General features: G+C 60.3%; 51 protein-coding genes (2 of these 51 running past the window's edge). 27 read left to right on the forward strand and 24 right to left on the reverse strand.

From position 1 onward, the window contains the following. From AB7M26_RS07790 to AB7M26_RS07810, 5 genes are all read right to left on the reverse strand, one after another. Nucleotides 1–932, reverse strand: the 5' portion of a protein-coding gene (locus AB7M26_RS07790) for a gamma-butyrobetaine dioxygenase (protein WP_123497251.1). Its footprint begins 232 nt before the window's first position; the window shows 932 of its 1164 coding nt (coding positions 1–932); its start codon is at nt 930–932; the stop codon falls past the left edge of the window. 13 nt (nt 933–945) lie between these two features. Continuing rightward, nucleotides 946–1416: a thioesterase family protein gene (locus AB7M26_RS07795; protein ID WP_123497253.1), complete on the reverse strand. Its 471-nt coding sequence runs from the start codon at nt 1414–1416 to the stop codon at nt 946–948. A gap of 161 nt (nt 1417–1577) precedes the next feature. Next, nucleotides 1578–2543, reverse strand: a complete 966-nt coding sequence (locus AB7M26_RS07800) for an L-carnitine dehydrogenase (protein ID WP_123497255.1) — start codon at nt 2541–2543, stop codon at nt 1578–1580. Between the two features lie 140 nt (nt 2544–2683). After that, a complete protein-coding gene (locus tag AB7M26_RS07805; RefSeq protein WP_007907535.1) occupies nt 2684–3571 on the reverse strand; it encodes a BKACE family enzyme in 888 nt (295 codons plus the stop codon). A gap of 99 nt (nt 3572–3670) precedes the next feature. After that, nucleotides 3671–4615, reverse strand: a complete 945-nt coding sequence (locus tag AB7M26_RS07810; protein WP_007907536.1) for a choline ABC transporter substrate-binding protein — start codon at nt 4613–4615, stop codon at nt 3671–3673. Nucleotides 4616–4838: 223 nt separating this feature from the next. On the opposite strand from AB7M26_RS07810, the gene AB7M26_RS07815 reads away from it, so the two are divergent. Further along, entirely contained in the window at nt 4839–5783 is a 945-nt protein-coding gene (locus AB7M26_RS07815; protein ID WP_123497257.1) for a GlxA family transcriptional regulator, read from the forward strand. A 137-nt stretch (nt 5784–5920) separates the two neighbouring features. Here AB7M26_RS07815 and AB7M26_RS07820 read toward each other — a convergent pair whose 3' ends face one another. The 4 genes from AB7M26_RS07820 to AB7M26_RS07835 form a co-directional block, all read right to left on the reverse strand. Beyond that, the gene (locus AB7M26_RS07820) at nt 5921–6337 is read right to left on the reverse strand and encodes a DUF3010 family protein (protein ID WP_008008110.1); all 417 of its coding nucleotides are present in this window, start codon (nt 6335–6337) and stop codon (nt 5921–5923) included. A gap of 32 nt (nt 6338–6369) precedes the next feature. Beyond that, nucleotides 6370–6693, reverse strand: a complete 324-nt coding sequence (locus AB7M26_RS07825) for a helix-turn-helix domain-containing protein (RefSeq protein WP_123497259.1) — start codon at nt 6691–6693, stop codon at nt 6370–6372. After that, on the reverse strand, nt 6677–6931 hold the full coding sequence (locus AB7M26_RS07830) for a type II toxin-antitoxin system RelE family toxin (protein ID WP_123497261.1): 255 nt from the start codon (nt 6929–6931) through the stop codon (nt 6677–6679). The genes AB7M26_RS07825 and AB7M26_RS07830 overlap by 17 nt, the downstream gene beginning before the upstream one ends. A gap of 211 nt (nt 6932–7142) precedes the next feature. Continuing rightward, on the reverse strand, nt 7143–7544 hold the full coding sequence (locus tag AB7M26_RS07835) for a lysozyme inhibitor LprI family protein (protein ID WP_123497263.1): 402 nt from the start codon (nt 7542–7544) through the stop codon (nt 7143–7145). 236 nt (nt 7545–7780) lie between these two features. Here AB7M26_RS07835 and AB7M26_RS07840 point away from each other — a divergent pair, with 236 nt between their 5' ends. From AB7M26_RS07840 to AB7M26_RS07870, 7 genes are all read left to right on the forward strand, one after another. Next, nucleotides 7781–8758, forward strand: coding sequence for a dipeptidase (locus AB7M26_RS07840; RefSeq protein ID WP_007907542.1), 978 nt, complete (start codon nt 7781–7783; stop codon nt 8756–8758). A 78-nt stretch (nt 8759–8836) separates the two neighbouring features. After that, nucleotides 8837–9367: a DUF5943 domain-containing protein gene (locus AB7M26_RS07845; RefSeq protein WP_007926354.1), complete on the forward strand. Its 531-nt coding sequence runs from the start codon at nt 8837–8839 to the stop codon at nt 9365–9367. A gap of 15 nt (nt 9368–9382) precedes the next feature. Then, entirely contained in the window at nt 9383–11443 is a 2061-nt protein-coding gene (gene dgcA / locus AB7M26_RS07850) for a dimethylglycine demethylation protein DgcA (RefSeq protein ID WP_007907545.1), read from the forward strand. A gap of 161 nt (nt 11444–11604) precedes the next feature. After that, nucleotides 11605–13554, forward strand: coding sequence for a dimethylglycine demethylation protein DgcB (dgcB, locus tag AB7M26_RS07855; RefSeq protein ID WP_008008116.1), 1950 nt, complete (start codon nt 11605–11607; stop codon nt 13552–13554). Next, nucleotides 13554–14774: an electron transfer flavoprotein subunit alpha gene (gene etfA / locus AB7M26_RS07860; protein WP_123497267.1), complete on the forward strand. Its 1221-nt coding sequence runs from the start codon at nt 13554–13556 to the stop codon at nt 14772–14774. Before dgcB ends, etfA begins: the two co-directional genes overlap by 1 nt. 15 nt (nt 14775–14789) lie before the next feature. After that, a complete protein-coding gene (gene etfB, locus AB7M26_RS07865; protein WP_123497269.1) occupies nt 14790–15560 on the forward strand; it encodes an electron transfer flavoprotein subunit beta in 771 nt (256 codons plus the stop codon). 21 nt (nt 15561–15581) lie between these two features. Next, on the forward strand, nt 15582–16148 hold the full coding sequence (locus tag AB7M26_RS07870; RefSeq protein WP_123497271.1) for a GNAT family N-acetyltransferase: 567 nt from the start codon (nt 15582–15584) through the stop codon (nt 16146–16148). Nucleotides 16149–16483: 335 nt separating this feature from the next. Here the strand turns inward: AB7M26_RS07870 and AB7M26_RS07875 are convergent, their stop codons facing one another. Further along, on the reverse strand, nt 16484–16714 hold the full coding sequence (locus AB7M26_RS07875; protein WP_148050139.1) for a hypothetical protein: 231 nt from the start codon (nt 16712–16714) through the stop codon (nt 16484–16486). A gap of 500 nt (nt 16715–17214) precedes the next feature. Between AB7M26_RS07875 and AB7M26_RS07880 the strand changes: the two genes are divergently transcribed. From AB7M26_RS07880 to AB7M26_RS07890, 3 genes are all read left to right on the forward strand, one after another. Next, the gene (locus tag AB7M26_RS07880) at nt 17215–20673 is read left to right on the forward strand and encodes a GMC oxidoreductase (RefSeq protein ID WP_429388547.1); all 3459 of its coding nucleotides are present in this window, start codon (nt 17215–17217) and stop codon (nt 20671–20673) included. 189 nt (nt 20674–20862) lie between these two features. Continuing rightward, the gene (locus AB7M26_RS07885; RefSeq protein ID WP_429388550.1) at nt 20863–22731 is read left to right on the forward strand and encodes a c-type cytochrome; all 1869 of its coding nucleotides are present in this window, start codon (nt 20863–20865) and stop codon (nt 22729–22731) included. A gap of 26 nt (nt 22732–22757) precedes the next feature. Continuing rightward, a complete protein-coding gene (locus tag AB7M26_RS07890; protein ID WP_429388553.1) occupies nt 22758–24002 on the forward strand; it encodes a metallophosphoesterase family protein in 1245 nt (414 codons plus the stop codon). A gap of 125 nt (nt 24003–24127) precedes the next feature. Here AB7M26_RS07890 and gbcA read toward each other — a convergent pair whose 3' ends face one another. Continuing rightward, complete coding sequence (gene gbcA, locus AB7M26_RS07895) at nt 24128–25423, reverse strand: glycine-betaine demethylase subunit GbcA (RefSeq protein ID WP_123497279.1); 1296 nt, start codon at nt 25421–25423, stop codon at nt 24128–24130. Between the two features lie 284 nt (nt 25424–25707). Here gbcA and gbcB point away from each other — a divergent pair, with 284 nt between their 5' ends. Next, the gene (gene gbcB, locus AB7M26_RS07900; protein ID WP_123497283.1) at nt 25708–26808 is read left to right on the forward strand and encodes a glycine-betaine demethylase subunit GbcB; all 1101 of its coding nucleotides are present in this window, start codon (nt 25708–25710) and stop codon (nt 26806–26808) included. A gap of 105 nt (nt 26809–26913) precedes the next feature. Here the strand turns inward: gbcB and AB7M26_RS07905 are convergent, their stop codons facing one another. Both AB7M26_RS07905 and AB7M26_RS07910 read right to left on the reverse strand, forming a co-directional pair. Further along, nucleotides 26914–27738, reverse strand: a complete 825-nt coding sequence (locus AB7M26_RS07905) for an SDR family oxidoreductase (RefSeq protein ID WP_192344844.1) — start codon at nt 27736–27738, stop codon at nt 26914–26916. 242 nt (nt 27739–27980) lie between these two features. Then, nucleotides 27981–29021: a threonine aldolase family protein gene (locus tag AB7M26_RS07910; protein ID WP_123497287.1), complete on the reverse strand. Its 1041-nt coding sequence runs from the start codon at nt 29019–29021 to the stop codon at nt 27981–27983. Nucleotides 29022–29152: 131 nt separating this feature from the next. On the opposite strand from AB7M26_RS07910, the gene AB7M26_RS07915 reads away from it, so the two are divergent. The 9 genes from AB7M26_RS07915 to AB7M26_RS07955 all read left to right on the forward strand — a co-directional run bounded on the left by AB7M26_RS07915 (nt 29153) and on the right by AB7M26_RS07955 (nt 40127). Continuing rightward, nucleotides 29153–29869, forward strand: a complete 717-nt coding sequence (locus tag AB7M26_RS07915) for a TraX family protein (protein ID WP_429375925.1) — start codon at nt 29153–29155, stop codon at nt 29867–29869. 312 nt (nt 29870–30181) lie between these two features. Further along, nucleotides 30182–31435 (forward strand): serine hydroxymethyltransferase, encoded by a 1254-nt coding sequence (glyA, locus tag AB7M26_RS07920; RefSeq protein WP_123497291.1) that lies wholly within the window; start codon nt 30182–30184, stop codon nt 31433–31435. 23 nt (nt 31436–31458) lie between these two features. Then, nucleotides 31459–32709 carry a sarcosine oxidase subunit beta gene (locus AB7M26_RS07925; RefSeq protein ID WP_007907561.1) on the forward strand — a complete coding sequence of 417 codons (1251 nt, stop codon included), beginning with the start codon at nt 31459–31461 and terminating at the stop codon, nt 32707–32709. Between the two features lie 14 nt (nt 32710–32723). Then, complete coding sequence (locus AB7M26_RS07930; protein WP_008008142.1) at nt 32724–33053, forward strand: sarcosine oxidase subunit delta; 330 nt, start codon at nt 32724–32726, stop codon at nt 33051–33053. Continuing rightward, entirely contained in the window at nt 33050–36067 is a 3018-nt protein-coding gene (locus tag AB7M26_RS07935) for a sarcosine oxidase subunit alpha (RefSeq protein WP_123497293.1), read from the forward strand. Before AB7M26_RS07930 ends, AB7M26_RS07935 begins: the two co-directional genes overlap by 4 nt. A gap of 130 nt (nt 36068–36197) precedes the next feature. Further along, entirely contained in the window at nt 36198–36830 is a 633-nt protein-coding gene (locus tag AB7M26_RS07940; RefSeq protein WP_038981143.1) for a sarcosine oxidase subunit gamma, read from the forward strand. Nucleotides 36831–37010: 180 nt separating this feature from the next. Then, entirely contained in the window at nt 37011–37868 is an 858-nt protein-coding gene (purU, locus tag AB7M26_RS07945) for a formyltetrahydrofolate deformylase (RefSeq protein WP_007907570.1), read from the forward strand. A 206-nt stretch (nt 37869–38074) separates the two neighbouring features. Beyond that, the gene (gene fdhA / locus AB7M26_RS07950) at nt 38075–39274 is read left to right on the forward strand and encodes a formaldehyde dehydrogenase, glutathione-independent (protein ID WP_007907573.1); all 1200 of its coding nucleotides are present in this window, start codon (nt 38075–38077) and stop codon (nt 39272–39274) included. Nucleotides 39275–39515: 241 nt separating this feature from the next. Next, complete coding sequence (locus tag AB7M26_RS07955; RefSeq protein ID WP_123497295.1) at nt 39516–40127, forward strand: DUF2780 domain-containing protein; 612 nt, start codon at nt 39516–39518, stop codon at nt 40125–40127. Nucleotide 40128: 1 nt separating this feature from the next. On the opposite strand, the gene AB7M26_RS07960 is transcribed toward AB7M26_RS07955, so the two are convergent. Next, the gene (locus AB7M26_RS07960) at nt 40129–41013 is read right to left on the reverse strand and encodes an acyltransferase (RefSeq protein ID WP_123497297.1); all 885 of its coding nucleotides are present in this window, start codon (nt 41011–41013) and stop codon (nt 40129–40131) included. 336 nt (nt 41014–41349) lie between these two features. Here AB7M26_RS07960 and rloA2 point away from each other — a divergent pair, with 336 nt between their 5' ends. Genes rloA2 through creC form a run of 3 tightly spaced genes read left to right on the forward strand, consistent with a single transcriptional unit; the run spans nt 41350 to nt 44029 of the window. Next, nucleotides 41350–41856, forward strand: coding sequence for a retropepsin-like aspartic peptidase RloA2 (gene rloA2, locus AB7M26_RS07965; RefSeq protein WP_007904116.1), 507 nt, complete (start codon nt 41350–41352; stop codon nt 41854–41856). 59 nt (nt 41857–41915) lie between these two features. Further along, nucleotides 41916–42596 (forward strand): two-component system response regulator CreB, encoded by a 681-nt coding sequence (creB, locus tag AB7M26_RS07970; RefSeq protein WP_123497299.1) that lies wholly within the window; start codon nt 41916–41918, stop codon nt 42594–42596. After that, complete coding sequence (gene creC, locus AB7M26_RS07975; protein WP_123497301.1) at nt 42596–44029, forward strand: two-component system sensor histidine kinase CreC; 1434 nt, start codon at nt 42596–42598, stop codon at nt 44027–44029. Before creB ends, creC begins: the two co-directional genes overlap by 1 nt. 1 nt (nt 44030) lies before the next feature. On the opposite strand, the gene AB7M26_RS07980 is transcribed toward creC, so the two are convergent. Further along, nucleotides 44031–45041 carry an acyltransferase family protein gene (locus tag AB7M26_RS07980; RefSeq protein ID WP_123497303.1) on the reverse strand — a complete coding sequence of 337 codons (1011 nt, stop codon included), beginning with the start codon at nt 45039–45041 and terminating at the stop codon, nt 44031–44033. A gap of 236 nt (nt 45042–45277) precedes the next feature. Here AB7M26_RS07980 and creD point away from each other — a divergent pair, with 236 nt between their 5' ends. After that, entirely contained in the window at nt 45278–46648 is a 1371-nt protein-coding gene (creD, locus tag AB7M26_RS07985; RefSeq protein WP_123497305.1) for a cell envelope integrity protein CreD, read from the forward strand. Continuing rightward, nucleotides 46645–46863: a hypothetical protein gene (locus AB7M26_RS07990; RefSeq protein WP_429388564.1), complete on the forward strand. Its 219-nt coding sequence runs from the start codon at nt 46645–46647 to the stop codon at nt 46861–46863. Before creD ends, AB7M26_RS07990 begins: the two co-directional genes overlap by 4 nt. Here the strand turns inward: AB7M26_RS07990 and AB7M26_RS07995 are convergent. The 8 genes from AB7M26_RS07995 to AB7M26_RS08030 all read right to left on the reverse strand — a co-directional run bounded on the left by AB7M26_RS07995 (nt 46860) and on the right by AB7M26_RS08030 (nt 56002). Further along, complete coding sequence (locus tag AB7M26_RS07995; protein ID WP_123497442.1) at nt 46860–47489, reverse strand: glutathione S-transferase; 630 nt, start codon at nt 47487–47489, stop codon at nt 46860–46862. The two genes, AB7M26_RS07990 and AB7M26_RS07995, sit on opposite strands and share 4 nt — an antisense overlap. 81 nt (nt 47490–47570) lie before the next feature. Beyond that, complete coding sequence (locus tag AB7M26_RS08000) at nt 47571–47750, reverse strand: hypothetical protein (protein ID WP_123497309.1); 180 nt, start codon at nt 47748–47750, stop codon at nt 47571–47573. Next, entirely contained in the window at nt 47747–48877 is a 1131-nt protein-coding gene (locus AB7M26_RS08005; protein ID WP_123497311.1) for a PepSY-associated TM helix domain-containing protein, read from the reverse strand. The genes AB7M26_RS08000 and AB7M26_RS08005 overlap by 4 nt, the downstream gene beginning before the upstream one ends. Before the next feature lie 77 nt (nt 48878–48954). Beyond that, on the reverse strand, nt 48955–51384 hold the full coding sequence (locus tag AB7M26_RS08010; RefSeq protein ID WP_123497313.1) for a TonB-dependent siderophore receptor: 2430 nt from the start codon (nt 51382–51384) through the stop codon (nt 48955–48957). Nucleotides 51385–51618: 234 nt separating this feature from the next. Continuing rightward, nucleotides 51619–52593, reverse strand: a complete 975-nt coding sequence (locus tag AB7M26_RS08015; protein WP_123497315.1) for a FecR domain-containing protein — start codon at nt 52591–52593, stop codon at nt 51619–51621. Beyond that, nucleotides 52590–53108, reverse strand: a complete 519-nt coding sequence (locus tag AB7M26_RS08020) for an RNA polymerase sigma factor (protein WP_123497317.1) — start codon at nt 53106–53108, stop codon at nt 52590–52592. Before AB7M26_RS08020 ends, AB7M26_RS08015 begins: the two co-directional genes overlap by 4 nt. Before the next feature lie 249 nt (nt 53109–53357). Beyond that, a complete protein-coding gene (locus tag AB7M26_RS08025; RefSeq protein ID WP_063342325.1) occupies nt 53358–54065 on the reverse strand; it encodes a 3'-5' exonuclease in 708 nt (235 codons plus the stop codon). Next, the gene (locus AB7M26_RS08030; protein ID WP_123497319.1) at nt 54062–56002 is read right to left on the reverse strand and encodes a putative nucleotidyltransferase substrate binding domain-containing protein; all 1941 of its coding nucleotides are present in this window, start codon (nt 56000–56002) and stop codon (nt 54062–54064) included. The genes AB7M26_RS08025 and AB7M26_RS08030 overlap by 4 nt, the downstream gene beginning before the upstream one ends. Before the next feature lie 264 nt (nt 56003–56266). Between AB7M26_RS08030 and AB7M26_RS08035 the strand changes: the two genes are divergently transcribed. After that, nucleotides 56267–56713 (forward strand): response regulator, encoded by a 447-nt coding sequence (locus tag AB7M26_RS08035; RefSeq protein WP_007904163.1) that lies wholly within the window; start codon nt 56267–56269, stop codon nt 56711–56713. A gap of 234 nt (nt 56714–56947) precedes the next feature. Here AB7M26_RS08035 and AB7M26_RS08040 read toward each other — a convergent pair whose 3' ends face one another. After that, nucleotides 56948–57671: the end of a malate synthase G gene (locus AB7M26_RS08040; RefSeq protein ID WP_123497321.1), read on the reverse strand. It continues 1454 nt past the right edge of the window; only the last 724 of its 2178 coding nucleotides appear in the window; its start codon lies off the right edge, out of view — the gene reads right to left on this strand; the stop codon is at nt 56948–56950.

Here is a 57671-nt window from a genome sequence, read left to right on the forward strand (position 1 = left end):
ACTGAAGCATCGAACGGCCCACGCAGAAAGTTCGCCATACGGATTTCCGACACCTGCCCGAAAGCATCCAGGGCGATGATCGGCGCCAGGCAACGGTAGTCGCTGTGACGGTCTTTATTGCGGAACTCCACGGGAATTTCACACAAGGCTTGAAACGCCTCGGGATCTTCCCGACGCAAGGCTTGGGCGATGGCAAAACCGTCGACGAAAATGCTCTCGCCACCGTCGGCGTCATTGACCAGGCAATGCAGAAATTGCAGCCCCGGTTGCAACTCCCGGGTCGGCAGGTCGCTGTGCAGCGGCAGGTTGAAGGCGGTGTAGGCATTGCTGTCGGCGTCGGCCTTGGATTGCACGTTGAACAGCACACCGAAATTGCTCTCACGGATGAACGAAATCCGTTGGGCGATCAGCTTCAGCGAGCCCGGCTCAGTCGGTACGCCGCGAACCTGGGTCAGGCCGATGTCGCGCACGGCCAGCAGCCATTGCAGCAAGGCATCGTTGTTGTCCATCAACGCCTGATAGTCGAACACCGGCAGCTTCAGCTGGCTGTCCCACAGCTTGCTTTTCGGTTTGGCAGCCCGGCGTTCGGCGCGGGTTTCGTCGTCATAGGCGTGAGCTCGCAGCCAGCCCGGGTCGAAGCGGCTGAGATGGCCGTCCTGCCAATCGACACACAGACAACCTTCGGCATCGATTTGAGCGCTGTCGGGGATCAGACTTTCCGCGACATCGACGATTTCCAGCACTTGCTCGCGGGTCACCGAGTAGACGCACTGCGGGCACGGGCAGTTATCCCGTAGCCATTGATGATGAAAAGGGCTGACCCGACCGTCCGCCCACTGCACTTGAATGCGGTCCGCCAGGGTGTGCACGGCGGTCAACGCGCTGATCAACGGGTAGGTGCGGAAATCGGCAAAAGCGGCGACGGTGTTCATGACGAGCTCCTTGTTATTTTGGTAAAGCTATCACTCGGCCGATGAAGGCGGGGGCGGGCAGGTCGGCTTGCTCGGCAACAATGGCTTGCAGCTTGCTCAAGGTTTCCTCGCTGAACGGTGCGGATCGCGGCCCGGCAAGATCGACGTGCAACAGCATTTGTTCATTGCCCGCCAGCTCCTTGTCACCGCCCACCAGATGCAGGCTGTGGTAGAGGTGCAGGCGCTTGCGGTCATGGCCGATGATCTGGGTGTGCACTTCGACGTCGGCATCGAGCTTCACTTCGTGCAGGTAGTTGAGGTGCAGCTCGAGGGTGAACAGCGAATTGCCGCTGGCTTCGCGGTTGTTGCTGTCCATGCCCAGTCGATCCATCAGCGCGTCGGTGGCGTAGCTGAAAATCAGCAGATAGAAGGCATCGCGCAGGTGGCCGTTGTAGTCGACCCAATCGGGGATGATTTTGGTTTGGTAGGTGGTGAGGGTGGGCATGGTGAGTGATCCAACGTTGGTGGTGTCTGGGCTGCCGCTATCGCGGGCAAGCCCGCTCCCACAGTGATTTGAGGTGGATATACAATCTATGCCACTCAGTAGATCCCTGTGGGAGCGGGCTTGCCCGCGATGAGGCCAGACCTGCTGGCCCCTGACTTGGTTTATTCGCTGAACGCCATGCCATGTTTGGCCTTTGTGGTCTTCACCGCCTCCAGCACTGCCAGCAAGCAATCATCACGATAGCGCTCCAGCGCCGAGATGCTGTGCTTACCCAGTTGATCACTGGTGCCATCCACCACGTCATCGATCAATTTGTCGGTCAGCTCCGGTGCCGGCAGATAGGTCCAGGGCAACTGCAACGCCGGCCCGAATTGCGCCATGAAGTGCCGCATGCCCGCGTCGCCGCCCGCCAGGGTGTAAGTCAGGAAAGTACCCATGAACGACCAGCGCAGGCCCGCGCCAAAACGAATCGCATCGTCGATTTCACCGGTGGTCGCCACACCGTCGTTAACCAGATGCAGCGCCTCACGCCATAGCGCTTCGAGCAAACGGTCGGCGATAAAACCGGGTACTTCCTTGCGCACATGCAGCGGGCGCATGCCCAAGGATTCATAGACTTTCATTGCCGCTTGAACCGCTTGCGGCGCGGTATTTTTGCCACCGACCACTTCCACCAGCGGCAGCAGGTAAACCGGGTTGAACGGGTGCCCGACCACGCAGCGTTCCGGGTGCGTCGAGCTCTCGTAGAACTCGCTCGGCAACAGCCCCGACGTACTGGAACCGATCAAGGCATTGGGCTTGGCCGCCGCGCTGATTTTGCTGTGCAATTCCAGTTTCAGCTCCAGTCGTTCTGGAGCGCTTTCCTGGATGAAATCCGCGTCGCGAACGCATTCTTCGATGGTGGTAACAAAACGCAGACGATCCTGCGACGCGCCGGGTGCCAGGCCTTGCTTCTCCAGCGCGCCCCAGGCATTGGCGACGCGTTTGCGCAGCGCCGCTTCGGCACCGGGCGCGGGGTCCCAGGCCACCACGTCGAGGCCGTGGGCGAGGGCGCGGGATACCCAGCCGCTGCCGATGACACCGCTGCCCAGGGCTGCGAAGGTTTTGATATCAGTGATAAAGCTCATGGTCACTTCCTAAAGGTCTTGGAAAACCCTGTGGGAGCGGGCTTGCCCGCGATGGCGGTGTTCCATTCACAGAACATGTGGCGGATGTACCGGCCTCATCGCGGGCAAGCCCGCTCCCACAGGTGTGGTGTAGGTTCGGGTTAACCGCGCTTGGTCAGGCCCATTTTTGCCCGGCCTTCAGCTGGGGTCAGAACACGGGCGCCGAGGCGGCTGAGGATTTCGCTGGCGCGCTCGACCAGTTGGCCGTTGGTCGCCAATACGCCCTTGTCCAGCCACAGGTTGTCTTCCAGACCGACCCGCACGTTGCCGCCCAGCAACACCGCTTGCGCCGCCATTGGCATTTGCATGCGACCAATGCCAAACCCGGCCCAGACCGCATCGGCCGGCAGGTTGTCGACCATGGCTTTCATGGTGGTGGTGTCGGCCGGCGCGCCCCACGGGATGCCCAGGCACAGCTGGAACAACGGGTTATCCAGCAGGCCTTCCTTGATCATCTGTTTGGCGAACCACAGGTGACCGGTGTCGAAGATTTCCAGCTCAGGCTTAACGCCTAGCTCTTGAATGCGTTTGGCGCCAGCACGCAGCTGCGCCGGGGTGGACACGTAAATGGTGTCGCCATCGCCGAAGTTCAGGGTGCCGCAATCGAGCGTGCAGATTTCCGGCAGCAGTTCTTCGACGTGGGCCAGACGGGTCAGCGGGCCGACCAGGTCGGTGTTCGGGCCGAACTCCATCGGGTTCTCGCCCGCGCCGATTTCCAGGTCACCGCCCATGCCGGCGGTGAGGTTGACGATGATGTCGACGTCGGCCTCGCGGATACGCTCCATCACTTCGCGGTACAGCGCCACGTCACGGCTGAACTTGCCGGTTTGCGGGTCGCGAACGTGGCAGTGAACCACGGTGGCGCCAGCCTTGGCGGCTTCCACGGCGGCCGCGGCGATTTGTTTCGGGGTGACCGGCACGTGTGGGCTTCTGGCGGTCGTGTCGCCAGCACCGGTGAGTGCGCAGGTGATGATGACGTCGTGGTTCATGAGGCGGTTCCTTACAGGCGTGATTTTTGGGTGTGGCTCAGGGCGTGACGATTCCGTTCGCAGCCCGGTCGGGCTGCGAATCGGTGGTTCATTTCAGGTTTATTTACTGGTCAGTTTCAGGTTTTCAGCCGCCGGTTTGCCGTCGAAGGTGGTCACGCCTTCGAGCCAGCGTTGCTTGTCTTGCGGGTGATCTTTCAGCCATTGCTTGGCCGATTCGAAAGCGTCTTTGTGATCGAGCAACGGCTGCATCATCCGGCTCTCGTCTTCGGCGGTGTAGGTCAGGTTGCTCAGCAAACGACCAATGTTCGGGCATTGCTCGGCGTACTTCGGCGCGGTGACCGTCCAGACGGTGGCCATGCCTTCGTTCGGGCCGAGGGCGTCTTCGCTGCCGGTGAGATAAGTCATTTGCACGTTGACGTTCATCGGGTGCGGCGCCCAGCCAAAGAACACCACGGCTTCCTTGCGCCGCACGGCGCGATCCACCGCCGCGAGCATGCCGGCTTCGCTGGACTCGACCAGCTGGAACTTGCCCAGGCCAAACTGGTTCTTGGCGATCATCGCCTTGATCTGAGTATTGGCGCCCGAGCCAGGCTCGATGCCGTAGATCTTGCCGCCCAGTTCTTTTTCGAACTTGGCGATGTCGGCGAAGGTTTTCAGGCCTTTGTCGGCGAGGTAAGTCGGCACGGCGAGGGTGGCGCGGGCATCCTTGAGGCTTGGTGCCTCCAGCACTTCGACCTGCTTGGCATCGACGAACGGGGTGATGGTCTGGGTCATCAGCGGGTTCCAGTAGCCCAGGAACAAGTCCAGGCGCTGGTCGCGAATCCCGGCGAAGATGATTTGCTGGGAGGCGCTGGTTTGTTTGGTGTTGTAGCCGAGGCCGTCGAGCAAGACCTGGGTCATGGCGCTGGTGGCGATCACGTCGGTCCAGTTCACTACGCCCATGCGCACGTTCTGGCACGACGCGGGTTCGGCCGCCATGACGCTGGCGCTCAAGAAAGCGGTACCGCTGAGTGCAAGAACACAGCTGCTGATCAGTCGTTTCATGTCGGGTTCCTCGGCAGGTCGTTATTGTGGGTTCCGGTGTCTGATGCGCCGGTGATGCCAAGTTACGCAGCAAAGCCCCCGTGAAAGCGCACTGCGGCGACCAGCTCTTGCACTGCAGCGACCTGAGCCCTTGAATGCCGGTTGCAAGTGGCGTATCAACGTCCACACGCTAACCGCCCTCTCGTTACCTGGCCTCTTTTTACCTGCTAAGCGAGTGCGCTCCATGTCCCAGGATTTCTACTTCTTGTTGATGCCGGGTTTTTCGGCGATCGGTTTTATCTCGGCCATCGAGCCGCTGCGGGTCGCCAATCGCTTTCGCGGCGAGCTGTACCGCTGGCATGTGTTGAGCGCCGATGGCGGGGCGGTGTTGGCCAGTAACGGCATGTCGGTCAACGCCGATGCAGCGCTGGAGCCCCTGAAGAAAGGCGCGACCTTGCTGGTGGTCGCCGGTTTCGAGCCGCTGAAGTTCACCACCCCGGCCCTGGAGCACTGGTTGCGCCGCCTGGATAACGAAGGCGTGACCCTCGGCGCCATCGACACCGGCAGCTTCATCCTCGCTCAAGCCGGTCTGCTCGATGGCCATCGCCTGACCTTGCACTGGGAAGCCATCGACGCCTTCAAGGAGTCTTATCCACAGCTCAGCGTCACTCAGGAGCTGTTCGAGATCGACCGCCGACGCATCACCTCTGCCGGCGGCACGGCCTCCATCGACCTGATGCTTGACCTAATCGGCCAGGCCCACGGCCCGGAACTGGCGATCCAGGTCAGCGAACAATTCGTACTCGGGCGCATTCGCCCGCGCAAAGACCACCAGCGCATGGAAGTCGCCACGCGTTATGGCATCAGCAACAAGAAACTGGTGCAGGTGATCGGGGAGATGGAGCAGCACAGCGAACCGCCGCTGAGTACGCTGGCGCTGGCGGAATCGATCAAAGTGACCCGGCGTCAGTTAGAGCGGTTGTTTCGCCTGCATCTGAACGACACGCCGAGCAATTTCTACCTGCGGTTAAGGCTGGAGAAGGCGCGGCAGTTGCTGCGTCAGACGAACATGAGTGTGTTGGAAGTGAGCATCGCATGCGGGTTTGAATCGCCATCGTATTTCACCCGGAGTTATCGGGCGAGGTTTGAGCGGTGCCCGCGTGAAGACAGGCGTACCGCCCAAGCGTAATTCTGACGACACCGAGAAACCTGTGGGAGCGGGCTTGCCCGCGATGAGGCCGGCACATTCAATGTTGATGTTGACTGACACACCGCCATCGCGGGCAAGCCCGCTCCCACAATGATCTGTGTTGATGAGAGAAAATGTTACTTCTTCATCAAGGCCGAGCACGCCGCCTTGTACGCCTCATGCTGATACTTGTTCAGCGTCTCCGGCAGTGCAAAATCGAACTTCTTGTTCTGCGCATTGATGGTCTGCGGCGACAGCAGCGTCACCTCGCAATTTTCCAGCAGCTGGAAAATCCCCTCTATCTTGAACGTAGTCGGCCCACCGGCGAACTCGCCTTTCTTGCTGCGCTTCTTGATCGCGATCCGGTCGATTGAGTTCTCACGAACGAACGACGCCACCTGAGCGGCGAAGACTTTGACGTTGGCGGCTTCGTCGTCCTCGTCGAGGGCGATTTTCCTGGTGGCGAGGGCGACGTGACTGAGCGCCTGACCGTCGAGGGAGGCCACGGCGATGATCGCTTCGCTGCCTTTGATTTCGATGCCGCAGATTTTCATTTCAATCCCTTTTCCTGATGCTGGCGTTCAGCTTACAACTCTAGTTGGCTGGCGGTGATGCCAAAAGCTGCGGCAATTTTTTCACGGGTTGACTTGCGGGGCTTGGCGACCGTCTCTTGCTGGGCGAAAGCCGGTTGGGAAATGCCCATGCGTTTGGCAACTTCATCCTGCGTAAGGTTCAGGTGTTCGCGCCAGGCGCGAATAGGCGTCGCACCATCGACGATGCGACTGACCACTTCGTGTGGGATCAGATCGGGCGCGATCTTCTGCGCCACATACTGCGCGTAGGGAATGACCACGAACGCCGGTTTTCCCTCCGCGTCGTTGATGATTTGAATCTCAGTAGGTGCGTTCATCGCGTTTTTTGACCTCTTGAATACTGACCACTTTGATCGCGCCATCCCAGTCGAACATGACCCGATAACTACCGACTCGCAGTCGATAGGCGTAGTCATGACCGACCAGTGCTTTGACGTTGCCTACATCAGGCATGCCAGCTAGCGCCGTGATGGCATCACGAACCTGGATCTGATGAACGGAATGCAATTTCAAGAGCTGCTTAACGGCCTTTCGAGTCCAGTGAATGCTGTTCATGGAGAATATAAGTCTTTTATAAGATTTTGCGAATCTTTACTTATATTTTTCAGGTGGCCAATAAACGAAATTTGTCGGGATGTTGCTCGAAAAAACTGCTTTAACCCTTACCCGGCGGGAGTTGTAGGTTTGCTCGGTGAAACCTGTGGGAAAGGTCTTGATTGAAGGTAAAAGCTGGTAGGGCTACCAGCTTTCGACGGACGATTCAGGATCACTCCTGCCCAATCGACTCCAAAAACTCCGACCGCTCGTCACTCATGCGCGCTATGCAATCATTCTGCGCAATGGTGAACGCTTTGCTACCGCTGGTCGCCGGAAATGCGTCCACTGCGCAATCGGCATCCCGGGTTTTCAGCCATTGCTGTTGTGCGGTTTTGATTTTGGCGGTGATGTCGGTCAGTTGCGCCTTGTTGTTGCCGTAAAGCGTTTGCATGCGCTCGGTCAGGCTCTGATAGTTGTCGCTCAGCAGCTGTTCGGCGGTGGTTCTGCTGTAGGCCGAGCATTCCAGGGTCTGGATTTCGTTTTCGACGGCGTCGCAAGGGTTGTCGTCGGCCTCTTCAGCTGCGTGTACGCCAGTCGCTATCAGTGCCAAAGCCAGGAAGATCGATTTCATTGCGTCGCCGCCCTTAATTCAGTGATTACACCCAGTGATGCGGCGAATTCTGGCCCAAGCGGGCGGTGTTGGATAGGTAGGCAATGACGCCTGTTGACGACCCTTTGTCGCAGATTGACGCTTTCGGCAAACCCCCTGTCGTTTTTGCACCCGGCTACCCCTGCACCGAGGCATATGCTGGCCCCAAAGCGCCGGCACACGATTCGGCGCATGAATCGCTAATAGGGGACAGCCTGATGAGCCCAGCCGAATTGCACGCCGACAGCATCGTTATCGACGGGCTGATTATTGCCAAGTGGAACCGCGAGCTGTTTGAAGACATGCGCAAAGGCGGTCTGACCGCGGCCAACTGCACCGTGTCGGTGTGGGAGGGCTTCCAGGCCACTGTCAACAACATCGCCGCCAGCCAGAAGCTGATCCGCGAGAACAGCGACCTGGTGATTCCGGTGCGCACCACCGCCGATATCCGCAAGGCCAAGGAGCAGGGCAAGACCGGTATCCTCTTTGGCTTCCAGAATGCTCACGCGTTTGAAGACCAGATCGGCTACGTTGAGGTGTTCAAGCAGCTGGGCGTCGGTATCGTGCAGATGTGCTACAACACCCAAAACCTGGTCGGTACCGGTTGCTACGAGCGAGACGGTGGCCTGTCGGGTTTCGGTCGTGAAATCGTCGCTGAAATGAACCGCGTCGGCGTCATGTGCGACCTGTCCCACGTCGGCTCGAAAACGTCCGAAGAAGTCATCCTCGAATCCAAGAAGCCGGTTTGCTACTCCCATTGCCTGCCGTCGGGTCTGAAAGTACACCCGCGCAACAAATCCGATGAAGAACTGAAGTTCATTGCCGATCACGGCGGTTTCGTGGGTGTGACCATGTTCGCGCCGTTCTTGGCCAAGGGCATCGATTCGACCATCGACGACTACGCCGAAGCGATCGAATACACCATGAACATCGTCGGCGAAGACGCCATCGGCATCGGCACCGACTTCACCCAGGGCCATGGCCAGGACTTCTTCGAATACCTGACCCATGACAAGGGCTACGCCCGCCGTCTGACCAGCTTCGGCAAGATCATCAACCCGCTGGGCATCCGCACCGTGGGCGAGTTCCCGAACCTGACCGAGACCCTGCTCAAACGCGGCCATTCCGAGCGGGTGGTGCGCAAGATCATGGGCGAGAACTGGGTGAACGTCCTCAAAGACGTTTGGGGCGAATAAGCCACCGCATTTCTGAATCCTTTCCCCCGGCCGTCCGTGCCGAGGGCAACACCAAAATTTTTCTGGAGTTAAGTTTCCATGGCCAAGATCGCCCCGCAATTGCCAATCGAAGTCGACAGCGAAACCGGTGTCTGGACCTCCGACGCCCTGCCGATGCTGTATGTGCCGCGTCACTTCTTCGTCAACAACCACATGGGCATCGAGGAAGTGCTGGGCGCCGACGCCTACGCCGAAATCCTCTACAAGGCCGGCTACAAGTCCGCCTGGCACTGGTGTGAAAAAGAAGCTGAATGCCACGGCCTGGAAGGCGTTGCAGTGTTCGAGCACTACATGAAGCGTCTGTCGCAACGCGGCTGGGGCCTGTTCAAGATTCAGGACATCGACCTCGACAAAGGCACCGCCAGCGTCAAGCTCGAACACTCCGCATTTGTCTATGTGTACGGCAAGGTCGGGCGCAAGGTCGACTACATGTTCACTGGCTGGTTCGCCGGTGCCATGGACCAGATCCTGGCTGCTCGCGGCAGCAAGATCCGCACTGTCGCCGAACAAGTCTACGGTGGCTCCGAAGAAGGCCACGACGACGGTTTGTTCACCGTCAAGCCGTTGTAAGTCGAGGACCCCGCCATGGCTTTCGAAGCAATGTTCCAGCCGATCCAGATCGGCAAACTGACCATCCGCAACCGCGTGCTCAGCACCGCGCACGCCGAGGTCTACGCCACCGACGGCGGCATGACCACCGACCGGTACGTCAAGTATTACGAAGAGAAAGCCAAGGGCGGGATCGGCCTGGCGATTTGCGGCGGTTCCTCCAGCGTGGCCATCGACAGCCCGCAAGGCTGGTGGAAGTCGGTCAACCTGGCCGACGACCGGATCATTCCGCACTTCCAGAACCTGGCCGATGCCATGCACAAGCATGGCGCCAAGATCATGATCCAGATTACCCACATGGGTCGTCGTTCGCGCTGGGATGGCGAACATTGGCCAACCCTGCTGTCGCCGTCGGGCATCCGTGAACCGGTGCACCGCGCGACCTGCAAAACCATCGAGCCGGAAGAAATCTGGCGGGTGATCGGCAACTACGCAAGCGCAGCCGCGCGGGCCAAGGCCGGTGGCCTGGACGGCGTCGAATTGTCTGCCGTGCACCAGCACATGATCGACCAGTTCTGGAGCCCGCGGGTCAACAAGCGTACCGATGAATGGGGCGGCAGCTTCGAAAACCGCATGCGTTTCGGCCTGGAAGTGATCAAGGCTGTGCGCAAGGAAGTCGGTCCGGACTTCTGCGTCGGCATTCGTCTGTGCGGTGACGAGTTCCACCCGGACGGCTTGTCCCACGAAGACATGAAGCAGATCGCCAAGTACTACGACGACACCGGCATGATCGACTTCATCGGCGTCGTGGGCTCGGGTTGCGACACCCACAACACCCTGGCCAACGTTATCCCGAACATGAGTTATCCACCGGAGCCATTCCTGCATTTGGCCGCCGGTATCAAAGAAGTGGTGAAGGCCCCGGTGCTGCACGCGCAGAACATCAAGGACCCGAACCAGGCAACCCGTATTCTGGAGGGCGGCTACGTCGACATGGTCGGCATGACCCGCGCCCACATTGCTGACCCGCACCTGATTGCCAAAATCAAAATGGGTCAGGTCGACCAGATCAAGCAATGCGTCGGCGCCAACTACTGCATCGACCGTCAGTACCAGGGCCTGGACGTCTTGTGCATCCAGAACGCCGCGACTTCCCGTGAATACATGGGCGTGCCGCACATCATCGAGAAATCGACCGGTGTGAAGCGCAAAGTCGTGGTGGTCGGTGCCGGTCCCGCCGGGATGGAAGCGGCTCGCGTGTCGGCCGAACGTGGCCACGACGTGACCCTGTTCGAGAAGAAAGAATTCATCGGCGGGCAGATCACTACGGCGTCGAAAGCTCCACAACGGGACCAGATCGCGGGTATCACTCGCTGGTTCCAGCTGGAACTGGCGCGCTTGAAAGTCGATCTGCGCCTGGGCGTGGCGGCGGATGCGGCGACTATTCTCGACCTGCGTCCTGACGTGGTGGTGCTCGCCGTTGGCGGCCATCCGTTCCTGGAACAGAACGAGCACTGGGGCGCGGCTGAAGGCCTGGTGGTCAGCAGCTGGGACATCCTCGACGGCAAGGTTGCGCCGGGCAAGAACGTGCTGGTCTACGACACCATTTGCGAGTTCACCGGGATGTCGACGGCCGACTTCCTTGCCGACAAGGGCAGCCAGGTCGAGATCGTCACCGACGACATCAAACCGGGCGTGGCCATCGGCGGTACGTCGTTCCCGACTTACTACCGCAGCATGTACCCGAAAGAAGTGATCATGACCGGCGACATGATGCTGGAGAAGGTCTACCGCGAAGGCGACAAGCTGGTGGCGGTGCTGGAAAACGAATACACCGGCGCCAAAGAGGAGCGGGTGGTGGATCAGGTCGTCGTCGAAAACGGTGTGCGTCCAGACGAAGAAATCTACTACGCCATGAAGGAAGGCTCGCGCAACAAAGGCCAGATGGACATCGAAGCCCTGTTCGCGATCAAGCCGCAACCTTCGTTGAGCCAGGCGGGCGACGGCTACTTGCTGTTCCGCATCGGCGACTGCGTGGCCCAGCGCAACACCCACGCGGCGATCTATGACGCGTTGCGGTTGTGCAAAGACTTCTAACGGCTTGCACATGACCTTGTGGGAGCGGGCTTGCCCGCGATAGCGGTGGGTCAGTCAATGCAGATGTGACTGACAAAATGCAATCGCGGGCAAGCCCGCTCCCACAGGAACCGAGTCAGGCATCTCGACCTGCAAGACCCTGCGGTCTTTGGGAGCTCCACATGTTGAACACCCTTCTTCCAATCCTGTTGTTCGCTGCCTTGGGCCTGGCTGTCCTGGGCGCGTTGCGGCGGGTGGCTATGTGGCGTCAGGGCCGGGCGTCGAAAGTCGACCTGATCGGTGGCCTGTTCGCCATGCCCAAGCGCTACATGGTCGATTTGCACCACGTCGTCGCGCGGGACAAATACATCGCCAACACCCACGTCGCCACGGCCGGTGGTGCGGTAGCGTCCATTGTGCTGGCGATTCTGGTTCATGGTTTTGGCCTGCATAACCGCATCCTCGGTTATGCGCTGCTGCTGATGTCGGCGGTGATGTTTGTCGGCGCGATCTTTATGTTCCTGCGCCGTCGCAACCCACCGGCCCGGTTGTCCAAAGGCCCGTGGATGCGCCTGCCGAAGAGCCTGATGGCGTTCTCGGCGTCGTTCTTCCTGCTGACCCTGCCGGTGGCGGGCATCCTTCCGGAAAACTTCGGTGGCTGGGTAGTGGCTGCGATCCTCGGCGTCGGTGTGCTGTGGGGCGTTAGCGAACTGTTCTTCGGCATGACCTGGGGCGGACCGATGAAGCACGCCTTCGCCGGTGCATTGCACCTGGCCTGGCACCGTCGCGCCGAACGCTTTGGCGGCGGTCGTTCCACCGGCTTGAAGCCGCTGGACCTGAATGACCCGAACGCGCCACTGGGCGTGGAAAAACCCAAGGATTTCACCTGGAACCAACTGCTCGGCTTCGACGCCTGCGTGCAGTGCGGTAAATGCGAAGCCGCGTGCCCGGCGTTCGCCGCGGGCCAGCCGCTGAACCCGAAAAAACTGATTCAGGACATGGTCGTTGGCCTGGCCGGTGGCACCGATGCCAAGTTCGCTGGTAGCCCTTATCCAGGCAAAGCAATTGGCGAACACGGTGGCAATCCGCATCAACCAATCGTCAACGGTCTGGTAGACGCTGAAACCCTGTGGTCCTGCACCACTTGCCGTGCCTGCGTCGAGGAATGCCCGATGATGATCGAGCACGTCGACGCCATCGTCGACATGCGCCGCCATCTGACCCTGGAAAAAGGCGCGACCCCGAACAAGGGCGCCGAAGTCCTGGAAAACCTGATCGCCACTGATAACCCTGGCGGCTTCGCGCCGGGCGGGCGGATGAACTGGGCGGCGGATTTGAACCTGAACCTGCTCAGCGAGAAAAAATCCACCGACGTGCTGTTCTGGGTCGGCGACGGTGCCTTCGACATGCGTAACCAGCGCACCCTGCGTGCCTTCGTCAAAGTGCTGAAAGCGGCCAAGGTCGACTTTGCGGTGCTGGGGCTTGAAGAGCGTGACAGTGGTGACGTGGCCCGACGTCTGGGCGATGAAGCGACCTTCCAGCTGTTGGCCAAACGCAACATCCAGACTTTGGCCAAATACAGCTTCAACCGCATCGTCACCTGCGACCCGCACAGTTTCCACGTGCTGAAAAACGAGTACGGCGCCTTCGACGGCAACTACCTCGTGCAGCACCACAGCACTTACATGGCGGAGATCATTGGCGAAGGCGCCCTGAACCTCGGCCAGCACAAAGGCAGCAGCGTGACCTATCACGACCCGTGCTACCTCGGCCGCTACAACGGCGAGTACGAGGCGCCGCGTGAAGTACTGCGCGCCCTGGGCATCGAGATCAAGGAAATGCAACGCTCCGGTTTCCGTTCGCGCTGCTGCGGCGGCGGTGGCGGTGCACCGATCACCGACATTCCGGGCAAGCAACGGATCCCCGACATGCGCATGGAAGACATCCGCGAAACCGGCGCCGAACTGGTGGCCGTGGGTTGCCCACAGTGCACCGCGATGCTCGAAGGCGTGGTCGAACCGCGTCCACTAATCAAGGACATCGCCGAACTGGTGGCCGACGCCTTGCTCGAAGACGCCGCGCCGGGAAAGCCTTCGGCACCGGCCAAACGTGAACCTGCGGAGGTGCATTGATGAGCGACATTATCCGCCGCGACCCACGCGCCGAATGGATCGCCCGCAACCGTCTGCACCCGCTGCACGCGGCCATGCAACCGGCGCAACATAGCTGGATGGGGCCTAACGGTGTCATCCGCAAGAACCCTCACGGGATCGGTTTTATCGGCCCCAACGGCATCAAGCGAATCGACCGCAGCGGCGCTCAGCAGGGCGGGGCGACCAAACGCTCGGCGGCGGTTGAAGTGCAATTGCCGCTGCATCAAGTGGCTGCACCTGCGTTCTACATCAGCGTGGTGCCGGACATGGTCGGCGGCCGCTTGAGCAGCCACGACCGCGACTTGCTCGGCCTGGCCCATCAGTTGGCCGGCAAGGACGGCGCGGTACTGGCGGTGGTCTTCGGTGAGCACAAGGAAAACGCCTTCGCCACGGCGGGCGTTGACCGCTTGCTGGTGCTTGAGGGCGACGAATTCAGCGGTTATGCACCGGAACAACGGGTCCAGGGCCTGCGGGCTGTGGATAACCAGTTCAGCCCCCGTCACTGGTTGCTGCCGGACAGCCGCAGCGGTGGCGGCGAACTGGGTCGACGCTTCGCCGCGGCACTGGGCGAACGCCCGGCCACGCGGGTCTGGCAGGTCAAGGAACAGGAGTGCATCGGCCGCGCCGGTGCTGGTTTGCAAGACCTTGCGCGTCCGGTCGCCCGCTTGATTCTGGCCGCTGCCGAATGCGCCGAACCGGTCAGCGAAACCCGTCACGAAGCCCTGCCAGTGGAGTTATCCACAGCAGTCGCCCGCAGCCTGTCGCGGATCGAAGATCTGGGCGCGGTGGCGGTGGACCCGGCGGCGATTCCGATGGCCGAAGCGGAGTTCATCTTCTCCGGCGGCAACGGGGTCAAGGACTGGGGACTTTTCCACAGGACGGCCGAGGCGTTGGGCGCGACCGAAGGTGCGTCGCGGGTGGCGGTGGACGACGGTTTCATGGCTCGCGACCGTCAGGTCGGTGCGTCCGGCACTTGGGTGACGGCACGGGTTTACGTGGCGGTGGGCATTTCCGGGGCGATCCAGCACCTGCAAGGCATTGGTGCCTGCGACAAGGTGGTGGCGATCAACCTCGATCCTGGCTGCGACATGATCAAACGGGCCGACCTGTCGGTGATCGGTGAGAGCGCCGAGATTCTTCAAGCCTTGATCGATGCGGTAGAGGCTTACCGCAATGAAGCCAAGCGCGATGCGGCTTAAGGAAAGGAAAGGGTTATGAGCACGAAAATCATCAGCCTGGTGTCCATCGGCGCCCACCCGACCTCCGGCCGGCCACGCCGCGCCGAGCAGGATGCACGAGCGGTTGAACTGGGCCTGCAACTGGCTGGGGATAACCTGCAAGTGCTGCATGCCGGCGACGTCGCCGAACCGGCATTGCGCGCTTATCTGGGCATGGGCCTGGAGCAGCTGCATGTGCTGGAACAACCGGAAGGTGCTGACGCGCTGCCGGCGTTGACCGCGTATTTGCGTGATGCCGGGGCGCAAGTGGTGCTGACCGGCAGCCAGGCGGAAACCGGTGAAGGCTCGGGCATGTTGCCGTTCCTGCTGGCGGAAAGCCTTGGCTGGCCGCTGGTGGTGGGGTTGGCGCAGGTCGAATCCATCGACGGCGGTTCGGCGCTGGTGCTGCAGGCCTTGCCGCGCGGGCAGCGTCGGCGCTTGAAAGTACGCCTGCCGTTTCTGGCGACTGTGGATAACGCGGCGCCCAAGCCTCGGCAGAGTGCCTACGGCCCGGCGCGGCGCGGGGTGTTGCACGCGGATGAAGTCGAAGTAATCGACGATGAACTGCTGGCGGTGGCCACGCTGCAACCGGCCAAGCCACGCCCCAAGCGCTTGAAAGTGATCAAGGCCAAGAGCGGTGCAGACCGCATGAAAGCCGCGACGGCCAAGGCCAGTGGCGGAGGCGGGCAGGTGCTCAAGGGCGTGACCGCGCAGGCGGGCGCTGAAGCCATTCTCAAGTTGTTGATTGAAGAAGGCGTGGTTCGCTAACAGTCCTGTGGAGTCCCGTAAATGGCAGTTGAGTTTCGTTCGGCCCTGCGCACGGATGCGCGGGAGATTGCTCGCTTGTTTCAGATTTCATCAGAAGGTGCGGCGGATTACATCTGGAGCCAACTGGCGCAGCCCGGCCAGGACCTGCTGGAGGTCGGTGCCAGTCGTTACGCTCGTGAAGACGTCGATTTCTCCTATCAGAACTGCCTGATCGCGCAGGCCGAGGGACAGGTCATCGGCATGCTGCACAGCTACGCGATGCGCCACGATCCATTGGCCGCTCCCGTGACCGATCCGGTCCTGGCGCCGTATGCCACGATGGAAATCCCCGACACCCTTTATATTTCGAGCCTGGCCCTGCATGAGGGCTGGCGCAATCAGCGCTTGGGCCAACGATTCCTCGCCTACGCCTACGACCGTGCCAATCAGCTGGGGCTCAACGGCTTGAGCCTGATCGATTACGCGGTGAATACCGGCGCCCGACGGTTTTATGAGCGCCATGGCTTCCGGATCGTCGATACCTGCCAGATCACGCCCCACCCGATGATTCGGGTTACGGGGGAGGCGTATTTGATGTATCGGCCTTAAGGACATCGAACACCTGTGGGAGCGAGCCTGCTCGCGATGACGGACTGACATTCACCATCGATGTTGCCTGACCCAGAATTGGCGCATTTACCCACAATCCCTGTTAGCGCTTCTGTGGATAACATGTTCGCGCCTCGCTACACCCCGTACCCAGCAAGCCCTTCAGCCCTCCGTACAAAAAACAACCAGTCTAAGCCACGGTTTTTTCGAGCTTTTTCCACAGAACGACTTCCTGCGTAAGCCGATACTTGCCCCCAATCTCTGTTGGCGCTTCTGTGGATAAGATGTTCGCTGTCCGCTACAGGCTATATAAACCGTGGCTTTCAGTGAGTTGATCAAATAATGTTCAATTTGCCGTTTCCCTTCGTTAATCCTTCCGCAAACCCCGAATTCTCACGGCTTTCAGCAGTTTTCCACAGAGCCTGCCAAGTTGCCCCCAAAGTCTGTTGGTGCTTCTGTGGATAAGGTGTTCGCCATCCTCTACATGTCATATAAACCGTGCTCTGCAGACTTTTGATCAAAAAACGATCAGTAGCTGCATAAAACCCTGCTTCTGGATAAGTCACGGTTTTTCTTCATTTTTTGTGAATAAATTTGGGCTCTCGTCCACAGTTGTCCCCAATAGCTGTGGGTGGAGATGTGGATAACTTGTTCGCTGAACCCTGCAAGCCACGGTCTGTATAGGCCCGAACGCGATAGATCAGATTTCATACAGTTCTAAGGCACTTCCTTGACTTCGATCTGTCGCCTGTCTTCACTCTCAGGCACAAGGACAGCCGTCACTTATCCACATCTGGTTCAGGGAGAACGCGTGATGGATAGCCAGCCATATCGCTCGCACCCAAACCCTTGCGTGACCTGTGTACCGACCCCCGCCACCTTGCTGCGTAAACGGATTCACCGTCGCGCCACCAATCAGCGCGCTCGCCTATAGCGCCTGAAGCCTTTCCCCATACCCTGACGCCGCTGCCATTGAGGCCCGACCGTGCCCGGTGACCAGGCGTTTGTTCGTCTATCGATTGCAGGCAACCACAGAGTTGCCCATCTGCCTGAGAGGAAATGACCCATGACACGGATCGCCACGCCCATCAGCGACATCAAGGAACATTACGACGTGATCGTCATCGGCTCCGGCTACGGCGGCGGGATCGCGGCGTCGCGCCTGTCCCGGGCCGGCAAGCGGGTGTGCCTGCTGGAGCGGGGCCGGGAAATCCAGCCGGGCGAATACCCCAACACGATGCTGGCGGCCACCGAAGAGCTGCAAGTCCATGACCCGGACGGGCACATCGGTTCGCGCACCGGGTTGTTCGACCTGCACGTCAACGCCCAGCAGAACGTGGTGGTCGGTTGCGGCCTGGGCGGCACGTCGCTGATCAACGCCAACGTCGCCTTGGAACCGGAGCCCGGCGTGTTCGACGATCCACGCTGGCCGCTGGCGGTGCGTGAACACCGCGACACGCTGCTCAAGGATGGGTACGCCCGGGCTCGGGAGATGCTCAAGCCCAATCCCTACCCAAGCACCTCGCCGGTGCTGCCGAAACTGGAAGCCAACAAAAAATCTGCGGACTACCTCAAGCAGGGGGCGCATTTCTACAAGCCGCCGATCAACGTGACCTTCGACAAACTGCCGAACAATCTCAACCACGTCGGCGTCGAGCAATTACCGTGCAACCACTGCGGCGACTGCGTGTCGGGCTGTAACAACAAGGCCAAGAACACCACGCTGATGAATTACCTGCCGGACGCCTGGAACCACGGCGCGGAGATTTTCTGCCAGGCCGAGGTTCGGCATCTGGAGCGCGACGCCGACGGCGACGGCTGGATCGTGCACTTCCAATACCTGGACAGTGGCCGCGAGAAATTCTCGGCACCGACGTTATTCGTCAAGGCTGACGTCGTCGTGGTTTCGGCGGGCACCCTGGGCTCCACCGAAATCCTCCTGCGCTCTCGGGACAAAGGCTTGTCGACGTCCAATCAGCTCGGCGAGAACATGAGCGGCAACGGTGACATTCTCGGTTTCGGCCACAACTGCGACCAAGCGATCAACGGCATCGGTTTCGGCGCGCATCCGGCCAGTGAAATGAAACCGGTTGGCCCGTGCATCACCTCGATCATCGACATGCGTACCGAAGGCGACTGGCGCAGCCGCATGGTCATCGAAGAAGGCTCGATCCCCGGCGCGCTCGGCCGGCCCATGGTGCCGAGCATGGCCGCGTTCGCCGGGTTGATCGGCAAGCCCACCGACGACAGTTTCACCGGCAAGCTCAAGTACGCGGAGCGCGAAACCGAAAGCTTCCTGCGCGGCCCGTATCACGGCGCCCTGCATAACATGCAGACCTACCTGATCATGAGCCACGACGACGGCAAGGGGCGCATGGTGCTCGACAGCAAGGATCAGTTGCGCATCGACTGGCCGGGCGTCGGCGAGCAGGAAAACGTGAAGATTGGCAACGATCGGCTGCACCAGAGCACCAAGGCATTAGGCGGGATTTGGGTCGAGAATCCGATCTGGACCGAGCTGCTCAAACACAGCATCGTTTCCGTCCACCCGCTGGGCGGTTGCGTGATGGGCGAGGACGCGGAGCAGGGCGTGGTCAACCACAAGGGCCAGGTATTCAGCAGCGCCAGTGGCACCAATGTCTATGCCGGGTTGTACGTGGCCGACGGCGCGGTGATTCCGACTTCCCTGGCGGTCAATCCCCTGCTGACCATTTCTGCCGTGAGCGAGCGCAACATGGGCCTTCTGGCGGCCGATCGCGGTTGGCACATCGACTACACGCTGCCCTCGGCACCGCGCAAACAAGTGGCGCCACCGACCCTCGGCGTGCAGTTCACCGAAACCATGAAAGGCTATTTCTCCAAGGACTTCACTCAGCCTCAAGGCACCGATCTCAAGCTCTACGAAACGGCGGCCAAACGCGGCGAGTCGGAGAACTCGCCGATCGAGTTCACCCTGACCATCACCGCCAACGACCTCAACCGCATGATCAAGGAGCCGGAACACGCTGCGACGCTGGTCGGCACGCTCAATGCGCCGGGTCTGTCGTCGGAACCGCTGACCGCCAGCAATGGCGTATTCAACCTGTTCGAGGAGTATCAGGAACAGGTCGGCGTACGGCACATGAATTACGACATGAAACTGACCGCCGAGGACGGCAGCGATTATTACTTCAGCGCGTTCAAAACCGTGCCCGAAGACAACGGCGTGCTGAACGTCTGGCACGACACCAGCACCCTCTACGTGACGCTGTATCGTGGGTCGGACAAGACCGGTGAAGTGCTGGGTTCGGGGGTGATGCACATCCATCCAGCCGATTTCGCCAAGCAGATGACCACCATGAAGGTGCTCAACGCGCGCAACGAACGCGAGCGCATCGACGGTCTGGCGCGGTTCGGCAAGTTCTTCGCCGGCATCTTGTGGGAGAGCTACGGCGGGGTGTTCGCTGGCGACATCTACTTCAACCCTGACGCACCGCCGCGGCAGAAACGCCCATTGGATGCACCGATTCCGAGCGTGCAGTTCTTCCAGACCGAAGACAACGTACAGCTACGCCTGACCCGCTATCAGGCTGGCAGCAAAGGGCCGGTGATGCTGGTGCATGGCTTGGGCGTGGGCTCGAATATTTTCTCCACCGACACCATCCAGACCAACCTGCTGGAGTTCTTGTGCAAGCACGAGTACGACGTCTGGCTGCTGGATTTGCGGGTGAGCATTCTGTTGCCCGCCAGCAAGAAGGAATGGAACGGCGACCAGATTGCGCAGTACGACTTCAAGGCCGCCATCGCGCAGATCCAGCAGGCGACCAAGGCCGCGGACGTGCAATGCGTGGTGCATTGCTACGGGGCGACGACTTTCTTTATGTCGTTGCTGGCCGGGTTGCAGGGCGTACGTTCGGTGGTCTGTTCGCAGATCGCCGCGGATACGGTGGTCGCCACGGCAACCGGGCTCAAGGCCGGCCTGCACCTTCCGGGGATGCTCGACGCCATCGGCATCAAATCCCTCACCGCGTATGCCGACAACAAGGAGAGCTGGTTCAACAAACTCTACGACAAGGCCCTCAACGGCTACGCCCGCATCGAGGCTCAGGGCTACTGCACCAACCCGGTGTGCCATCGCATCACCTTCATGTACGCGTCGCTGTACCGCCACGACACGCTCAACGACACCTTGCATGACAACCTGCATGAGCTGTTCGGCGAATCGAACATGCAGACCTTCGAGCACTTGGCGCTGATCCTGCGCAAAGGCCATCTGGTGGACTTCAAGGGCCAGGACGTCTACATGCCGCACTTCGACCGGCTGACGATGCCGATCTGTTTCATCAGCGGCGAAGACAACCAGTGCTACCTGCCGGAAAGCACGCTCAAGACCTATGAGCGCGTGTGCAAAGCCCATGGGCCGGAGCGCTACAGCCGCCATGTGGTGCCGGGTTACGGGCATATCGACTGCATGTTCGGCAAGAATGCGGTGCTCGATGTGTACCCGATCATCCTGCAACACCTGGAGAAAACCGCCCTCGGCTAGCACTGCTTACTGTGGCGAGGGAGCTTGCTCCCGCTGGGCTGCGTAGCAGCCCCAAAACCTGAGGGTGCGATCTATCAGATACACCGCGTTTTCTGGTTTTACGACTGCTTCGCAGCCGAGCGGGAGCAAGCTCCCTCGCCACAAAAGCCGTGGGCTGACTGGGATTGGTGACGACAAGGAATGGATGCTATGGACAGTTACATCCGCTGGTTTCAACGCTTCATCTGGCTAGGCATCGTGATGAACATGGTCTTCGCAATTCCGGCGCTGTTCGCGCCGGCGTTGCTGACTTCGATGCTCGGGATGCCGCCGCAACTCTCCGATCCGTGGCTGGAAAACGCCGGCATGCTGCTGGTGGGGATCAGCCTGTTCTACATGCCGTCAGGCTTCAACGCACCGCGGTACGTCGTGCATTCGTGGCTGTGCGTGTTGTCGCGACTGGTCGCCGTGGCGTTCTGGATCTACCTGATCAACACCAGCAACCAGGCTCAGGTATTCGTGCCGATGCTGCTGGGTGATCTGAGCATGTTCCTGATCCTCGGGGTTCTGCTGTACCTGGGCAGCGCGCCGGCCAATCGGCCGCTGGCGTTACTTCGCGACGGCTGGCATGCGTGGCGCGCAGCCTGGGCGCGACGCTGGCAGCGGCACAGCTTCAAAGTCGCCACGCTGGTTGTGGTGCTGGCGCTGGGGTTTATCGGCTACGAAACCTGGTACCAGATGCTGCGGGTGGTGCCGGCAGAGCAGTACGCCTCCGATGAGGACCACTACAAGTACGGCGCCATCGGCCTGGGCGTTGAAGCGCGGATTCCCTATTACCTGTTCGCCGTATTGCCGCAGATGTGCCCGGATAAACTGCCGAAACCCGGCGGCTACGAAGTTTTCGGTTTCCTCTATGAGAACGGCAAGGACCTGCCGATCGGTATGGCCAAGCGGCAGATCGGCTACCCGACCGTGGAGCCCAACTGCGCCCTGTGCCACACCGGTTCCTACCGGGCCAATACCAGCGAGGTCGCCATCCCGGTGGCCACTGCGCCGGCCAATACCCTGCAACTGCAGGCCTTCCAGTGGTTCGCCTACAATTGCGCCAGCGATCCGACATTCACCCCCGACGCGGTGATGACGGCGATCAACAGCAAGTTCCAGCTCGGTTTTTTCGAGCGCTTGTACAACCGTTACGTGATCATTCCGATGGCCACGAGCGCGCTGGTCAAGCAGAAACAGGCCTATGCCTGGCAACGTCTGCGCGCACCGCAAGGGCCGGGGCGCACCGACACTTTCAACCCGACGAAAATGGTGGTGTTCGGCTTCCCGGACGACTCGACCATCGGCACCGTCGACTTGCCGCAAGTCTGGAACCAGAAGCCTCGGGAGTCGCTGTACCTGCACTGGGACGGCAACAACAACGACATCCATGAGCGTAACTACGCGGCGGCCATGGCCGTGGGCGCAACGCCGGAGTCAGTGTTGCCGGCCAGCTTCAATCGAGTGACCAACTGGCTGCTGGGCCACAAGGCGCCGGCCTGGCCGTTCACGCTGGATCAGGCCAAGGTCGCACAGGGCAAGCCGGTCTGGGAAAACAACTGCGCCGGTTGTCATGATTTCGGCCGCACCGACACCGGTCAGGTCACCACCAACATTGAGGAACTGGGCACCGATCCCCATCGGCTGAACTCGTTCACCAATGGTTTAGTGACGGCTTTCCATGGCTTCAAGAAATCACCGTTCGACTTCGGCGCCTATCGCAAGACCCAGAGCTACAGCAACACGCCCACCGACGGCGTCTGGTTGCGCGCGCCGTACTTGCACAACGGTTCGGTGCCGACCCTGTGGGATTTGCTGCAACCACCGGAAAAGAGACCGCTGGTGTTCTTCACCGGCTCCGATGTGTACGACCAGGACAAAGTCGGCTTCGTCACCAGTGGCCAGCAAATGAAGGCCTCGGCGGACTTCAAATACGACACGCGCCTGGAGGGCAACCATAACGGCGGCCACCTGTACGGCACGCAACTGTCGGAGCTCGATAAGCGGGCGCTCATCGAGTTCATGAAAACCCTGTAATTCCACTACGGATGGAGGAACGCGACATGTCATTGGTCAGTCATTGGGAACACGAGTACGACAAGGTCAAGCTACGCGTACATGGCTTGTTCACCCGTTTGGATATGGCCTGGAAAAAGCTCGTCAGCGAGCTTGAACCCAAGGAGTACGAGGCCATCGTCGCGCTATTGCAACGGGGTCACGATCAGGCGCACTACGTCCTCAAAAACGGCGACTTGCCCGACGATCAACCGAGTGTGCCGTGGGAGTTGGCCCACGGATTGTCGATCCTGCATATCGGTAACGCCACTCCCTTGCCGCAATCGGCAGACGAGCTGCAAACCCGAGTGCTCAAGGACGGCAGCTTGCTCGGTTGTCGCAAATGGGAACTGCTGGATCTGCTGTGGAGCGAGGCGCTGCTCAAGTGGATCGAGAACCTGCGGCATCACGCGCCGTTCGCTACCAACCCGGCGCTGATGCGCATGGACAGTGATGTAACCCTGGCCATCGCCGGCGACTGGGGTACCGGGCCGTTCGACAGCCATGCGCCGGCGGTGTCGGTGGCCAATCAGATGCAACTGGCTCAGGCCGATTTCACCGTTCACTTGGGGGACGTGTATTACGCCGGCACCCACTCCCAGGAAGACGTCGACATGGTCGGCTGGCCCATGGGCAAGCACGGCTCGTTCACCCTCAACTCCAACCACGAGATGTACAGCGGCGCCCATGGCTATTTCAAGGAATTGGCCAAGCGTTTTCCGGCGCAGCAGGGCACCAGCTATTTTGCGTTGTACAACGATGACTGGCTGGTGATCGGCCTCGACACGGCGTATGCCTCGGATCCGATTAACCTGTACATGGACGGTGCACTGAACAAGGAGCAGATCGACTGGATGAAAGGACTGCCTCAGCGCAAGAAAATCATGGTGCTCAGTCATCACCAGGGTTTCGACATTACCGGACACAACAAGACGGCGCTGTATCAACCGGTGTGCGATGCCTTGGGGCGTGAGCCGGATTATTGGTATTGGGGGCATTTGCACAACGGCATCTGCTACGCCGCTCAAGGCGGGTTGCATGCGCGCTGCGCCGGGCATGGGGCGATTCCCTACGGCAATGCCAGCGAGCTGAACGGGCATTCGCGGGTGCTGTGGTCGGAAACGCAAAATGCGCGGGATGAGGCGTACCCGGATCGAGTGTTGAACGGTTATGTGAAAGTGCGGCTGGTGGGGGAAAACATCGAAGAGACGTTTATTGGCGAGGATGGGTCGGTGCGGTGGTCTTCAAGTTGATTGGGTGAATGTTACGGCCTCATCGCGGGCAAGCCCGCTCCCACAGTCATGGGGGTGTTCACAGAATTTGTGAACGCCGCCGATCCTTGTGGGAGCGGGCTTGAACTGGCCTAATGATTTTGCTCTTAGCCTTGAACCGGAACCCCTTTGAGGTAAGGCGCAGGCTCGGCCCCAAGGTTGTTCAGCAACCGCTCGCTGTACCAGTCCACAAAGTTCACCACGCCAAACTCATAGGTCTTGGAGTAAGGCCCTGGCTGGTACGCGGTGGAGTTGATGCCGCGCTGGTTTTCTTCGGCCAGGCGACGGTCCTGGTCGTTGGTCGCATCCCAGACCTGGCGCATGCGCTCCACGTCGTAGTCCACGCCTTCGACCGCGTCCTTGTGCACGATCCACTTGGTGGTGACCATGGTTTCCTGAGCGCTGATCGGCCACACGGTGAACACGATGATGTGGTCGCCCATGCAGTGGTTCCACGAGTGCGGCAGGTGCAGGATGCGCATCGAGCCCAGGTCCGGGTTCTTGATGCGGCCCATGAGCTTGGCGCAGCCCTGTTTGCCGTCCATGGTCATCGACACGGTGCCCTTGAGCAGCGGCATGCGCACGATGCGGTTACGCAGGCCGAAACTGGCGTGGGCGTAAGGGATCTTCTCGGCTTCCCAGGCAGCGGCCGAAGCAGCGACGTGGTCCTTGAAGGCCTGGTCGGCACGCGGGTCGGTGACGTCGTCCCATTCCAGCAGGGTTTTCAGCAGTTCCGGGTGCGATGCGTTGCAGTGGTAGCACTCGCGGTTGTTTTCCAGCACCAGTTTCCAGTTGGCTTTCTCCATCAAGGTGGTTTGCACCGCCACCTTGGTGTTCTCCATGTCGTACGGTTCCATGTAATGGCTGAGCGTCGACAGGAAGTCATCAATGGCCGGCGGGTTTTCCGACAGGCTGATGAAGATGTAGCCGCCAGCGGTTTTCACGTTCACCGGTTTGAGGCCGTACTGCTTCATGTCGAAGTCGGCGCCCATTTCGGTACCGGCGAACAGCAGGCGACCGTCCAGCTCATACGTCCACTGGTGGTAGTGGCAGACCAGTTTGGCGACTTTGCCTTTTTCACTGGTGCACAGCCGTGAACCGCGGTGACGGCAGACGTTGTGGAACGCATGGACCACGCCTTCGGCGCCACGAATCACGATGATCGGGTTCTTGCCGACTTGCAGGGTCAGGTAGTTGCCCTTGGTCGGGATTTCGCAGGTCATGCCGGCGATCAACCACTCTTTCTGAAAGATTTCCTGCATGTCGATATCAAACAGCCGCTCGTCAGAGTAAAACGGCTGCGGCAGCGAGAAAGTGCGCTCGCGTTCTTGCAGCATCTGCGCGGTGGCCTTGCGTGCGGGTTCCAGCGGATCGCCCAGGCTGATTTTTGCGGTGACGTCCATCGATTTGATCCTCAAGGCCATTCTGTGTGGCCGGCGAAAGTGGCTAATCAGGTTTGCTACGCAAGGTGTAAAGATTATGTCTTGGTATGGGGCGAGTGTGGGGCCGGCGCTCGCCAGAACCTTATCCATGGGCGACATGGCCCAATCTGTTCCCGACGCGCAACCCCCGGTAATTGGGGGCTGGTCGCGATAAGTATGTGAATGTCGCAGATAGGTAAATGGAGGGGCTGCGCTATACGCAGAATCGCCAACATAAAGGCCGGTAGTCGGCCGTGGAGAACAGCATGTCCAACAGCTTCCTGAATCCGGTAACCACCCAGACCTGGGCCAATGGTCGACACATTGTCCGTTGCGTCAAAGTCATCCAGGAAACCTGGGATGTGCGCACCTTCTGCTTCATGGCCGACCAGCCGATCCTGTTCTTCTTCAAGCCCGGGCAGTTCGTCACCCTGGAGCTGGAAATCGACGGCGTGCCGATCATGCGCTCCTATACCATTTCCAGCTCGCCGTCGGTGCCGTACAGCTTTTCGGTGACCATCAAGCGCGTGCCGGGGGGCAAAGTGTCCAACTGGCTGCACGACACCCTGCATGAAGGCCAGGAGCTGGCGGTGCACGGGCCGGTCGGGCTGTTCAACGCCATGGACTTCCCTGCGCCGAAAGTGCTCTACCTCAGCGGCGGCGTCGGTATTACGCCGTGCATGTCCATGGCCCGTTGGTTCTACGACACCAACGGCAATGTCGACATGGTATTCATCCACAGCGCCCGTTCACCGAAAGACATCATTTACCACCGCGAGCTGGAACACATGGCGTCGCGGATCGATAACTTCAGCCTGCACCTGATCTGCGAGAAGCATGGTCTGGGCGAGCCGTGGGCCGGTTATCGCGGTTACTTGAACCACAAGATGCTCGAACTGATGGCGCCGGACTTCCTTGACCGTGAAGTCTTCTGCTGCGGCCCGACCCCGTACATGAACGCGGTCAAGCGCATGCTTGAGGCGGCGGGTTTCGACATGAAGCGTTATCACGAGGAATCCTTCGGCGCGACGCCAGCGGAAGCCCGTGCCGATGCGGTGGAGCAAGCCGAGCAAGCGGCGGATGCTCCAGAAATCGACGCGGCGGATCTGCATCAGGTGGAATTCACCGCGTCCGGCAAAAGCATTCGCGTGGCGCCGGGCGAAACCGTGCATGCGGCGGCGGCCAAGCTTGGCCTGCTGATCCCGAAAGCCTGCGGGATGGGGATTTGCGGGACGTGCAAGGTGATGAAACTGGGCGGCGAGGTCGAAATGGACCACAACGGCGGGATTACCGAGGAAGACGAGGCCGAAGGGTTCATCCTGTCGTGCTGCAGCGTGCCAAAGGGCGACGTGCGGATCGAGTTTTGAACCTGTGGGAGCGAGCCTGCTCGCGATAGCGGTGGATCAGTCAATATCAATGTTGAATGTTCCGGCCTCATCGCGAGCAGGCTCGCTCCCAAAATGGTTGGTATTTCAGTCCACAAACAGGTCTGGCATCAGCTTGTCTTTGGTGTCGGGCTCAAAGCGGTAATGATCGAATTCGGTCACGCCATGCTCCCGCAGAATCTCCTCATCAATCAGCAACCGCCCGGTGATGCTGCGACCACTGCTGCTCAGAATCGCGTAAGCCGCATCCGCCATGATCGCCGGCGTGCGCGCATGTTTGAACGACTCGCGTGACCCCAGCTGAAACTCGATGGCAGCCGTGGCGATCATGGTCTGTGGCCATAGGGAATTGACGCTGATGCCGTAGTTGGCAAATTCCTCACTCATGCCTAACGTCAGCATGCTCATGCCGTATTTGGTCACTGTGTAAGGGCTGTATTGGGCGAACCACTTGGTGGCCAGATTCAGCGGCGGCGACAGGTTGAGGATGTGGCCGGCGGTTTTTTTCAGATAGGGCAGGGCGGCCTGGCTGCACAGCAGCACGGCGCGGGTGTTGATCTGGTGCATCAGGTCGAAGCGCTTGAGTTCGATGTGTTGCACACCGGTCAGCTTGATCGCCCCGGCATTGTTGATCAGCGCATCGATGCCGCCGAAATGTGCGCTGGCGTCGGCCATGGCCTGGCGCACGGCAACTTCATCACGCACATCCACCTGCAAGGCCAACGCCTTGCCTCCCGCGGCTTCAACTTCCGCCGCCACGCTGAAAATGGTGCCGGGCAGTTTGGGGTGAGGGGTGGCGCTTTTGGCGGCAATCACGATGTTGGCCCCGTCCTTTGCTGCCCGCAGCGCAATCTCACGCCCGATGCCACGGCTCGCGCCGGTGATGAACAGGGTTTTGCCTTGTAGTGACATGCGTACGCTCCTGATTGTTGTTATCTGAGCGGAGGCTCGACAAACAATGTAGACCAAGTCACTGGCGCAGGAGGAAGGGGGAGCGTGCAAGCCTGTGGCGAGGGAGCTTGCTCCCGCTCGGCGGCGAAGCCGTCGTAAGACCCGCCAATGCGGTCTGTCTGGCAAACCGCAGTTTCAGGCTGGTGAGGCCGCTTCGCAGCCCAGCGGGAGCAAGCTCCCTCGCCACAGAAGTGGGTGGGGCGTCAGGCTGTCATCACGTGCCGAATATCCGCCGCCAATTCCCGCACGCGTTCTTCTTCGGTGTCCCACGAGCACATGAACCGTGCGCCGCCGTTGCCGATGAAGGTGTAGAAGCGCCAGCCCTTGGCGGTCAGTGCGGCAATGGCCGGTTCCGACAGTTGCAGGAACACGCCGTTGGCCTGCACCGGGAACATCAGTTCCACGCCAGGAATATCGCTCACCAGTTCGGCCAGCAGCTGCGCGCAGTGGTTGGCGTGGCGGGCGTATTTGAGCCAGGCGTCGTTTTCCAGGATCCCGACCCACGGCGCCGAGAGGAAGCGCATCTTCGACGCCAGTTGCCCGGCCTGCTTGCAGCGGTAATCGAAGTCTTCGGCCAGTTTGTGGTTGAAGAACAGAATCGCTTCGCCCACCGCCATGCCGTTTTTTGTGCCGCCGAAGCACAGCACGTCAACGCCGGCCTTCCAGGTCAGGTCGGCTGGTGAGCAGCCAAGAAATGCGCATGCATTGGAGAAGCGTGCGCCGTCCATGTGCAGGTTCAGGCCCAGTTCTTTGCAGGTGGCACTGATGGCGCGGATTTCTTGCGGGGTGTACACGCTGCCGACTTCGGTGGCCTGGGTCAGGGTCACTACGCGGGGTTTGGGGTAGTGGATGTCCTGGCGCTTGAGGGCGATTTCGCGGATCGACTCCGGCGTCAGCTTGCCGTTTTCGGTGCGGGCGATGAGCAGCTTGGAGCCGTTGGAGAAAAACTCCGGCGCACCGCATTCGTCGGTTTCGACGTGGGCGGTTTCCGAGCAGATCACGCTGTGGTAACTCTGGCACAGTGACGACAGGGCCAATGAGTTGGCCGCGGTGCCGTTGAAGGCGAAGAACACTTCGCAGTCGGTTTCGAACAGTTTGCGGAATTGATCGGCCGCGCGAGCGGTCCACTCGTCGTCGCCATAAGCGCGCTGGTGGCCGTGGTTGGCCTGTTCCATGGCAGCCCAGGCTTCAGGGCAGATACCGGAATAGTTGTCGCTGGCGAATTGTTGGCTCTTGTCGGTCATGGCCGGCTTCCTTGGTCGAGGCTCTTATGGTGAAGAACATCGTGGTCAATGATGGTGCGCACTTTACCCAAGATCGTCAGGAGAGCACACGGGATGATGCTGTCAGAAAAATACACGGTTGACGGGCAATTATGCACATGACGCAACGGGATGGGGCGCTGGATCTGCTCAAGTGGCTGGCGCTGCTGAGCATGGTGCTCGATCACCTGCGATATGTCGGTTACTCCATCGATCTGCTGTATGTGCCGGGCAGGTTGGCGTTCCCGTGGTTCTGTCTGGCGATGGCGGCGAACCTGTCGCGAGTTCGTGCAGTCACGGCCGACGGCCAGTGGCGTTACCTCGGTTGGTTGTTGCTGTTTAGCGCTGTAAGCGAAATCCCCTACCGGATGTACATTCCTGATCTCAAAACCTTAAACGTATTGCCCACGTTGGTTCTGGGTTTGTTGGTCGCCCGTGGCTGGCAGCACAGGATGCTTCAGCCGCGACTATTGGCGGCCGGTGCCTTGTTGCTGGCGGCGCTGTTCCCGGAACGACTGATGTTCGGATTCTTCGGCGTGCTGTTGCCGCTGGCGATGTTGCTGGTGATCAGGCGTCCCTGGTATTTCAGCCTGCTGCCGGGGCTGGTCTGCCTGGCGGCCAATCAGTGGCAAGTGCTGTATTACGCCGCGCGGCTCGGCAGCGGTGCGGCGATCCTCGGCGCTGCCGCTTGTCTGATTGCGCCACTGCTGGGGCTGCTGCTATTGCGACATGCCCAAGGCATTCAACCGCCACCGATGCGCCGTTGGGCGTATGCGCTCTATCCCGCGCATTTCCTCGTGCTTCTGGCCTTGCGCCAACTTATCGCTTGATCCCTGGCCTTCTAAAGAGGGGCGCAAAACCCTGTGGGAGCGGGCTTGCCCGCGATGGCGGCATCATATCCAGCATTGATGTCAGATGACCCACCGCTATCGCGGGCAAGCCCGCTCCCACAGGGATCTTTTCTGATTTGAAGGTTGTGTTCGGCATGCCATTTCTCGCCATGTCGTAAACGCACCTTTGCGTGGCGTCCATAGGCATTTGACCTGTCTGCGCCGGTCATACCATCGCTTCCAAAGGGCACTGCCGTAACGCCAGTGCCTTACCGAGACGAATGGCGCATAGATGCCGCTGGGAGAGACGCGATGTTCAGCAAGCAAGACCAGATCAAGGGTTACGACGATGCACTGCTGGCGGCGATGAATGCCGAGGAGCAACGCCAGGAAGATCACATCGAGCTGATCGCGTCCGAGAACTACACCAGCAAGCGCGTGATGGAAGCGCAAGGCAGCGGCCTGACCAACAAATACGCCGAAGGTTATCCGGGCAAGCGCTACTACGGTGGCTGCGAGCACGTCGACAAGGTCGAAGCCCTGGCCATCGAACGCGCCAAGCAATTGTTCGGTGCCGACTATGCCAACGTTCAGCCGCACTCCGGCTCTTCGGCCAACAGCGCCGTGTACCTGGCACTGCTGCAAGCCGGCGACACCATCCTCGGCATGAGCCTGGCCCATGGCGGTCACCTGACCCACGGCGCCAAAGTGTCGTCCTCGGGCAAGCTGTACAACGCCGTGCAGTACGGCATCGACACCAAGACCGGCCTGATCGATTACGACGAAGTCGAGCGCCTGGCCGTCGAGTGCAAGCCGAAGATGATCGTTGCCGGCTTCTCTGCCTACTCCAAGACCCTCGACTTCCCACGCTTCCGTCAGATCGCCGACAAGGTCGGAGCGCTGCTGTTCGTCGACATGGCTCACGTTGCCGGTCTGGTCGCTGCCGGCCTGTACCCCAACCCTCTGCCTTACGCCGACGTGGTCACCACCACCACCCACAAGACCCTGCGCGGTCCGCGTGGTGGCCTGATCCTGTGCAAGTCCAACGAAGAAATCGAGAAGAAGCTTAACGCTGCCGTATTCCCCGGTGCTCAGGGCGGCCCGCTGATGCACGTCATCGCCGGTAAAGCCGTGTGCTTCAAGGAAGCGCTGGAGCCTGGCTTCAAGGCTTACCAGCAACAAGTGATCGACAACGCCCAAGCCATGGCCGGCGTATTTATCAAACGCGGCTACGATGTAGTGTCCGGCGGTACCGATAACCACCTGTTCCTGGTCAGCCTGATCCGTCAGGGCCTTACCGGCAAAGAGGCGGACGCAGCACTCGGTCGCGCCCACATCACCGTGAACAAGAACGCTGTCCCGAACGATCCACAGTCGCCGTTCGTGACCTCCGGCCTGCGTATCGGCACCCCGGCGGTGACCACTCGCGGCTTCAAGGTTACCCAGTGCGTTGAACTGGCCGGCTGGATCTGCGACATCCTCGACAACCTCGGTGACGCCGATGTCGAGGCCAATGTCGCGCAGCATGTGGCAGCCCTGTGCGCGGACTTCCCGGTTTATCGCTGAGCGCGGTTTTGGAGTAAATGACTATGCAACGCTATTCGGGCTTCGGCCTCTTCAAACACTCCCTCAGCCATCACGAAAACTGGCAGAAGATGTGGCGCACGCCGACCCCGAAAAAGGTCTATGACGTGGTCATCGTCGGCGGTGGCGGGCATGGTCTGGCGACCGCCTACTACCTGGCCAAGGAGCACGGCATCACCAACGTGGCCGTGGTCGAGAAAGGCTGGCTGGGCGGCGGTAACACCGCGCGCAACACCACCATCGTTCGCTCCAACTACCTGTGGGACGAGTCGGCGCACCTGTACGAACACGCGATGAAATTGTGGGAAGGCCTGTCCCAGGACCTGAACTACAACGTGATGTTCTCCCAGCGTGGCGTTTACAACTTGTGCCACACGCTTCAAGACATTCGTGATTCCGAGCGTCGGGTCAGCGCCAACCGCCTCAACGGCGTGGACGGCGAACTGCTCGATGCCAAACAAGTGGCCGACGAGATTCCGTACCTCGACTGCTCCAAGAACACTCGCTACCCGGTGATGGGCGCTACCGTCCAGCGTCGCGGCGGCGTGGCCCGTCACGATGCCGTGGCGTGGGGCTTTGCCCGTGCCGCCGATGCCTTGGGCGTGGACCTGATTCAACAAACCGAAGTGATCGGTTTCCGTAAGGAAAACGGCGTGTGCATCGGTGTTGAAACCAACAAGGGCTTCATCGGCGCCAAGCGCGTCGGTGTGGTCACTGCCGGTAACTCCGGGCACATGGCCAAACTCGCCGGTTTCCGTCTGCCGATCGAATCGCACCCGCTGCAAGCGCTGGTGTCCGAGCCGATCAAGCCGATTATCGACAGCGTGATCATGTCCAACGCCGTACACGGTTACATCAGCCAGTCCGACAAGGGCGACCTGGTGATCGGCGCCGGTATCGACGGCTACAACGGCTACGGCCAGCGTGGTTCGTACCCGGTGATCGAGCACACCATCCAGGCCATCGTCGAGATGTTCCCGGTGCTGTCGCGCGTACGCATGAACCGTCAGTGGGGCGGCATCGTCGACACCACGCCGGATGCGTGCCCGATCATCTCGAAAACCCCGGTACCGAACATGTTCTTCAACTGCGGTTGGGGCACCGGTGGCTTCAAGGCAACACCTGGCTCGGGCAACGTGTTTGCCGCGAGTCTGGCCAAGGGTGAAATGCACCCATTGGCTGCACCTTTCTCCATCGACCGTTTCCATAGCGGTGCGTTGATCGACGAACACGGCGCTGCAGCAGTCGCCCACTAACAGGAGAAATCCCTATGTTGCATATCTTCTGTCCTCACTGTGGCGAACTGCGCTCCGAAGAGGAATTCCATGCATCCGGCCAGGCGCACATCCCGCGTCCACTGGATCCGAACAGCTGCACCGACGAGGAGTGGGGCGACTACATGTTCTTCCGCGACAACCCTCGCGGTCTGCACCACGAGCTGTGGGATCACGTCGCCGGTTGCCGTCAGTACTTCAACGTCACCCGTGACACCGTGACCTACGAGATTCTCGAAACCTACAAGATCGGCGCCAAGCCGCAGTTCACCGACAAGACCGACAGCCCGAAAGCGGCCGCCACGGCTCTGGGAGAGAAGGTATGAGCCAGATCAATCGCCTGTCCAACGGCGGACGCATCGACCGCAACAAAGTGCTGAGCTTCACCTTCAACGGCCAGGTCTACAAAGGCTTTGAAGGCGATTCCCTGGCTGCAGCCCTGCTGGCCAACGGTGTCGACATCATCGGCCGTAGCTTCAAGTACTCGCGCCCACGGGGCATCTTCGCCGCCGGTGCCGAAGAGCCGAACGCTGTGCTGCAGATCGGTGCGACCGAAGCCACGCAGATCCCCAACGTACGCGCCACGCAACAAGCGCTGTATCAAGGCCTCGTCGCCACCAGCACCAACGGCTGGCCGAGCGTGAACAACGACATGATGGGGATTCTCGGCAAGGTCGGCGGCAAGCTGATGCCGCCGGGCTTCTACTACAAAACCTTCATGTACCCGCAATCGTTCTGGATGACCTACGAGAAGTACATTCGTAAGGCTGCCGGCCTTGGCCGTTCGCCGACCGAGAACGATCCGGACACCTACGACTACATGAACCAGCACTGCGACGTGCTGATCGTCGGCGCTGGCCCTGCGGGTCTGGCGGCTGCGCTGGCGGCTGCCCGTAGCGGTGCGCGTGTGATTCTGGCCGATGAGCAGGAAGAGTTCGGCGGCAGCCTGCTCGATTCCCGCGAAAGCCTCGACGGCAAGCCTGCCACCGAGTGGGTCGCCAGCGTCATCGCCGAGCTGAAAAACACCCCGGACGTGCTGCTGTTGCCGCGCGCCACGGTCAACGGTTACCACGACCATAACTTCCTGACCATTCACGAGCGCCTCACCGATCACCTCGGTGACCGTGCCCCGATTGGCCAGGTGCGTCAGCGCATCCACCGGGTTCGCGCCAAGCGTGTAGTGCTGGCGACCGGTACTCACGAGCGTCCACTGGTCTACGGCAACAACGACGTGCCGGGCAACATGCTCGCCGGCGCTGTGTCGACTTATGTTCGTCGTTACGGCGTGGCACCGGGCAAGAAGCTCGTGCTGTCGACCAACAACGATCACGCTTACCGCGTAGCGCTGGATTGGCTCGACGCCAGCCTGCAAGTGGTTGCGATCGCCGACGCCCGCAGCAACCCGCGTGGTGCGCTGGTGGAAGAAGCGCGCGCCAAAGGCATCCGCATCCTGACCGGCAGTGCTGTGATCGAGGCCCGTGGCAGCAAGCACGTCACCGCTGCTCGCGTTGCCGCGATTGACGTAAAAGCACACACCGTCACCAGCCCGGGCGAATGGCTCGATTGCGACCTGGTCGCCAGTTCCGGCGGTTACAGCCCGGTGGTTCACTTGGCATCGCACTTGGGCGGCAAGCCGATCTGGCGTGAAGACATCCTCGGTTTCGTACCGGGTGAAGCACCGCAGAAACGCGTGTGCGTCGGTGGCATCAACGGCGTCTACGGCCTCGGCGACTCGCTGGCCGATGGTTTTGCAGGTGGTGCTCGCGCCGCCAGCGAAGCCGGTTTCAGTGTGGTCGAAGGCACCTTGCCGAAAGCCCTGAGCCGTCTGGAAGAGCCGACGCTGGCGCTGTTCCAGGTGCCTCACGAAAAAGCCACTGCCCGTGCGCCGAAGCAATTCGTCGACCTGCAGAACGACGTCACCGCTGCCGCCATCGAACTGGCGACCCGCGAAGGCTTCGAGTCGGTCGAGCACGTCAAGCGCTACACCGCACTGGGCTTCGGCACCGATCAGGGCAAGCTCGGCAACGTCAACGGTCTGGCCATTGCCGCCCGTTCGCTGAACGTGACCATCCCGCAGATGGGCACCACCATGTTCCGTCCGAACTACACGCCGGTGACTTTCGGCGCCGTGGCCGGTCGTCACTGTGGGCACATCTTTGAGCCGGTTCGTTTCACCGCGCTGCATCACTGGCATGTGAAGAATGGCGCCGAGTTCGAAGACGTCGGTCAGTGGAAACGTCCTTGGTACTTCCCGAAAAACGGTGAAGACCTGCACACCGCCGTGAAGCGCGAATGCAAAGCCGTGCGCGACAGCGTCGGCCTGCTGGACGCTTCGACCCTGGGCAAGATCGACATCCAGGGCCCGGATTCGCGCGAGTTCCTCAACCGCATCTACACCAACGCCTGGACCAAGCTCGATGTGGGCAAGGCCCGTTACGGCCTGATGTGTAAAGAAGACGGCATGGTGTTCGACGACGGCGTGACTGCATGCCTGGCCGACAACCATTTCGTGATGACCACCACCACCGGCGGCGCTGCACGCGTGCTGCAATGGCTGGAAATCTACCATCAGACCGAATGGCCAGAGCTGAAGGTGTACTTCACTTCGGTCACTGACCACTGGGCGACCATGACCCTGTCGGGGCCGAACAGCCGCAAGCTGCTCAGCGAAGTCACCGACATCGACTTGAGCAACGAAGCCTTCCCGTTCATGACCTGGAAAGAAGGTCTGGTCGGTGGTGTGCCAGCGCGGGTGTTCCGGATTTCGTTTACCGGTGAGCTGTCGTACGAAGTCAACGTGCAGGCCGACTACGCCATGGGCGTGCTGGAAAAAATCGTCGAGGCCGGCAAGCAGTACAACCTGACCCCGTATGGCACCGAAACCATGCACGTTCTGCGTGCGGAGAAGGGCTTCATCATCGTCGGTCAGGACACTGACAGCTCGATGACCCCGGACGACCTGAACATGGGCTGGTGTGTCGGTCGCACCAAACCGTTCTCGTGGATCGGCTGGCGTGGCATGAACCGCGAAGACTGCGTGCGTGATCAGCGCAAACAGCTGGTCGGTCTGAAGCCGATCGATCCGACCAAATGGCTGCCGGAAGGGGCGCAACTGGTGTTCAACACCAAGCAAACCATCCCGATGACCATGGTCGGTCACGTGACTTCCAGCTACTTGCACAACTCCCTGGGCTATTCGTTTGCCATGGGTGTGGTCAAGGGCGGCTTGAAGCGCATGGGTGAGCGGGTGTTCGCACCGCTGGCCGACGGCAGCGTGATCGAGGCGGAAATCGTTTCTTCGGTGTTCTTCGATCCGAAAGGCGATCGCCAGAACGTGTAACACCACAGTTCCTGTGGGAGCGAGGCTTGCCCGCGATGAACGATAACGCGGTGCCTCAGGCAGACCGAGTTGCTCCCATCGCGGGCAAGCCACGCTCCCACAGGAAATACGAATTCAAGACAGGTGCTTTATGACCGCAGCCAATGTTTACCAACAACGCCCAACCACCGGGGCCAAGGCCGAGTCGTCGCTGCATCATGCAGACCTCGCCAGCCTGGTGGGCAAGGGTCGCAAGAACGCCGGCGTGATCGTGCGTGAGAAAAAACTCCTCGGTCACCTGACCATCCGTGGCGATGGTCACGATGCCGCGTTCGCCGCCGGCGTGCACAAGGCCCTCGGCCTGGAACTGCCCGCCGCGCTGACCGTGGTGATCAAAGGCGAAACCAGCCTGCAATGGATGGGGCCGGATGAATGGCTGCTGATCGTGCCGACCGGTGAAGAATTCGCTGCCGAGAAAAAGCTGCGTGAAGCACTGGGCGACCTGCACATCCAGATCGTCAACGTCAGCGGCGGCCAGCAGATCCTCGAACTCAGCGGCCCGAACGTGCGTCAGGTGCTGATGAAATCCACCAGCTATGACGTGCACCCTAACAACTTCCCGGTGGGCAAGGCTGTCGGCACGGTGTTCGCCAAGTCGCAATTGATGATCCGCCACACCGCCGAAGACACCTGGGAACTACTGATTCGTCGCAGCTTCTCGGATTACTGGTGGTTGTGGTTGCAGGATGCGGCCGCCGAATACGGCCTTAGCGTTCAGGCGTAATTGTGGCGAGGGAGCTTGCTCCCGCTCGGCTGCGCAGCAGTCGTAAAACCTGAGTCCGCGTTCCTTCTGCAGGAATGCGGTTGCTGAAAAAGGGGTTGCTTCGCAACCCAGCGGGAGCAAGCTCCCTCGCCACAGGTCTTCGCAGTCGCGTAGGTATTTTCGAACAGGAGTCACCGCATTATGAGCCGCGCCCCAGACACATGGATTCTGACCGCCGATTGCCCTAGCGTCCTCGGCACCGTGGATGCGGTGACCCGCTTTCTGTTCGAGCAGGGCTGCTACGTCACCGAGCACCATTCCTTTGATGACCGGCTCTCGGGTCGTTTTTTCATTCGCGTGGAATTCCGTCAGCCCGACGGCTTCGACGAACAAGCCTTTCGCGCAGGTCTGGCGGAACGTGGTGACGCCTTCGGGATGGTCTTCGAACTGACCCCGCCGCATCACCGGCCGAAAGTGGTGATCATGGTGTCCAAGGCCGATCACTGCCTCAACGACTTGCTCTACCGTCAGCGCATCGGCCAGTTGTCGATGGACGTGGTCGCCGTGGTTTCCAACCACCCGGACCTCAAGCCGTTGGCCGACTGGCATCAGATTCCGTACTACCATTTTCCGCTGGACCCGAACGACAAGCCCTCCCAGGAGCGTCAGGTCTGGCAGGTGGTCGAAGAGTCCGGCGCCGAACTGGTGATTCTTGCGCGCTACATGCAGGTTCTGTCGCCAGAGCTGTGCCGCAAACTCGACGGCAAGGCGATCAACATTCATCACTCCCTGCTGCCGGGTTTCAAGGGTGCCAAGCCCTATCACCAGGCCTACAACAAGGGCGTGAAACTGGTCGGCGCCACGGCGCATTACATCAACAACGACCTGGACGAAGGCCCGATCATCGCCCAGGGCGTGGAGGCGGTGGATCACAGCCACTATCCCGAAGACCTGATTGCCAAAGGCCGGGATATCGAAGGGCTGACCCTGGCGCGGGCGGTGGGCTATCACATTGAACGACGGGTGTTTTTGAACGCCAATCGCACGGTCGTTCTTTAGATCGCCATCGCGGGCAAGCCCGCTCCCACAGGGGGTTTGTGTTGTTCACAGACCTTGAGTACAGCCGATCCACTGTGGGAGCGGGCTTGCCCGCGATGGCGCCATAACAAACAACACAAGACACACAGGCAATAACCCGAGCAATCAACGCGCCGCCGATCCATGGCGACGCGACCGCTACATAAAAACAACAGCGAGGTGAAAGCATGTCTGGTAATCGTGGTGTGGTGTATCTCGGCGCTGGCAAGGTCGAAGTACAGAAAATCGACTATCCCAAAATGCAGGACCCGCGCGGCAGGAAGATCGAGCACGGCGTCATCCTGCGCGTAGTGTCCACCAACATCTGTGGTTCCGATCAGCACATGGTGCGCGGGCGTACCACCGCTCAGACCGGTCTGGTGCTGGGCCACGAGATCACGGGTGAAGTGATCGAGAAGGGCAGCGGTGTCGAGAACCTGCAGATCGGCGACTTGGTGTCGGTTCCTTTCAACGTTGCCTGTGGCCGTTGCCGTTCGTGCAAAGAGCAACATACTGGCGTCTGCCTGAGCGTTAACCCGGCGCGTCCGGGCGGTGCCTATGGTTACGTCGACATGGGTGACTGGACCGGTGGCCAAGCCGAATACGCGTTTGTGCCGTATGCCGACTTCAACCTGCTGAAACTTCCAGATCGCGACCGGGCCATGGAAAAAATCCGTGACCTGACCTGTCTCTCCGACATCCTGCCCACTGGTTACCACGGCGCAGTGACTGCCGGCGTTGGCCCTGGCAGCACCGTGTACATCGCCGGCGCCGGCCCGGTTGGCCTGGCAGCTGCCGCTTCCGCTCGTCTGCTGGGTGCTGCGGTGGTGATCATCGGTGACGTCAACCCGATCCGCCTGGCCCATGCCAAGGCTCAGGGTTTCGAAATCGCCGACCTGTCGACAGACACCCCACTGCACGAACAAATCGCTGCACTGTTGGGCGAACCGGAAGTGGACTGCGCCGTCGATGCCGTAGGCTTCGAAGCTCGCGGTCACGGCCATGCCGGCGTGAAGCACGAGGCTCCGGCCACCGTGCTCAACTCGCTGATGGGCGTGGTTCGCGTGGCGGGCAAAATCGGTATCCCCGGCCTCTACGTCACTGAAGACCCGGGTGCGGTGGATGCCGCCGCGAAAATGGGCAGCCTGAGCATTCGCTTCGGTCTGGGCTGGGCCAAATCCCACAGCTTCCACACCGGCCAGACCCCGGTGATGAAGTACAACCGCCAACTGATGCAAGCCATCATGTGGGACCGCATCAAGATTGCCGACATCGTGGGTGTCGAAGTCATCAGCCTCGACGACGCCCCGCGTGGTTATGGCGAATTCGATGCGGGCGTGCCGAAGAAGTTTGTGATCGATCCGCACAAGATGTTCAGCGCGGCGTAAGGCTGGGAGCAAGACGGGAAGAAGGGCGACAGTGATGTCGCCCTTTTTTATGGAGCACCGCAGCCTGCGCTTTCAGGTTCTGCCGGGTTGTTCACAGGCCTGTTTGGCGGGAGCAGGCGTGCCATTCATCGTATGGATTCGGGGTTCCACGACTGGGGGGGAACATGCCAGCAGATGCCCGGTCAAATCGGCAGTTTTGCTGCCCTGCCGGGTGGTTCTCATGGCACAAGAGGATGTCTGGATGAACGTTTCAAGCGGTTTTGCGCTGGCATCGCTCATGGCTGTTGCTTCGTTGACGACGCTGGCCGCCAGCCCGGCCTTTGCACAGTTCAGCCTCAGCGATGCGGCCAGTGCGATTTCGGCGATGCAGGGTAACGAGGACGATGAGAGCGACGAGAGCGAAGACGCCGTGGCAGCGCTCCCCAAGGCTGCCGGTTTGCTCACTACCCTGGGGTCTCAGCTCAACGTCACGCCAGAACAGGCCGTGGGTGGTGCCGGTGCGATGCTGGGGCTGGCCAGGAACCAACTCAGCGGCCAGGAGTTCACCGAGCTGAGCAAAAATGTGCCGGGCCTCGATCAGATCGCCGGCAACAGCGCTCTCAGTGGCTTGAGCGGATTGGGTGGGCTGCTCGGCGGTGGTGTCGACAAGAACCCTTTGCTCAATGGTTTGCTGGGTAACGTCAAGGACACCAAGGACCTGAACAACGCGTTCAGTGCCCTGGGCATGGACACCGGCATGATCGGCCTGTTTGCCCCGGTGATTCTGCAATACCTCGGTCAGCAAGGCGTCGCCGGTTCGCTGCTGCAAAATCTTGGCGGAATCTGGGGCACCGGCACCGGCATAGGTAGCTGAGTCAACCCTCGGCGCGTAGTGCCTTGATGCGCCGGTCCTTCTCGATCCAGAGCTGGTTGACCCAGTTCTGGACATGTTCGCGAAACACCGGATCGTTTTCGTAATCGCCTTGCCACAGCGCCGGGTCCAGTTCACGTGTCTGGATGTCGATGATCACCTTCTGCACGTTGCCGCTGATCAAATCCCAGAACCCCGGAATCTTCTGCTGCGGGTACACCACCGTCACATCAAGAATGGCATCCAGCTGTTCGCCCATCGCCGCCAGCACGAAAGCCACGCCGCCAGCCTTGGGCTTGAGCAGGTGAGTGAACGGTGACTGCTGCTGGGCGCTTTTCGCCGAGGTGTAGCGGGTGCCTTCCAGATAATTGACCACCGTCACCGGCTGACGCTTGTACAGCTCGCAGGCTTGTTTGGTGATCTCCAGGTCCTTGCCGGCCAGCTCCGGGTTCTTTGCCAGAAACGCCTTGGTGTAGCGCTTCATGAACGGATAGTCCAACGCCCACCAGGCCAGGCCCAGGAATGGCACCCAGATCAGTTCCTTCTTGAGGAAGAATTTGAAGAACGGCGTGCGCCGGTTAAGCGCCTGGATCAGTGCCGGGATATCGACCCAGGACTGATGGTTACCGATCACCAGATACGAGGTGTCGCGGCGCAGATCATCGCCGCCGCGAATGTTCCATTGGGTGGGGATGCACAGTCGGAAGATCAGTTTGTCGATTTCGGCCCAGGTTTCGGCAATCCACATCACCGCCGCCGAGGCGTAATCGCGAAAACGCCCGGGCAAGAGCAGTTTCAGCAAGGCGAACACCATCAAAGGCCCGAACAGCACCAGGGTGTTAAGCAACAGCAGCAGGGTAACGAAACAGCCGGTGAGCAGGCGGCGCATAAGTCACTCTTGAAAGCGTTTGGGCGCGCCATGATAAGCAGCTTCGGGCGACAGGCCAAATCGATGGTGACGAATGTTTCACGTTTACCTGGTTATGCTTCCAGAGGTATGAGATCCCCTGTGGCGAGGGAGCTTGCTCCCGCTGGGCTGCGAAGCGGCCCCAAAACCAGACGCCGCGGTTTTTCAGGTATACCGCATGCAGTGGTTTTACGAGTGCTGCGCAATCGAACGGGAGCAAGCTCCCTCGCCACAGAGGTTTGCGGTGGTCCAACTATCGTTGTTTTTTGCGGTCTAGAATTCGGCCATGCGTCCACATTCCCAAAGGAAGCCCCCTACGTGAAATCTCTCCTTGCACTGCTTTCCCTCGTGGCCCTGCCGGTCCTGGCCGCTGAGCCGACCCTGTACGGGCGTTACGAATACATCGCGCTGCCGGAAATCGGCGGCGAAGTCCTCAAGGCCAAAATGGACACCGGCGCCCTGACCGCGTCGCTGTCGGCCAAGGACATCGAAACCTTTACCCGCGACGGCGACGAATGGGTGCGTTTCCGCCTCGCCACCAAAGGCGCGAGCAACAAGGTTTACGAACACAAGGTCGCGCGGATCAGCAAGATCAAGACCCGCTCCGAAGAAGACGACGATGACAAAGAAGCGATCGAACCCACCAAACGGCCAGTGGTTGATCTGGAACTGTGCCTGGGCAACGTCAAGCGCACCGTCGAAGTCAACCTCACCGACCGCAGCAGCTTCAATTACCCGCTGTTGATCGGCGCCAAAGCACTGCGTGAATTCGGTGCGGCGGTGAACCCGGCACGGCGTTTCACGGCAGACAAACCCGACTGCTGATTGACGGCGAATCGGCCTTGGGGCACCGTTCGCCCACTTAACTAGCGGGCTCGGACGCCATGCCTCATATCCTGATTGTCGAAGACGAAGCGGCGATTGCCGACACCCTGATTTTCGCCTTGCAGGGCGAGGGCTTTACCACCACGTGGTTGAGCCTTGGCGCGGCGGCACTCGAGCATCAGCGCGCCACGCCGGCCGACCTGATCATCCTCGATATCGGCCTGCCGGACATCAGCGGCTTCGAGACGTGCAAGCAATTGCGGCGTTTCAGCGAAGTGCCGGTGATGTTCCTCAGCGCCCGTGATGCAGAGATCGACCGCGTGGTGGGTCTGGAGATCGGCGCCGACGACTACGTGGTCAAACCGTTCAGCCCCCGGGAAGTGGCGGCGCGGGTCCGGGCGATTCTCAAGCGCATGGCGCCACGACCGGTGGCGGAGGCGGCGTCAGCGCTGTTTCGCATCGACAGCGAACGGGTGCAGATCAGCTATCGCAACCAGCCGCTGAGCCTGACTCGCCATGAGTTTCGTTTGCTGCAATGCCTGCTGGAACAACCCGAGCGAGTCTTCAGCCGCGAGCAATTGCTCGATGCGCTGGGCGTGGCCGCCGATGCCGGTTACGAGCGCAGCATCGACAGCCACATCAAAAGCGTGCGCGCCAAATTGCGCCAGGTGAAGGCCGATGCCGAGCCGATCCAGACTCATCGCGGCCTCGGTTACAGCTACAGCCCGGGGCACAGCTGATGCCACTGGGGATCCGGATTTTTCTGGTCTACGTGCTGTTCATCGGCCTGACCGGCTACTTCGTGCTCAACACCGTGATCGAAGAAATCCGCCCCGGCGTGCGCCAATCCACCGAAGAAACCCTGGTGGACACCGCCAACCTGATGGCCGAGATCCTGCGGGACGACTTCAAGGCCGGCACCCTCAGCCAGAACCGCTGGCCTGAGTTGCTCAAGGCTTACGGTGAGCGGCAACCGAAGGCGAAAATCTGGGGAATGCCGAAGAATCAGGTCAACCACCGCATTTACGTGACCGATGCCAAGGGCATCGTGGTGCTGGATTCCAGCGGCATCGCGGTTGGCCAGGACTACTCGCGCTGGAACGACGTCTATCTGACCCTGCGCGGCGAGTACGGCGCACGTTCGACGCGCAGCAACCCGGATGATTCGAATTCGTCGGTGATGCATGTCGGGGCGCCGATTCGCGACAACGGCCAGATCATCGGCGTGGTGACGGTGGCCAAGCCCAACAGCTCACTGCAGCCTTACGTTGATCGCACCGAACGGCGATTGCTGGCTTATGGCGCGGGGCTGATTGGCCTCGGTTTGCTGTTCGGTGCGCTGTTGTCGTGGTGGCTGAGCGCGGCGCTGCGGCGGTTGACGGCGTATGCCCAGGCAGTCAGCGAAGGCCGGCGGGTCGAGGTGCCGCATTATCGTGGCGGCGAGCTGGAGCAACTGGCCACGGCGGTGGAGCAGATGCGCACCCAGCTCGAAGGCAAAGCCTACGTCGAGCGTTATGTACACACCCTGACCCATGAATTGAAAAGCCCGCTGGCGGCGATCCGTGGTGCGGCGGAATTGCTGCAAGGCCAGATGCCGCTGGCTCAGCAGCAGCGTTTCGTCAGCAACATCGACAGCGAAAGTGCGCGCATGCAGCAGTTGATTGAACGACTGTTGAACCTCGCGCAGGTGGAACAGCGCCAAGGGCTGGAAGAGCGGGTGGCCGTGCCGTTGGCGGGTTTGGTCGATGAGCTATTGAGCGCGCAGGCTGCGCGAATCGAAGGCAAGCAGTTGCGTGTGGAACTGCAAATTGCTGCGGATCTGAACCTGCTCGGCGAGCCGTTTCTGTTGCGCCAGGCGCTGGGCAATCTGCTGGAGAATGCTCTGGATTTCACCCCGGATCGTGGCTTGCTGCGATTCAGTGCCGCAAAGTTCGGTGAGCAAATCGAATTCAAGTTTTTTAACCAGGCCGAGGCGATTCCCGACTATGCGTTGCCGCGCTTGAGCGAGCGCTTCTACTCACTGCCGCGTCCGGACAGTGGGCGCAAAAGCACGGGGTTGGGGCTTAACTTCGTTGAAGAGGTGGTCAAACTGCACGGCGGCCAACTGTGGGTAGGCAACGTTGCTGGCGGTGTAGAGGCCAAGTTGCATTTGCCTGAGGCGACTCGTCATTGACTCAAGGAGTTACCAAGCCAGGCACTGATTTTCGGGCCTTTTTTCTATGCACGAACTTGAGTGCCGGCTGCTCGATGAACAACCATGAAAGTGTCGCCAGACCGATGACAATAAAAGTCGTGACAACAATAGACGGTACAAAGGCCAGTGGGGTTTTATTGATGACCAGTTGTTGTACGGGAAAGGCATACAGATAGATGCCATAGGAGATATCAAACCGGCCCCTGATGGTTTTATCTACGTACAACAGGCCCAGGCTGATGGTTGCCAGACTAACCCCTAGAGTGGCGGTGACCCACACCGACGAAGTCCCCAAGGAAACTACTATCAGTAGGATGGAGGCGGCCAATACGATTGCTTTTGTGCGAGGGCTTTTGAAGTGATGTCGATGAAAGGCGATCAATGATCCCGAGAAAAACGCTATGCCCGCGGCGCAGTAGGCCAGAAATTTCTGCGCCAGTGCGCCCGTGATGTAGTTACTCAGGACAAAGGTTGCGAGGCCAAACAGCAGTAACAAAGCCAGAGGCATCAAGGCGCTGCGATACAAGGTCAGTACCACCGCCAGCAGAATGTAAAAAACGAACTCGATCTTTAACGTCCACAGGCTTCCGTTAAAGGATTCGCTGAAGATGAAGTCGTTGGTTACTTCATCAATGGAGGCACGTCCGAAGGCTGAAATGCGCAGAAAGTCGACCAAAGCCTCTTTTCCCAAGACATAGTCGCTGGCGAAGAACGCTCCGGCCACGTAGGTCATCAAGAATGAGCAAGCGATGAGCGCCGGAAAGATTCGAGCGACACGCTTTGCCAGGTAGTCTTGAAAGCTAGCGGCGTTCAAATAACTGAGGGTAATCAACAGCCCGGAAATAGCGAAGAAGCAAATGACTGCCATACCGCCAAACGAGTTGTAACCAGCTATTCCCGGCTCGTTCATGCCTGACAGTACAAAGTGATGGCTGACCAGGACCATGAGGGCAGCGAGGTGTCTGATCAGGTCAAATGAGTTGTTTCGCAAAGAGGCACTCCTTGTCTTGCCTCCTCTGGATCAAACAAAGGGGCGAAAATCTGAACTGTAGCTGGCAGTAAAACGTATCCGGAATGGGTGCAGATACCCGCAGGGGGCCTGAAGGTAGCGCAGTGTGCCAAGACCCAAAAGGCTTTTACAGGTATTTCCACACAATCCCCACAGATCCTCCACGAACCCCCCACACAACTGACCCAGACTTTCCCCATCCAAACAGGGAGAGTCCCATGAACCGTAGCCTGACCCTAAAACTGGGGGCGATTGCCCTTTTGATTCTGTTGCTGCTGATCCCGTTGCTGATGATCAACGGCGTGATCCAGGAGCGGCAACAACTGCGCGACGGTGTGCTCGAAGACATCGCCCGCAGTTCCAGTTACAGCCAGCAATTGAGCGGCCCGCTGATGGTGGTGCCCTATCGCAAAACGGTGCGCACCTGGAAAACCAACGAAAAAACCAACCAGCGTTACCAGGACGTTCGCGAGGAACGCGGGCGTTTGTATTTCCTGCCGGAGCGCTTCGAACTGGACGGCCAGGTCCAGACCGAACTGCGTGCCCGGGGTATCTACGAAGCGCGGCTGTTCCACGCCGATAATCACATCAGCGGGCATTTCTCAGTCCCGGCACAACTGGGTATCAAGGAAGACTTCGCCGACTACCGCTTCGATCAACCGTTCCTGGCCGTCGGCATCAGCGACATTCGCGGCATTGAGAATGCATTGAAACTCGAACTCAATGGCCAGAGCCTGGACTTTGTACCGGGTAGCCAAGTGCGCTGGTTGGGCGAGGGTGTGCACGTGACGCTACCAGCGCTGGATACCAGACAGGCCACGGAACTGGCCTTCGGTTTCGACTTGCGCCTGCAAGGCACCGGCCAGTTGCAGGTTCTCCCGGTGGGCAAGACCAGCAAGGTTTCACTGGCCGCCAACTGGCCTCATCCCAGCTTCATCGGCAACTACCTGCCGGCCCAGCGTGAAATCACCGATCAGGGTTTCACCGCCAATTGGCAAACCTCGTTTTTCTCCACCAACCTGCAAGAGGCGTTGAACAGTTGTGTGTCTGGCGGCCAGTGCGAGGCGTTCAGCGGTCGCAGCTTCGGCGTGAGTTTCATCGACCCGGTGGACCAGTACCTGAAAAGCGACCGGGCAATCAAATACGCGCTGCTGTTCATCGTCTTGACCTTCGCCGGTTTCTTCCTTTTCGAAGTGCTGAAAAGCCTGGCGGTCCACCCGGTGCAATACGCGCTGGTGGGCGTGGCGCTGGCGTTCTTCTACCTGTTGCTGTTGTCGCTGTCCGAACACATCGGCTTTGCCTCGGCGTATCTGCTGTCGGCGAGTGGTTGTGTGGCGTTGATCGGGTTCTATGTCTGCCATGTGCTGCACAGCGTGCGCCACGGCTTGAGTTTCTCGACGGGGCTGGCGGCGTTGTATGGCTTGCTCTATGGCTTGCTGAGTGCCGAGGATTACGCGCTGTTGATGGGCTCGTTGCTGTTGTTCGGGCTGCTGGGCGTGTTCATGGTGCTGACCCGCAAGCTGGACTGGTATGGGATCGGGCAGAAAACCGCGAAACCTTTGGTCTTTGATATTGGAGCAGTGGAATGAGCCGGTCGTTGGGGTTGCGCGAGGATCAGCGGGTGGGTGAGGTGTTGGCGACGCGGATTGCCGGGTTGTTTCCGTTAGATCCGGTGTGGTGCATTCGCGAGCAAGCCCGCTCCCACATTGGACCTGAGTTGCTGCACCGATGGTGTGAACAACACAAATCCCCTGTGGGAGCGGGCTTGCTCGCGAAGATGCCGGTACAGCCAGTGAATATCTAAACCTTGGGCATCGTCGCAATCATCGAAGGCCGCTGACTCACCTCGAAATACCACTCTGCCAGCTTCGGATTCTCTTTGCGCCATTCCAGATCCGGATGGCGCAGATCCAGGTAGCCCAAGGCACAGGCCACACTGATCGCCGCCACATCGAAATGGCTGGTCAGCTCGGCAATCGCGTCGGCTTCCAGCAGGGCCAGGGCGCGACGAATCTTGTCGCGCTGACCGTCGAGCCATTCGTCCCAGTGCTTTTCCGGGACGCGCAGGGCTACTTCATAGCGAATCATCACCGCGGCATCCATGATCCCGTCTGCCAGTGAAGCCAGTGTCATGCGCCGCCAGCGCGCCGAGCCTTCACGAGGAATCAGCGGATTGCCGACGTGCTGATAGTCGAGGTAATCGAGGATCACCCGGCTGTCGTACAACACATTGCCGTCGGCCAGGCGCAGCGCCGGAATCTTGCCCAACGGGTTGTCTTCGTTGAGGGCCAGATCCGGGCTGACAGGCGTGAGCTGGCTGGCTTGCAGCGCCACACGGTTCGTCTGCCCGGTTTCATGCAGCAGCACCATGACTTTACGAACGAAGGGCGACGCGGGGTTGTGGAACAAGGTCATGCTGGGAGCGGACATGGCAACGATCTCGATCATGGGCAGTGTCGGCAGCATAGCGCGTTGACCCGATAGCTCAAGATGGCTTTAACCCTACAGTTTTTAGCGGTGTTGCAGAAATCCGCCCAAGGCGAGGACGGCAGGGATACCCAGCCCGAGCCAGCTCAATGCATCCCACACGCCATCGCCCAGCAACGCGGCAAACAGCCCGGCGGCGCTGAGCAGGGCGATGACGGTGGGCGTGGCGAAGACTTTCCAGAAACTCGACTGTCTCGGCCTCATGTCGGGCACTCCGCGTTTTCGAGCACAGGTTTCGCGACCTTGCGCCGTACCACCCACAAATAAACCCCACTGCCGAGCACGATGATGGTCAACACATCGAGGGTCGCCCAGAGGATTTTCATCGGCATACCGCCGTAATCACCGAAGTGCAGCGGCTGCGACATGCCCATGGCGTCCATGTACCACGGCCGCTCGGCCACCGCCGTGACTTGCAGGGTGCTGGCGTCGATCAACACCGGTGTCAGCAGGTGCGAGGTCAGGTGAGTGCTGCCTTTCATGAACACGGCGTAATGGTGTTCGCTGGAAAATCGCGTGCCGGGGAAGGCGATGAAATCGGGCTGCATGCCCGGCGCGACGTCTTTGGCGATGTCGAGTAAGCGGGTCGCAGGCGCCAATTGAGTCAGCGGCGGCGCATCGCGGTAAGGCGCGATCATCGCGCTCAGGCTGTCGTTGCGCCACGCGGCGATCAGTAAGTCGGCGCAGGCACTGATCACGCCAGTCACGCCGACCACCAAGGCCCAGGTCAGCGTCACCACGCCGATCAGGTTATGCAGATCGAGCCAGCGCAGGCGGGTGGATTTGTCGTGGCGCACGGTGGCGAACTTCAAGCGCCGCATGAACGGCAGGTACAGCACCGTCCCGGAGACAATCGCCAGCACAAACAGAATCCCCATGAACGCAAGCAGCAACTTGCCCGGCAGGCCAGCGAACATGTCCACGTGCAGGCGCAGCATGACCATCATCAACCCGCCATTGGCCGAGGGCATTTCCAATGCTTCGCCGGTGCGAGCGTCGAGCATGAAGGTGTGGGACGCGTTCGGCTCGGTGCCGGCGGTGGGCGCCATGATGGCGATGACGCCGTTGGGGTCTTCGTCGTCGTAGCCGAAATACTGCATGACCTCGCCGGGACGATGCTTTTCAGCCGCTTGCACCAACTGCTGCAAATTCAGCTGCGGGGTGTCGGCCGGCATGGATTTCAACTCGGCGGCATCGCCCAGCAGATGGTCGATCTCGTGGTGGAAGATCAACGGCAGGCCGGTGAGGGCCAGCATCAGCAGGAATACCGTGCAGATCAGGCTGGTCCAGGTGTGAACGAATGACCAGCGGCGGATGGTTTTGCTTTTCATTTCACTTCATAGCCTTCAGAAATACCAAAGCCGTCCAGGTAGGACGGCTCGGGTCTTGGGCGTGTCAGTTCAGGCGATTACCACTTGTACGTAGCACTGGCGACGACACTGCGTTGGTCGCCGTAGTAGCAGTAGAAGCTGTCGCAAGTGGAGATGTAGTCCTTGTCGAACAGGTTGGTGGCATTCAATGCCAGTGACGCACCTTTCAGACTGTTATCCAGACGGCCCAAGTCGTAATGGACCGCTGCGTCGAACACCGTGTAGGCATCAGCCTTGCCCAGCCAGGTGTTGCCCTGGTCGCCATAAGTATTGCCGGTGTAGCGTGCGCCGGCACCGATGCCGAAACCATCCAGCACACCGTTGTGCCAGGTGTAATCGGCCCACAGCGAGGCTTGCTGGTTAGGCATCAGTTGCAGGCGATTGCCCTTGAAGTCACCCTTTTGTACTTCGGACTTGGCCAGGGTGTAGGCGGCGATGACTTTCAGGTTGTCGGTGACGTCGGAAACGGCTTCCAGCTCCAGGCCTTTGACCTTCACTTCGCCGGTCTGGCTGGTAATCGAGACATTGTCCGCGTTGGTCGTGGTGACGGAGACGTTTTTCTGGGTCAGGTCATAGACCGCAGCCGTCAGCAGGGTGTTGCTGCCTGGCGGTTGGTACTTGATGCCCAGTTCCCATTGCTTGCCTTCAGTCGGCTTGAACGACTCGGTCGGCGATGCCACGGCTTTGCTCGTCGGCTGGAACGACTCGGCGTAGGACAGGTAGGGCACAAAGCCCGAATCGAACACATAGCTGATCGCTGCATTGCCGCTGAATTTCTTGTCCCGTTCGGTGTTGGTGGCATCAGCCTTGTTGAAGAATTTGGTGCCCGTGTGGACCCAGTCCTCACGACCACCGAGGGTCAGACGCCATTGGTCGAGGGCCATTTGGTCCTGGACGTACAAACCGCTCTGGTAGGTCTTCTGGTCATAGTCATAGAACGCCGTCGAGCGCGCCGGGCGAATGATTGGCTGGCCATAGATCGGGTTGTTGACGTTGGTGGTCAGACCGTCACCGAAGATCGAGGTGTAGTTGGTATTGGTGCGCTGGTGATCGAGGCCGATCAACAGGGTGTGACGGATGTCGCCGGTCGCGAAGTCGCCCTGGAAGTTGTTGTCCACGGCGAACTGGCTGATGTCCTCGTCGACACTGGTGCTCGAACGGCCAACATTGCCCTCGGCATCCACTTGGGTGAACGGGTAGGCGCCGGGGGTGAGGGCCTGGAAGGACAGGTCCGACTTGGTGTAACGCAGGTTCTGCTTGAACTGCCAGACATCATTCAAGCGATGTTCAAAGGCGTAGCCCAGCGCGTAGTAGGTGCGGTCGTAGAATTCCCAGTCCGGGTCGCCGAGGTTCTTGTGATGGGAAATCTTGCCGAGTGGCGAATGGATCTTGGTGCCTTGCACAGGCAGGAACTGGCTGGTGATGCCGGTATCGTCGCGGGTGAATTGCGTCAGCAGGGTGAATTTGGTGTCTTCGTCGATGTTCCAGGTCAGGCTCGGCGCGATGTTGTAGCGCTTGTTGTCGACGTGGTCGATCTGCGTGCCGCTGTCGCGTACCACACCGCTCAAACCATAGAGGAACTGGCCTTCGTCATCGATCTTGCCGGTGCTGGCGAAGTTAATCTGGCGATGATTGTCGCTGCCGTATTGCACCTGGATTTCGTTGCTCGACTCGGCGCTGGGACGGCGGCTGACCATGTCCAGCAGACCGCCCGGCGGGGTTTGGCCGTAAACCGAAGAGGCCGGCCCGCGCAACAGGGCGAGTCGCTCAAGGTTCCAGGTTTCCTGTTTCGGATTGGCGTACACGCCTTTTGGCAATGGCAGGCCATCGAGGAATTGCGTCGGTTCGAAACCGCGCACGAGCAACCAGTCGGCGCGGGTGTCGCTGCCGTAGCTGCTGGCGACAATGCCAGGCATGTAGCGCACAGCGTCATCGAGGTTCTGCACACCGCGATCTTCCATTTGCTGGCGGGTGGCGACGGAAATCGAACGTGGCGCTTCGACGAGCGCGGTGTCGGTCTTGGTGCCAGCGGCGGTGCGCGTGGCCACGTAACCTTCGACCGGGCTCCAGGCAGTTTCCGCATTTTCCAGGCCAATGACGGCGGTTTCCGGCAAGGCCATCACGCCCTCGGGCACGGCCACCAGGCTGTAGGTGCCGGCGCTGCTCTGTTCCAGCTGCAGACCGGTACCGCGCAGGGCTTCACGCAGGGCGCCGGTGGCGTCGAACTGGCCCTTCACCGGGGCCGAGGTCTTGCCCGCCGCCAGCGACGGATTCAACGACAGCGCCAAACCGGCCTGACTGGCGATCTGATTCAGAGTGCTGGCCAATGGCGCAGCCGGCAGGTTGTAGGCGCGAACACTGGATGCCTGTTCGGCGGCGATCAGTTGGCTGCTGGCCAGAGGGGCGCAAAGGGCAATGGCGACCGCCAACAAACGGGGGCGCAACACGGTGTCTAGCGAACGGGACATACAGCGGCTCCTGAATGGAAATATTTCTCAATTGCCTAGGTGCCGGACGAGAATTCAAAAGTGATAGGGGTGGATGAAAATAATTTCTATTCGTCAATTGCGGTGACGCTGATGGCCTCTTCGCGGGCAAGCCACGCTCCCACAGGTTTTGTGTCGGGAGGGAATACTGTGAACGACACAAAACCTGTGGGAGCGGGCTTGCCCGCGAAGGCGGCGGATCAGGCGCAGCGCCTTTTAGGGCTTGGCCTCAGTCTTCGCCGCGACCGTTACCCACCATGGCGTGTGCTGTTCGATCTGCACCGGCAGGGTCGGTAAAAGTGCACTCAACGCCTTGTCGGTATCGTTCAGCGGGAAGCTGCCGGTGATGCGCAGGTCGGCGACCTCTGGCGTGACGCCAAGATGCCCGCGACGATAGCGAGCGAGTTCCTGGACCAGATCCTCTAGCCGCGCGTTGTCCACCACCAGCATGCCGCGGGTCCAGGCATCGGCGCCGAGGTTGAGGGCGATGATGGAGCCCAGGCCATTGCTGCGCATCAGCACTTGCTGGCCTTCGCGCAGGATCTGTTCCTCGGGGCTCGATTCGGGATGAGCGGCGACCGCTGATTTCAATACGCTCAGGCGCGTGCCTTCATCTTCACGCTTGACCAGGAACCGTGTCCCCAGTGCTCGCATGCTGCCTTCGCGAGTTTCGACGATAAACGGCCGGGCATCGCCATGGCCGGTTTCGACGAGGATTTCTCCTTCCTGGAGGACGATCAGCCGCTGATTCTCATCGAAGCGCACATCCACTGCGCTGTGGGTGTTGAGGCTGATCTGCGTGCCGTCGCTCAGGCGCAGGGTGCGCTGCTCGCCGGTAGCGGTGCGCTGGTCGGCCAGCCAATAGTCGATGGGCAGATAACGATCACCGGCGAACAGCGCCAGGCCGATCACCGCGACGATGCTGGCCAGGCCGCTGCCGAGCTTGCGCACCCGGCGCCGGATGCTTTCGCGCGATTGCAGCAAGGCTGTGCGGGCCGGGCCGTTGGCGACGCTGAAACGCTGGTCGAGCATGCCCAACTGACGCCACGCCCGAGCATGTTCTTCGTGGGCGGCGTGCCATTTGGCGAATGCTTCGCGCTCGACCGCGTTGCCGGAATCCAGCGACAGTTGCCAGGCAATCGCGGCATCCAGCACCTGCGCCGACACGGGTTTGGAGCTGGCCGGGCTCATACCGGCTCACCGTACAACGCGATGTAGCACTGACGAATGCCCTGCGCCAAATACTGGCGAACCCGCGGCACCGACACCCCCAGACGCTGAGCGATTTCGGCGTGGCCGAGACCGTCGAGACGGTTATAGAGAAACGCCGCCCGGGCCTTGCTCGAGAGCTTGCCCAGCAGGTGATCGATGGCTTTGAGGTCTTCGAGGATCAGTTGTTGCTCTTCTATCGACGGTTGTTCGCCTTCGGGGATCAGCATCAATTCGGTGAGGTAGGCCTGTTCCAGTGCGGCCCGGCGGAAATAGTCGAACAGCAGGCCTTTGGCGATCGCCACCAGAAATGCCCGAGGTTCGCGAGGTGCCTTCAGTTCGTCACGGCCCAGCAAGCGCACGAAGGTGTCCTGGCTCAGGTCTTCGGCCCGTTGCGGGCAGGCCACGTTGCGCCGCAGCCAGGCTAATAGCCAGCCGCGATGGTCGCGATACAACGCACCAACGAGCTCACTCTGGGGGCTTTGGACTGACGACACGCAACATCACCGAAGGGGAAGTGTTAAGTAACGAGAATTGTTCGCGATTGTGGCAGAGGCGGGGGAGGTAAGCAATTGGTGCTGGTCGGGTGGTTTTGGCGGGGGGAACATCCAGTCAGACCGAGTTATCGTTCATCGCGGGCAAGCCACGCTCCCACAGGTTTTTCGTCGTCCGCCGATTTCGCAAACGGCACAAAACCTGTGGGAGCGTGGCTTGCCCGCGATGGAGCCCGAACAGTCACCGAAGATCTAGAAAGACGGAGCCTGTCGCCGCCGCTTCCACTGACTCAGCCGCTGCTGCAGGTTCAACGGGCTATGAATCTGCTGCTGTCGCGCCCGGCTGAACAGAATCAGCACCAGCTCCGCTGTCGCCAAGGCATCGGCACTGGCGTTATGCCGCTCGAAAACTTCCAGCTTGAACCAGTCGATCCACTCGTCCAGCCCGGCCTCGCGAATGTGTGCCTGTGGACAAAGCAGCGGCGCGATGTCGGCCACGTCCAGAAACGGATGCTGCAATTTGTAGCCCAGATGTTCTTTCAGCGCGCGCCCCAGCATGTGCTGGTCGAACGGCGCATGAAACGCCAGCACCGGACTGTCGCCGACGAATTCCATGAACTCGAGCAAGGCTTGCGCGGGGTCGCTGCCGGCGGCAATGGCGCTCGGGCCCAGACCGTGAATCAACACGCTGGGGCCGAGTTTGAGTTCGGTGCATTGCAGCGTGCGTTCGAACTGCTGGCTGAAATCGATTGCCCCGTCCTCGATCACCACCGCGCCGATGGACAACAGCCGATCTTTATTCAGGTTCAGCCCGGTGGTTTCCAGGTCGAGAACTACCCAACGTTGTTCGCGCAGGCTGCAATCGCCCAGCTCGGCCACGGCAGGCAAGCGCTCCAGACGTTGTTGCAGTTCGCCGGGCAAAATGGGGCTGACCGGGCGCAGCCATGAAAACAGGCTCATAACTGATACCGCAGGGTCAGGCTGCTTTGCAGGCGTTGGGCCTGGCGCAGGGATTCACGCAGGATGCGTCGGTCCAGATGATTGAGGCTGTCGGGATCGACGCGGTTGGAGTAGGGAAAATTCTCCCGGGTCTGTAGCTGATGTTGCTGCATGCGGGTTTGCTGGATGAAGTGATACGCCTCTTCATACGCCGCGCCGTCCAGTCGTTCGATGACTTCTTTGTCCACCAATTGGCGAAAGCGCTCCAGGGTGTTGTTGGCGTCGATGCCGTGGGCCAGGGCCAGCACTCGCGCACCGTCGACGAAGGGAGTCAGGCCCTGGAGCTTCAGGTCGAGGGTGGCTTTTTCGCCATTCTTGCGCGCCAGCACGAATTCGCGGAAACGGCCTACGGGCGGGCGGTTGCGCAGCGCGTTTTCGGCCATCATCCGCTGGAACAAGCGGTTGTCGCCGACCTGATCGAGAATGCCTTGGCGCAGCTGCTCGCAGCCTCGCTCGTCGCCCCAGACCACGCGCAGGTCGAAATAGATGCTCGACCCCAGCAGGTTTTCCGGAGTCGCCTCGCGGATAAACGCCGCAAAACGTCGCGCCCATTCGGCCCGGGACAAACACAGCTCGGGGTTGCCGGCCATGATGTTGCCTTTGCACAGGGTGAAGCCGCACAGCGCCAGGTTCTGATTGATCTGCTGAGCGATGGGCAGCAACTTGCCGCGAATTTCGGCGGCGTGGGCCGCGTCGCGGGCTTCGAACAGAATGCCATTGTCCTGATCGGTGTGCAGCGTCTGCTCGCGGCGGCCTTCGCTGCCGAAACATAACCAACTGAACGGCACGCCGGGGTCGCCTTTCTCGGCGAGCACCAGTTCGATCACCCGGCACACGGTGTGGTCGTTGAGCAGGGTGATGATGTGGGTGATCTGGGTCGAGGACGCGCCATGGGCCAGCATCCGCTCCACCAATTGGCCGATTTCGCCGCGCATCGCCACCAGGTTTTCCAGCTTCTGGGCACTGCGAATAGTCCGCGCCAGATGCACCAGATCGACCCGTTGCAGGGAAAACAGGTCACGTTCCGAGACCACGCCGCACAGGCGCTGATCCTTGACCAGGCAGACGTGGGCGATGTGCCGTTCGGTCATGGCAATCGCGGCATCGAAGGCGCTGTGGTCCGGCGTCAGGTAAAACGGCGCCCGGGTCATGTGTCCTTCGATGGCTTCATTGAAGTCGCTGGTGCCGTTGGCCACCACATGTCGCAAGTCGCGCAGGGTGAAAATGCCCAGCGGCGCCTTTTGCTCATCAACCACCACAATGCTGCCGACTTGTTGATTGTGCATCAGCGTTACGGCTTCACGCAGCGCAGTGCTAGGACTGCAAGTCACCGGGTGACGCATGGCCAGTTCACCCAGTCGGGTATTGAGCGAGTACTGGGTGCCGAGGGTTTCCACGGCTTTCTGCTGGACTTGCTGGTTGACCTGATCCAGCAAACTGCTGACTCCGCGTAGGGCAAAGTCGCGAAACGGGCTGGAAAGTGCGAACAGTTTGATGAACGCCAGCTTATTCAGCTGTAGGCAAAAGGTATCTTCGGCCGCCAGATGTTCGGTGCGAGTCGCCCGTTCCCCCAGTAGCGCGGCGAGGGGAAAACACTCGCCGGTGGTGATTTCGAAGGTAGTTTCCGTCCCGCCCTTGGCCGTGTGCGGGCGTTCGCCCACGACCCGGCCCTGTTTGACGATGTAGAAATGCTCAACCGGGCCATCGGCAGGTTTGATGATGCTTTCGCCGGGGGCATAAAAACGCAGCTGACATTGCTCGACCAGATAGGCCAAGTGGGCGTTTTCCATCTGATTGAACGGCGGGAAGCGCTGTAGGAATTGCAAAGTGCCCTGGATGTTCTGCAACACCGCGGTTTTCCCTGCCTGGGTGAAGGCGTCCGCTTTACTCATAACCATTACCGCAGTCTTTTTCTGATTGTTGTGTCGGATCGTTGTGTCAGATCGTTACAGGCATGGTCGGCCCCTACGGGCAGGGTGCCCATTGGACGTAAGTCTAGGTAGGCAGTGCTACGGTCGGAATATGGGAAATGTCTGACACAACTGTGGGAAAAACCTCCTACATTGTCTATTGGAAAAGTTTCCGACGAAGTGCACATTGAAGTCTGCTGAGCGATGTCTGACCACTGTGTCAGGGATCGAATCGAAAACGTTGAGAAAGCCATGTCCGACCACGATATTTTGAGTGATGCCGAGCGCGAAGCGCTCAGTGCCGTCATGCTGGAACCAGACTTGCCGCCGCAGCGGGTGTTGATCGTCGATGACGATAAGGACTCCAGGGAATTGCTGTCGGAAATTCTGGGGCTGGACGGCATTCACTGCATGATGGCGGCCAGTGGCGAAACGGCGCTCAAATTGCTGGAGACGAAGTCATCAATCGGGTTGGTGATTACCGACCTGCGGATGGGACATGTCGACGGCCTGGAACTGATCCGTCAGGTGCGGGAATCGGCGCGTGCGGCGTTGCCGATCATCATCGTCTCTGGCGACGCCGACGTGAAGGATGCGATCGAAGCCATGCACTTGCACGTAGTGGACTTTCTGCTCAAGCCCATCGATAGCGGCAAACTGCTTGAATTGGTCAAGCATGAGCTGGGGATGGATGTGTAGCGGCTTTTTTTGTGGGCGAGGGGGCTTGCCTGTGGCGAGGGAGCTTGCTCCCGCTGGGTTGCGAAGCAGCCCCAAAACCAGCAATCCCAATGTACCTGGTACACCGCATACACAGGATTTACGACTGCTGCGCAGTCGAGCGGGAGCAAGCTCCCTCGCCACAGGGGACCGCGGCGTAAAAAAAAGCCCTGATCTTTCGATCAGGGCTTTTTCATGTCCAGCGTCAGCGTTTACTCAAAGGCCATTGGCAGCCTTGAATTCGCGACGACGACGGTGCAGGACCGGCTCGGTGTAGCCGTTTGGCTGCTTGGTGCCTTCCACCACCAATTCGACCGCCGCCTGGAAGGCGATGTTGCTGTCGAAGTTCGGTGCCAGCGGACGGTACAGCGGGTCGTTGGCGTTCTGACGGTCAACCACCGGCGCCATGCGCTTGAGGCTTTCCATCACCTGATCTTCAGTGACGATGCCGTGGCGCAGCCAGTTGGCGATGTGCTGGCTGGAAATACGCAGCGTCGCACGGTCTTCCATCAGGCCGACGTCATTGATGTCCGGCACTTTCGAGCAACCCACACCCTGGTCGATCCAACGCACCACGTAACCGAGAATGCCCTGGGCGTTGTTGTCCAGTTCGTTCTTGATCTGCTCCGCGGTCCAGTCTGGGTTGACGGCCAAAGGGATGGTCAGGATGTCGTCCACCGAAGCGCGAGCACGTTTGGCCAGTTCAGCCTGACGGGCGAACACGTCGACCTTGTGGTAGTGCAGCGCATGCAGTGCAGCAGCGGTCGGAGATGGAACCCAGGCAGTGTTGGCACCGGCCAGCGGGTGAGCGATTTTCTGTTCGAGCATTGCTGCCATCAGGTCCGGCATGGCCCACATGCCTTTACCGATCTGGGCGCGACCTTGCAGGCCGGTGCTCAGGCCGATGTCGACGTTCCAGTTCTCGTAGGCGCTGATCCAC

This window comes from Pseudomonas sp. F-14 TE3482 (genome assembly GCF_053629455.1).

What these genes read in the sequence shown, in the direction of transcription:
- AB7M26_RS07795 (WP_123497253.1), bottom strand. Translation starts at nt 1,416, where the DNA reads ATGCCCACCCTCACCACCTACCAAACCAAAATCATCCCCGATTGGGTC.
- AB7M26_RS07800 (WP_123497255.1), bottom strand. Translation starts at nt 2,543, where the DNA reads ATGAGCTTTATCACTGATATCAAAACCTTCGCAGCCCTGGGCAGCGGT.
- AB7M26_RS07805 (WP_007907535.1), bottom strand. Translation starts at nt 3,571, where the DNA reads ATGAACCACGACGTCATCATCACCTGCGCACTCACCGGTGCTGGCGAC.
- AB7M26_RS07810 (WP_007907536.1), bottom strand. Translation starts at nt 4,615, where the DNA reads ATGAAACGACTGATCAGCAGCTGTGTTCTTGCACTCAGCGGTACCGCT.
- AB7M26_RS07815 (WP_123497257.1), top strand. Translation starts at nt 4,839, where the DNA reads ATGTCCCAGGATTTCTACTTCTTGTTGATGCCGGGTTTTTCGGCGATC.
- AB7M26_RS07820 (WP_008008110.1), bottom strand. Translation starts at nt 6,337, where the DNA reads ATGAAAATCTGCGGCATCGAAATCAAAGGCAGCGAAGCGATCATCGCC.
- AB7M26_RS07825 (WP_123497259.1), bottom strand. Translation starts at nt 6,693, where the DNA reads ATGAACGCACCTACTGAGATTCAAATCATCAACGACGCGGAGGGAAAA.
- AB7M26_RS07830 (WP_123497261.1), bottom strand. Translation starts at nt 6,931, where the DNA reads ATGAACAGCATTCACTGGACTCGAAAGGCCGTTAAGCAGCTCTTGAAA.
- AB7M26_RS07835 (WP_123497263.1), bottom strand. Translation starts at nt 7,544, where the DNA reads ATGAAATCGATCTTCCTGGCTTTGGCACTGATAGCGACTGGCGTACAC.
- AB7M26_RS07840 (WP_007907542.1), top strand. Translation starts at nt 7,781, where the DNA reads ATGAGCCCAGCCGAATTGCACGCCGACAGCATCGTTATCGACGGGCTG.
- AB7M26_RS07845 (WP_007926354.1), top strand. Translation starts at nt 8,837, where the DNA reads ATGGCCAAGATCGCCCCGCAATTGCCAATCGAAGTCGACAGCGAAACC.
- dgcA (WP_007907545.1), top strand. Translation starts at nt 9,383, where the DNA reads ATGGCTTTCGAAGCAATGTTCCAGCCGATCCAGATCGGCAAACTGACC.
- dgcB (WP_008008116.1), top strand. Translation starts at nt 11,605, where the DNA reads ATGTTGAACACCCTTCTTCCAATCCTGTTGTTCGCTGCCTTGGGCCTG.
- etfA (WP_123497267.1), top strand. Translation starts at nt 13,554, where the DNA reads ATGAGCGACATTATCCGCCGCGACCCACGCGCCGAATGGATCGCCCGC.
- etfB (WP_123497269.1), top strand. Translation starts at nt 14,790, where the DNA reads ATGAGCACGAAAATCATCAGCCTGGTGTCCATCGGCGCCCACCCGACC.
- AB7M26_RS07870 (WP_123497271.1), top strand. Translation starts at nt 15,582, where the DNA reads ATGGCAGTTGAGTTTCGTTCGGCCCTGCGCACGGATGCGCGGGAGATT.
- AB7M26_RS07880 (WP_429388547.1), top strand. Translation starts at nt 17,215, where the DNA reads ATGACACGGATCGCCACGCCCATCAGCGACATCAAGGAACATTACGAC.
- AB7M26_RS07885 (WP_429388550.1), top strand. Translation starts at nt 20,863, where the DNA reads ATGGACAGTTACATCCGCTGGTTTCAACGCTTCATCTGGCTAGGCATC.
- AB7M26_RS07890 (WP_429388553.1), top strand. Translation starts at nt 22,758, where the DNA reads ATGTCATTGGTCAGTCATTGGGAACACGAGTACGACAAGGTCAAGCTA.
- gbcA (WP_123497279.1), bottom strand. Translation starts at nt 25,423, where the DNA reads ATGGACGTCACCGCAAAAATCAGCCTGGGCGATCCGCTGGAACCCGCA.
- gbcB (WP_123497283.1), top strand. Translation starts at nt 25,708, where the DNA reads ATGTCCAACAGCTTCCTGAATCCGGTAACCACCCAGACCTGGGCCAAT.
- AB7M26_RS07905 (WP_192344844.1), bottom strand. Translation starts at nt 27,738, where the DNA reads ATGTCACTACAAGGCAAAACCCTGTTCATCACCGGCGCGAGCCGTGGC.
- AB7M26_RS07910 (WP_123497287.1), bottom strand. Translation starts at nt 29,021, where the DNA reads ATGACCGACAAGAGCCAACAATTCGCCAGCGACAACTATTCCGGTATC.
- AB7M26_RS07915 (WP_429375925.1), top strand. Translation starts at nt 29,153, where the DNA reads ATGCACATGACGCAACGGGATGGGGCGCTGGATCTGCTCAAGTGGCTG.
- glyA (WP_123497291.1), top strand. Translation starts at nt 30,182, where the DNA reads ATGTTCAGCAAGCAAGACCAGATCAAGGGTTACGACGATGCACTGCTG.
- AB7M26_RS07925 (WP_007907561.1), top strand. Translation starts at nt 31,459, where the DNA reads ATGCAACGCTATTCGGGCTTCGGCCTCTTCAAACACTCCCTCAGCCAT.
- AB7M26_RS07930 (WP_008008142.1), top strand. Translation starts at nt 32,724, where the DNA reads ATGTTGCATATCTTCTGTCCTCACTGTGGCGAACTGCGCTCCGAAGAG.
- AB7M26_RS07935 (WP_123497293.1), top strand. Translation starts at nt 33,050, where the DNA reads ATGAGCCAGATCAATCGCCTGTCCAACGGCGGACGCATCGACCGCAAC.
- AB7M26_RS07940 (WP_038981143.1), top strand. Translation starts at nt 36,198, where the DNA reads ATGACCGCAGCCAATGTTTACCAACAACGCCCAACCACCGGGGCCAAG.
- purU (WP_007907570.1), top strand. Translation starts at nt 37,011, where the DNA reads ATGAGCCGCGCCCCAGACACATGGATTCTGACCGCCGATTGCCCTAGC.
- fdhA (WP_007907573.1), top strand. Translation starts at nt 38,075, where the DNA reads ATGTCTGGTAATCGTGGTGTGGTGTATCTCGGCGCTGGCAAGGTCGAA.
- AB7M26_RS07955 (WP_123497295.1), top strand. Translation starts at nt 39,516, where the DNA reads ATGAACGTTTCAAGCGGTTTTGCGCTGGCATCGCTCATGGCTGTTGCT.
- AB7M26_RS07960 (WP_123497297.1), bottom strand. Translation starts at nt 41,013, where the DNA reads ATGCGCCGCCTGCTCACCGGCTGTTTCGTTACCCTGCTGCTGTTGCTT.
- creB (WP_123497299.1), top strand. Translation starts at nt 41,916, where the DNA reads ATGCCTCATATCCTGATTGTCGAAGACGAAGCGGCGATTGCCGACACC.
- creC (WP_123497301.1), top strand. Translation starts at nt 42,596, where the DNA reads ATGCCACTGGGGATCCGGATTTTTCTGGTCTACGTGCTGTTCATCGGC.
- creD (WP_123497305.1), top strand. Translation starts at nt 45,278, where the DNA reads ATGAACCGTAGCCTGACCCTAAAACTGGGGGCGATTGCCCTTTTGATT.
- AB7M26_RS07990 (WP_429388564.1), top strand. Translation starts at nt 46,645, where the DNA reads ATGAGCCGGTCGTTGGGGTTGCGCGAGGATCAGCGGGTGGGTGAGGTG.
- AB7M26_RS07995 (WP_123497442.1), bottom strand. Translation starts at nt 47,489, where the DNA reads ATGTCCGCTCCCAGCATGACCTTGTTCCACAACCCCGCGTCGCCCTTC.
- AB7M26_RS08000 (WP_123497309.1), bottom strand. Translation starts at nt 47,750, where the DNA reads ATGAGGCCGAGACAGTCGAGTTTCTGGAAAGTCTTCGCCACGCCCACC.
- AB7M26_RS08005 (WP_123497311.1), bottom strand. Translation starts at nt 48,877, where the DNA reads ATGAAAAGCAAAACCATCCGCCGCTGGTCATTCGTTCACACCTGGACC.
- AB7M26_RS08010 (WP_123497313.1), bottom strand. Translation starts at nt 51,384, where the DNA reads ATGTCCCGTTCGCTAGACACCGTGTTGCGCCCCCGTTTGTTGGCGGTC.
- AB7M26_RS08015 (WP_123497315.1), bottom strand. Translation starts at nt 52,593, where the DNA reads ATGAGCCCGGCCAGCTCCAAACCCGTGTCGGCGCAGGTGCTGGATGCC.
- AB7M26_RS08025 (WP_063342325.1), bottom strand. Translation starts at nt 54,065, where the DNA reads ATGAGCCTGTTTTCATGGCTGCGCCCGGTCAGCCCCATTTTGCCCGGC.
- AB7M26_RS08030 (WP_123497319.1), bottom strand. Translation starts at nt 56,002, where the DNA reads ATGGTTATGAGTAAAGCGGACGCCTTCACCCAGGCAGGGAAAACCGCG.
- AB7M26_RS08035 (WP_007904163.1), top strand. Translation starts at nt 56,267, where the DNA reads ATGTCCGACCACGATATTTTGAGTGATGCCGAGCGCGAAGCGCTCAGT.